The 52,527-nt window shown below is 67.2% G+C and carries 44 protein-coding genes and 1 pseudogene; 31 read left to right on the forward strand and 14 right to left on the reverse strand.

Features of this window, described 5'->3' with window-relative positions:
• The 4 genes and pseudogenes from Q0C59_RS02620 to guaD all read left to right on the forward strand — a co-directional run.
• A pseudogene (locus tag Q0C59_RS02620) lies at positions 1-279 on the forward strand (adenosine deaminase); the annotation flags it as partial.
• An 89-nt stretch (positions 280-368) separates the two neighbouring features.
• Positions 369-1,496: a Fic family protein gene (locus tag Q0C59_RS02625; RefSeq protein WP_291211308.1), complete on the forward strand. Its 1,128-nt coding sequence runs from the start codon at positions 369-371 to the stop codon at positions 1,494-1,496.
• A gap of 83 nt (positions 1,497-1,579) precedes the next feature.
• A complete protein-coding gene (locus tag Q0C59_RS02630) occupies positions 1,580-2,674 on the forward strand; it encodes a BMP family ABC transporter substrate-binding protein (RefSeq protein ID WP_291211311.1) in 1,095 nt (364 codons plus the stop codon).
• A gap of 55 nt (positions 2,675-2,729) precedes the next feature.
• Positions 2,730-4,010, forward strand: coding sequence for a guanine deaminase (gene guaD / locus Q0C59_RS02635; RefSeq protein ID WP_291211314.1), 1,281 nt, complete (start codon positions 2,730-2,732; stop codon positions 4,008-4,010).
• 12 nt (positions 4,011-4,022) lie between these two features.
• Here guaD and Q0C59_RS02640 read toward each other — a convergent pair whose 3' ends face one another.
• From Q0C59_RS02640 to Q0C59_RS02650, 3 genes are all read right to left on the reverse strand, one after another.
• On the reverse strand, positions 4,023-5,021 hold the full coding sequence (locus Q0C59_RS02640) for a cytochrome d ubiquinol oxidase subunit II (protein WP_291211317.1): 999 nt from the start codon (positions 5,019-5,021) through the stop codon (positions 4,023-4,025).
• 88 nt (positions 5,022-5,109) lie between these two features.
• Positions 5,110-6,477: a cytochrome ubiquinol oxidase subunit I gene (locus Q0C59_RS02645; RefSeq protein ID WP_291211320.1), complete on the reverse strand. Its 1,368-nt coding sequence runs from the start codon at positions 6,475-6,477 to the stop codon at positions 5,110-5,112.
• Between the two features lie 38 nt (positions 6,478-6,515).
• Positions 6,516-7,118, reverse strand: a complete 603-nt coding sequence (locus Q0C59_RS02650) for a GbsR/MarR family transcriptional regulator (protein WP_291211322.1) — start codon at positions 7,116-7,118, stop codon at positions 6,516-6,518.
• Positions 7,119-7,242: 124 nt separating this feature from the next.
• Between Q0C59_RS02650 and dcd the strand changes: the two genes are divergently transcribed.
• The 4 genes from dcd (at position 7,243) to Q0C59_RS02670 (ending at position 11,503) form a co-directional block, all read left to right on the forward strand.
• On the forward strand, positions 7,243-7,815 hold the full coding sequence (gene dcd / locus Q0C59_RS02655) for a dCTP deaminase (RefSeq protein WP_291211325.1): 573 nt from the start codon (positions 7,243-7,245) through the stop codon (positions 7,813-7,815).
• Positions 7,816-7,861: 46 nt separating this feature from the next.
• On the forward strand, positions 7,862-8,965 hold the full coding sequence (locus Q0C59_RS02660) for a fatty acid desaturase (RefSeq protein ID WP_291211327.1): 1,104 nt from the start codon (positions 7,862-7,864) through the stop codon (positions 8,963-8,965).
• A gap of 58 nt (positions 8,966-9,023) precedes the next feature.
• Positions 9,024-9,902, forward strand: coding sequence for a neutral zinc metallopeptidase (locus Q0C59_RS02665; protein WP_291211330.1), 879 nt, complete (start codon positions 9,024-9,026; stop codon positions 9,900-9,902).
• A 68-nt stretch (positions 9,903-9,970) separates the two neighbouring features.
• Entirely contained in the window at positions 9,971-11,503 is a 1,533-nt protein-coding gene (locus Q0C59_RS02670; RefSeq protein WP_291211333.1) for a DEAD/DEAH box helicase, read from the forward strand.
• A gap of 23 nt (positions 11,504-11,526) precedes the next feature.
• Here the strand turns inward: Q0C59_RS02670 and Q0C59_RS02675 are convergent, their stop codons facing one another.
• The gene (locus tag Q0C59_RS02675) at positions 11,527-12,366 is read right to left on the reverse strand and encodes a symmetrical bis(5'-nucleosyl)-tetraphosphatase (RefSeq protein ID WP_291211336.1); all 840 of its coding nucleotides are present in this window, start codon (positions 12,364-12,366) and stop codon (positions 11,527-11,529) included.
• A 9-nt stretch (positions 12,367-12,375) separates the two neighbouring features.
• On the opposite strand from Q0C59_RS02675, the gene Q0C59_RS02680 reads away from it, so the two are divergent.
• The 5 genes from Q0C59_RS02680 (at position 12,376) to Q0C59_RS02700 (ending at position 18,559) form a co-directional block, all read left to right on the forward strand.
• A complete protein-coding gene (locus Q0C59_RS02680; RefSeq protein WP_291211339.1) occupies positions 12,376-13,686 on the forward strand; it encodes a hemolysin family protein in 1,311 nt (436 codons plus the stop codon).
• A 211-nt stretch (positions 13,687-13,897) separates the two neighbouring features.
• Positions 13,898-15,385, forward strand: a complete 1,488-nt coding sequence (locus Q0C59_RS02685; protein ID WP_291211342.1) for a ribulose-bisphosphate carboxylase large subunit — start codon at positions 13,898-13,900, stop codon at positions 15,383-15,385.
• A 14-nt stretch (positions 15,386-15,399) separates the two neighbouring features.
• Positions 15,400-15,834: a ribulose bisphosphate carboxylase small subunit gene (locus tag Q0C59_RS02690; protein ID WP_291211345.1), complete on the forward strand. Its 435-nt coding sequence runs from the start codon at positions 15,400-15,402 to the stop codon at positions 15,832-15,834.
• A gap of 123 nt (positions 15,835-15,957) precedes the next feature.
• Positions 15,958-16,854 carry a CbbX protein gene (cbbX, locus tag Q0C59_RS02695; protein ID WP_291211347.1) on the forward strand — a complete coding sequence of 299 codons (897 nt, stop codon included), beginning with the start codon at positions 15,958-15,960 and terminating at the stop codon, positions 16,852-16,854.
• Between the two features lie 232 nt (positions 16,855-17,086).
• Complete coding sequence (locus Q0C59_RS02700; protein WP_291211350.1) at positions 17,087-18,559, forward strand: hypothetical protein; 1,473 nt, start codon at positions 17,087-17,089, stop codon at positions 18,557-18,559.
• A gap of 9 nt (positions 18,560-18,568) precedes the next feature.
• Here Q0C59_RS02700 and Q0C59_RS02705 read toward each other — a convergent pair whose 3' ends face one another.
• Entirely contained in the window at positions 18,569-20,872 is a 2,304-nt protein-coding gene (locus tag Q0C59_RS02705) for a helicase C-terminal domain-containing protein (RefSeq protein WP_291211353.1), read from the reverse strand.
• On the reverse strand, positions 20,869-21,528 hold the full coding sequence (locus Q0C59_RS02710) for a glutathione S-transferase (RefSeq protein ID WP_291211356.1): 660 nt from the start codon (positions 21,526-21,528) through the stop codon (positions 20,869-20,871). The genes Q0C59_RS02705 and Q0C59_RS02710 overlap by 4 nt, the downstream gene beginning before the upstream one ends.
• A 103-nt stretch (positions 21,529-21,631) precedes the next feature.
• Between Q0C59_RS02710 and Q0C59_RS02715 the strand changes: the two genes are divergently transcribed.
• From Q0C59_RS02715 to Q0C59_RS02730, 4 genes are all read left to right on the forward strand, one after another.
• Positions 21,632-22,162 (forward strand): DUF962 domain-containing protein, encoded by a 531-nt coding sequence (locus Q0C59_RS02715; RefSeq protein ID WP_291211358.1) that lies wholly within the window; start codon positions 21,632-21,634, stop codon positions 22,160-22,162.
• 38 nt (positions 22,163-22,200) lie between these two features.
• Positions 22,201-22,371 carry a hypothetical protein gene (locus Q0C59_RS02720; protein WP_291211361.1) on the forward strand — a complete coding sequence of 57 codons (171 nt, stop codon included), beginning with the start codon at positions 22,201-22,203 and terminating at the stop codon, positions 22,369-22,371.
• 137 nt (positions 22,372-22,508) lie between these two features.
• The gene (locus Q0C59_RS02725) at positions 22,509-23,039 is read left to right on the forward strand and encodes a hypothetical protein (RefSeq protein ID WP_291211364.1); all 531 of its coding nucleotides are present in this window, start codon (positions 22,509-22,511) and stop codon (positions 23,037-23,039) included.
• 203 nt (positions 23,040-23,242) lie between these two features.
• The gene (locus Q0C59_RS02730; protein WP_291211367.1) at positions 23,243-23,671 is read left to right on the forward strand and encodes an Hsp20/alpha crystallin family protein; all 429 of its coding nucleotides are present in this window, start codon (positions 23,243-23,245) and stop codon (positions 23,669-23,671) included.
• Between the two features lie 82 nt (positions 23,672-23,753).
• On the opposite strand, the gene Q0C59_RS02735 is transcribed toward Q0C59_RS02730, so the two are convergent.
• Positions 23,754-24,575 carry a universal stress protein gene (locus Q0C59_RS02735; protein WP_291211370.1) on the reverse strand — a complete coding sequence of 274 codons (822 nt, stop codon included), beginning with the start codon at positions 24,573-24,575 and terminating at the stop codon, positions 23,754-23,756.
• 218 nt (positions 24,576-24,793) lie between these two features.
• Between Q0C59_RS02735 and Q0C59_RS02740 the strand changes: the two genes are divergently transcribed.
• Entirely contained in the window at positions 24,794-25,060 is a 267-nt protein-coding gene (locus tag Q0C59_RS02740) for a DUF2934 domain-containing protein (protein ID WP_291211373.1), read from the forward strand.
• 28 nt (positions 25,061-25,088) lie between these two features.
• Here Q0C59_RS02740 and Q0C59_RS02745 read toward each other — a convergent pair whose 3' ends face one another.
• Together Q0C59_RS02745 and Q0C59_RS02750 are read right to left on the reverse strand one after the other, a co-directional pair.
• The gene (locus tag Q0C59_RS02745) at positions 25,089-25,496 is read right to left on the reverse strand and encodes a DUF2177 family protein (RefSeq protein WP_291211376.1); all 408 of its coding nucleotides are present in this window, start codon (positions 25,494-25,496) and stop codon (positions 25,089-25,091) included.
• A 37-nt stretch (positions 25,497-25,533) separates the two neighbouring features.
• On the reverse strand, positions 25,534-26,874 hold the full coding sequence (locus tag Q0C59_RS02750; protein WP_291211379.1) for a sorbosone dehydrogenase family protein: 1,341 nt from the start codon (positions 26,872-26,874) through the stop codon (positions 25,534-25,536).
• Between the two features lie 163 nt (positions 26,875-27,037).
• Here Q0C59_RS02750 and Q0C59_RS02755 point away from each other — a divergent pair, with 163 nt between their 5' ends.
• A complete protein-coding gene (locus Q0C59_RS02755; protein ID WP_291211382.1) occupies positions 27,038-28,696 on the forward strand; it encodes an ATP-binding protein in 1,659 nt (552 codons plus the stop codon).
• A complete protein-coding gene (locus Q0C59_RS02760) occupies positions 28,693-29,514 on the forward strand; it encodes a response regulator (RefSeq protein ID WP_291211384.1) in 822 nt (273 codons plus the stop codon). The genes Q0C59_RS02755 and Q0C59_RS02760 overlap by 4 nt, the downstream gene beginning before the upstream one ends.
• A gap of 20 nt (positions 29,515-29,534) precedes the next feature.
• Here the strand turns inward: Q0C59_RS02760 and Q0C59_RS02765 are convergent, their stop codons facing one another.
• Together Q0C59_RS02765 and Q0C59_RS02770 are read right to left on the reverse strand one after the other, a co-directional pair.
• Positions 29,535-30,092, reverse strand: a complete 558-nt coding sequence (locus Q0C59_RS02765; protein ID WP_291211387.1) for a phosphatase PAP2 family protein — start codon at positions 30,090-30,092, stop codon at positions 29,535-29,537.
• 10 nt (positions 30,093-30,102) lie between these two features.
• Positions 30,103-32,160, reverse strand: coding sequence for a bifunctional UDP-sugar hydrolase/5'-nucleotidase (locus Q0C59_RS02770; protein ID WP_291211389.1), 2,058 nt, complete (start codon positions 32,158-32,160; stop codon positions 30,103-30,105).
• A gap of 151 nt (positions 32,161-32,311) precedes the next feature.
• On the opposite strand from Q0C59_RS02770, the gene Q0C59_RS02775 reads away from it, so the two are divergent.
• The 3 genes from Q0C59_RS02775 to Q0C59_RS02785 are packed head-to-tail and all read left to right on the forward strand — an operon-like array spanning position 32,312 to position 35,666.
• Positions 32,312-33,919: a gamma-glutamyltransferase family protein gene (locus Q0C59_RS02775; RefSeq protein WP_291211392.1), complete on the forward strand. Its 1,608-nt coding sequence runs from the start codon at positions 32,312-32,314 to the stop codon at positions 33,917-33,919.
• Positions 33,919-34,881: a diacylglycerol kinase family protein gene (locus Q0C59_RS02780; RefSeq protein ID WP_291211395.1), complete on the forward strand. Its 963-nt coding sequence runs from the start codon at positions 33,919-33,921 to the stop codon at positions 34,879-34,881. The genes Q0C59_RS02775 and Q0C59_RS02780 overlap by 1 nt, the downstream gene beginning before the upstream one ends.
• Complete coding sequence (locus Q0C59_RS02785) at positions 34,878-35,666, forward strand: metallophosphoesterase (RefSeq protein ID WP_291211398.1); 789 nt, start codon at positions 34,878-34,880, stop codon at positions 35,664-35,666. The genes Q0C59_RS02780 and Q0C59_RS02785 overlap by 4 nt, the downstream gene beginning before the upstream one ends.
• 7 nt (positions 35,667-35,673) lie before the next feature.
• On the opposite strand, the gene Q0C59_RS02790 is transcribed toward Q0C59_RS02785, so the two are convergent.
• Together Q0C59_RS02790 and Q0C59_RS02795 are read right to left on the reverse strand one after the other, a co-directional pair.
• On the reverse strand, positions 35,674-35,907 hold the full coding sequence (locus Q0C59_RS02790) for a SlyX family protein (protein WP_291211401.1): 234 nt from the start codon (positions 35,905-35,907) through the stop codon (positions 35,674-35,676).
• Positions 35,908-36,013: 106 nt separating this feature from the next.
• Positions 36,014-36,643, reverse strand: coding sequence for a glycine zipper 2TM domain-containing protein (locus Q0C59_RS02795; protein ID WP_291211403.1), 630 nt, complete (start codon positions 36,641-36,643; stop codon positions 36,014-36,016).
• Between the two features lie 261 nt (positions 36,644-36,904).
• Between Q0C59_RS02795 and Q0C59_RS02800 the strand changes: the two genes are divergently transcribed.
• The 8 genes from Q0C59_RS02800 to Q0C59_RS02835 all read left to right on the forward strand — a co-directional run bounded on the left by Q0C59_RS02800 (position 36,905) and on the right by Q0C59_RS02835 (position 52,013).
• Positions 36,905-37,147: a hypothetical protein gene (locus tag Q0C59_RS02800; RefSeq protein ID WP_291211406.1), complete on the forward strand. Its 243-nt coding sequence runs from the start codon at positions 36,905-36,907 to the stop codon at positions 37,145-37,147.
• Between the two features lie 57 nt (positions 37,148-37,204).
• Positions 37,205-45,742, forward strand: a complete 8,538-nt coding sequence (locus Q0C59_RS02805; protein WP_291211472.1) for a GH36-type glycosyl hydrolase domain-containing protein — start codon at positions 37,205-37,207, stop codon at positions 45,740-45,742.
• 129 nt (positions 45,743-45,871) lie between these two features.
• Positions 45,872-46,591, forward strand: a complete 720-nt coding sequence (locus Q0C59_RS02810) for a Crp/Fnr family transcriptional regulator (RefSeq protein WP_291211409.1) — start codon at positions 45,872-45,874, stop codon at positions 46,589-46,591.
• Between the two features lie 73 nt (positions 46,592-46,664).
• Positions 46,665-47,099 carry a hypothetical protein gene (locus Q0C59_RS02815; RefSeq protein WP_291211412.1) on the forward strand — a complete coding sequence of 145 codons (435 nt, stop codon included), beginning with the start codon at positions 46,665-46,667 and terminating at the stop codon, positions 47,097-47,099.
• A gap of 13 nt (positions 47,100-47,112) precedes the next feature.
• The gene (locus tag Q0C59_RS02820) at positions 47,113-48,393 is read left to right on the forward strand and encodes a phosphatidylserine/phosphatidylglycerophosphate/cardiolipin synthase family protein (RefSeq protein WP_291211415.1); all 1,281 of its coding nucleotides are present in this window, start codon (positions 47,113-47,115) and stop codon (positions 48,391-48,393) included.
• Positions 48,394-48,547: 154 nt separating this feature from the next.
• Complete coding sequence (locus Q0C59_RS02825) at positions 48,548-49,249, forward strand: Crp/Fnr family transcriptional regulator (protein WP_291211417.1); 702 nt, start codon at positions 48,548-48,550, stop codon at positions 49,247-49,249.
• A 194-nt stretch (positions 49,250-49,443) separates the two neighbouring features.
• The gene (locus tag Q0C59_RS02830; RefSeq protein ID WP_291211475.1) at positions 49,444-49,932 is read left to right on the forward strand and encodes a bacterioferritin; all 489 of its coding nucleotides are present in this window, start codon (positions 49,444-49,446) and stop codon (positions 49,930-49,932) included.
• Between the two features lie 14 nt (positions 49,933-49,946).
• Positions 49,947-52,013 (forward strand): catalase, encoded by a 2,067-nt coding sequence (locus Q0C59_RS02835; RefSeq protein WP_291211421.1) that lies wholly within the window; start codon positions 49,947-49,949, stop codon positions 52,011-52,013.
• 108 nt (positions 52,014-52,121) lie between these two features.
• Here Q0C59_RS02835 and Q0C59_RS02840 read toward each other — a convergent pair whose 3' ends face one another.
• A complete protein-coding gene (locus tag Q0C59_RS02840) occupies positions 52,122-52,406 on the reverse strand; it encodes a hypothetical protein (RefSeq protein ID WP_291211424.1) in 285 nt (94 codons plus the stop codon).
• Positions 52,407-52,527: the final 121 nt, after the last annotated feature.

Raw genomic sequence — 52,527 nt, forward strand, 5'->3', positions numbered from 1 at the left:
TGCCCGCTGTCCAACCTCAAGCTCTGCGTGGTGAACGACCTGCGCGACCACCCCATGAAGCGCCTGCTCGACGCAGGCCTTTGCGCCATGGTGAACTCGGACGACCCGGCCTACTTTGGTGGCTACATGAACGCCAACTTCGTGCAGACGGTGCAGGCGCTCGACCTCTCGCGCGACGACGTGATCACGCTGGCGCGCAACAGTTTTGAAGCGAGCTTCGTGAGCGATGCGCGACGCGCGGAGCTGATGAACCTGCTCGACAGCGCCATTGCAGCCTGAGCGGAGATGCGGCGAATGGTCCTTCCATTCGCCGCATGAAGTGCGGCGAATGACTTGAACATTCACCGCAGCAGGCGCACAATCGCCGCATGAACAGCGGTGAATACCGGCGCGCTCCGCGCTACATCTGGCAGGCCCCTGAGTGGCCGGCCTTGCACTACGACCTGTCGGAACTGGCTTCGCCGCTCGCGGAAGTGAGCCGCGCCCAGGGCGTTCTGCTCGGCCGCCTGGTCGACGTGGGCATGGCCTTGCAGGAGCGCGCCAGCCTGGTCGCGCTGACCGACGACGTGGTCAAGACCAGCGCCATCGAAGGTGAGCAGCTGGACGTGTTGTCCGTGCGGTCGTCGGTGGCCCGGCGCCTGGGTGTGGACATCGGCGCGCTGCTGCCCGCGAACCGCCATGTGGACGGTGTGGTCGACATGGTGCTGGATGCCACCCAGCGCCACCAGGAACCGTTGACGGCCGAGCGGCTTTTTGGCTGGCACGCGGCACTGTTTCCCACCGGCTTCGGCAGCCTCACCCGCATCCGCGTGGGCGCGTGGCGCAACGATGCGTCGGGTCCGATGCAGGTGGTCTCGGGGCCGGTGCATCGGCAGCGGGTTCATTTCGAGGCACCACCGGCCGAACGCCTGTCTGCCGAGATGGGCGATTTTCTGGCGTGGGCCAATGCCGCCACGGGTGAGCCGGCGGTGATCAAAGCCGGGCTGGCCCATCTGTGGCTGGTGACGGTGCACCCGTTCGACGACGGCAATGGACGCATCGCGCGGGCGGTGGGCGATCTGTTTCTCGCGCGGGGCGATGGCATCCCGCAACGTTTCTACAGCCTCTCCGCGCAGATCCAGCGCGAGCGCAAGCGCTACTACGAGGTGCTGGAGCGCACGCAGCGCGGCGATCTCGACGCCACCGAATGGCTGAGCTGGTTTCTCGCGACCTTGCTGCGCGCGGTGGAGAGTGCCCACCAGACACTGGACTCTGTGTTGCTCAAGGCACGCCTCTGGCAGCGGTGGGCGCAGATCCCCATGAACGAGCGGCAAGTGGCCATGCTCAACCGCGTGCTCGATGGTTTCGAAGGCCGGCTCACCAGCGGTCAGTGGGCCAAGCTGACGAAGTGCTCGCCCGACACCGCCTTGCGCGACCTGCAGCAGCTGCTGGCGCTGGGGGTGCTGCGCAAGACGGAGGCGGGCGGCCGGAGCACCGCGTACGAGCTGGCGCATTGAGCGAAGGCTAAAATCCTCTCCCAGCGAGCCCGGTGCTTCCCCGGCTCGTTTTTTCATTCACGGAAGCCATGTAGAGGACCACCATGTACAAAAACCTCGTGACCCGGTGCGCCTGCGCACTGGCGGTTGCCAGTTTTTCCCTTCCCTTTTCACTCCACGCACAAGTCCCTGCGGGCGCGCCGCTGAAGGCTGCGTTCGTCTATGTGGCACCGCTCACGCCGGCGGGCTGGGTGCGCCAGCACGAGCAGGGGCGCCTGGCGGTGCAGGCCGCGCTGGGCAGCCGCGTGGAGACCCGCTTTGTGGAAAACGTGCCCGAAGGGGCAGACGCCGAGCGGGTGATCCGCGATCTGGCGAAGCAGGGCCACCGGATCATCTTCACGCCGAGCTTCGGCTACATGGAGCCCACGCTCAAGGTTGCACGCGAGTTCCCCGATGTGAAGTTCGAGTCCATCACCGGCTACAAAACCGCGCCCAACGTGGCCACGGCGAACGCCCGCTACTACGAAGGCCGTTACCTCGCTGGCGTGGCTGCCGGGCGTCTGGCCACGCAGGCGGGTTACGTGGCGGGCTTTCCCATCCCCGAGGTGATCCAGGGCATCAACGCCTTCACGCTGGGCATGAGGTCGGTCAATCCCAAGTCCACCGTGCGCGTGGTGTTCCTGGGCGAGTGGTTCAACCCGCCGCGCGAGCGCGACGCGGCCATGTCGCTCATGAACCAGGGCGCCGAGGTGCTGGCGTTCCACACCGGCTCCACCGCCGTGATGACCGCAGCGCAGGAGCGCGGCAAGCTGGCAGTGGCCTACCACTCCGACATGCGCCAGTTCGCACCCGACGCGCAGATCGTCGCCGTGACCCACCTCTGGGGCGACTACTACACGCGCCGTGTGCAGGCCGTGCTGGACGGCACGTGGGCCAGTGGCAGCGTCTGGGGCGGCGTGAGGGACGGCATGGTCCGCGTCGACGCTTTCGGCCCCAAGGTGCCCGTCGCCGTGCGCGACGAGGTGCTGGCACGCCAGGCCGAGATGGCTGCGGGCCGCCTGCAGGTGTTTGCCAGTGCCAACGGTGTGCGCGACAACGAAGGCAACGTCGCGATTGCCGCTGGCAAGTCGCTGTCCGATGCCGACATCCTGAACATGAAGTGGCTGGCAGAAGGCGTGCTGGCCAAGATCGACCGATAAGCGCCATGTCGCTTTCGGTATGGCGTTGGCCGCGCAAGGCACTAAGCTTGTGCCCATGAAAGCGTATCGAGCCTCCATCCTCTCTTTTGCCGACGACCAGTCCCCCGTGTTCGAGGCCGACGGCCTGCTGGTCGTGGGGCCGGACGCCAAAGGTCACTCGGTCGTGCGCTCCGTGGGAAACCACGATGCGTTGATCGGCAACTTTCCTGGTGTGGCGGTGGAAGACCTGCGCGGCAAGATCATCGCGCCGGGCTTTGTGGACATGCACATCCACTACCCGCAGACCGACGTGATCGGTGCGCCGGCTGCCGGTTTGCTGCCCTGGCTGGAGAACTACACCTTTCCGCACGAGTCGCGTTTTCACGATGGCGAGCACGCGGGTGAGGTGGCGGGCTTCTTTTTTGACGAGCTGGCTCGCCACGGCGTGACCACGGCACTCACGTTTGCCACGTCGCACCCGGCGTCTGTGACGGCAGCGTTCGAAGAAGCGCAGCGCCGCGGCCTGCGCTTCATCACCGGCAAGGTGCTGCAGGACCGCCACAGCCCGGACGGTGTGCGCGACGACACCGAACAAAGCCTCATCGACACCGAAGAGTTGATCCAGCGCTGGCACGGCGTGGACCGGTTGGGCTACGCGATCACCCCGCGCTTTGCACCCACCAGCACGCCGGCGCAGTTGCGCGGCGCGGGCGAACTGGCGGCGAAGTACCCCGATGTGTGGGTCCAGTCGCACGTGGCGGAAAACCTGGACGAAGTGCGCTGGGCGGCCGAGTTGTTTCCGCAATCGCGCAGTTACCTGGGTGTGTACGGCGACTTCGGCCTGCTGCGCCAGCGCGCGGTGTACGCGCACTGCATCCACTTCGATGCCGCTGATCGCGCGCTCATGGCGCAGACCGGCGCGGTGGCGGCGGTGAGCCCGACGAGCAACCTGTTTCTGGGCAGCGGCTTCTTCGACTTTGCCGCAGCCGACGCCGCCGGCATGAGCTATGGCCTGGCCAGCGACGTGGGCGGCGGCACCAGCTTCTCGCCGTTTCACACCATGCTCGCGGCCTACTGCGTGGGCCGCGAGGGCCAGAGCAAGGTGGGCCTGAGCCTTTCACCAGGCCAACTCTGGTGGCAGCACACGGCCGGTGCGGCGAAGGCGCTGGGTCTGGACGGTGTGGTGGGCAACCTGCAACCCGGCAACGAGGCCGACTTCGTGGTGCTCGATCCGAAATCCACACTACTGCTGGCGCGCAAGACCGCGCAGGCCAGCAACCTCGACGAGCTGCTGTTTGCGTTGATCGTGCTGGGTGACGACCGGGTGATCGAGCGCACAGTGATCGCCGGGCGCTGACGATCAGCCTTTTCAGGTGTAGGTCAAATCGCGGGCTTTGCCCCAGAACACCCGGTACATGAAGATCGTGTAGACGATGATCACCGGCAGCGTGATCGCCACGCCGATGAAGATCACGGTGAGCGCTTCGGTGCCGATGGCGGCCTCCCACACCGTCATGCGGCCGATCACGATGTCGGGGAAGATGCTGTACGACAGGCCGAAGAAGGCCAGCACGAAGATCAGCACGGTGGACACGAACACCACCCAGCCGTAGCCGGCTTTCACCACCTCGGGGTGGGTGACCACCCAGCGCACGGCGAAGAACGCGATGGCGCAGCTCAGTGGTACCGGCAGCAGCGCAAACACTTCGGGCACACCGAACCATTTGTCCACCACCGCCGGGTTCACCAGCGGTGTGGCGGCCGAGATGGCCACCAGCGCCACACCCATGGGCCAGAGCACGCGCCTGGCCCAGAACACCGCGCGCAACTGCAGTTCACCGTCGGTCTTCATGATCAGCCAGCCAGCGCCCAGCAACACATAGGCGGCGGGCAGCGTGATCGCAATACCCAGGCTGAACGCCAGGCCCAGCAGGCCCTGCTCGAAGCCGGTGATGTAGCTGCCCAGCATCCAGCCCTGCGCGCTGCTGGCGAGCAAGGAGCCAGCAAAGAAAGTCTTGTTCCAGAAGTCCTTGTATTGCAGTGGTGCCTTGACGCGGAAGTCGAAGGCCACGCCGCGCAGGATCAAACCGATCAGCATCACGGCCACGGGCAGATAGAGCGCCTGCAACACCAGGCCGTGTGCAAATGGAAATGCCACCAGCAGCACGCCCACGCCCAGCACCAGCCAGGTTTCGTTGGCGTCCCAGAACGGACCGATGCTGGCGATCATGGTGTCCTTCTGCTTCTCGTCGGCCAGCGGCAGCAGCAGGCCCACACCGAGGTCGTAGCCGTCGAGCACAACATACGCGAGCAGGGACAGGCCCATCACGGCGAGGAAGATCAGGGGGAGGAATTCGGCCCAGGTCATACGAGACCTCCGCAGGGCCGCCCCAAGGAGGGCTCAGCCCCCTCGGGGGGTAGCGACAGGCACGAAGTGCAGAGCGTGGGGGCCATGTTCATACACCGGCCTTTCCGAGTGCTGCATTGCTGCCGGGAATCGGCGCGTGCTTGAACGGGTTCTCCGCCATGTACTTGAGCACGCCGATGTAGGTGACCAGCAGCAAGCCATAGACGATGAGGTAGGCGGTGAGCGTGAGCGCGATCATCGAGGGTGCGATGTCGGTGGCGATCTCGCTGGTGCGCAGCAGGCCGTAGACCATGAAAGGCTGACGGCCGATTTCGGTGACGTACCAGCCCGAGAGCGTGGCCACCCAGCCAGAGAAGGTCATGCCCGCGAGCACCCACAGCAGGGGCCTGGGCAGGCGGATCTTGCCGTCGGCCATCTGCTTGCGTTTGCGCCACAGCTGCCAGGCGGCGAACCAGGCCACCGCCATCATCAGGGTGCCCGTGCCCACCATGACGCGGAAAGACCAGAACACGGGCGCCACCGGTGGATGAGCACCTTTGAAATCGTTGATGCCCTGGATCTCGGCGTCCAGGTCGTGCGCCAGGATCAGGCTGGCGAGTTTGGGGATCTTGATCGCGAAGTGGGTCTCGCCGGCCTCCTCGTCGGGAATGCCGAAGAGCGTGAGCGGTGCGCCTTTCTGCGTGTCCCAGATGCCTTCCATGGCGGCCACTTTGGCGGGCTGGTGTTCCAGCGTGTTCAGGCCGTGCAGGTCACCCGCCACGAACTGGATCGGGATGACGATGGCGGCGGCGACCAGCGCGGTGCGCATGGCCTTGTGCGTGCCGGCTGTGGCGCTGCCCTTGATGAGTTGCCAGGCACACAGGCCGGCGATCAGGAACGACGCGGTGAGGGCCGAGGCCAGCAGCTTGTGACTGAAGCGGTAGGGAAACGAGGGGTTGAACACCACGGCCCACCAGTCGGTGGCGTAGAACTGGCCGTTGACGATCTCAAACCCAGCCGGGGTCTGCAGCCACGAGTTGAGGCTCAGGATCCAGAAGGCCGACATGGTGGTGCCGAATGCCACGAGGAAGGTGGCGGCGAGGTGCACGCGCTCCGACACGCGGCCCCGACCAAACAGCATGATGCCGAGGAAGCTCGCCTCCAGGAAAAACGCGGTCAGCACTTCATAGCCCAGCAGCGGGCCCGAAATGTTGCCGGTCTTCTCCATGAAGCCGGGCCAGTTGGTGCCGAACTGGAAACTCATCACGATGCCCGAGACCACGCCGAGCGCGAACGTCAACGCGAAGACCTTGGTCCAGAAGTAGTAGGCCTCTTCCCATGCCGGGTCGCGCGTCTTGATGAAGCGCAACCGGAAGAACAGCAGGAACCAGCACATCGCAATCGTGATGGTCGGGAACAGGATGTGAAAGCTGATGTTGGCGGCGAACTGGATTCGCGACAGGATCAAGGCGTCCATGGTGGTGCTTGGTGATGTGGAGTCGGTGTTGTGTGCGCTCAGGCTGCGTGGTCGAGCGGGTCTTTCGGGGTTGTTTTGCGGGCGGGCGACTTGCCGGTCAGCCGGTCCTTGAACTCAAGCACCTTGGTCACCGTGGTGCCCATGCCCATGAGTTGCATCGCGGTCTCTGGCGCCAGCTTCTGCACGTCGTCGAACCAGGTCATGAGCCGGTCGATCAGGTCGTGCATCTCGCGCATGCGGTTCTGGGCGTGGCGCTCGGCTTCGGTGGTGGGGGTGTCGAGCAGGGCGGTGCGCAGCATCGAGAGCGTGGGTTCCACCTCGCGGCGGCGGCGTTCTTCGGCCAGCACACGGAAAATCTCCCACACGTCGGCTGGCGCCTCAAAGTACTCACGGCGGTCGCCCGGGTGGTGGCGCAGGCGCACCAGACGCCAAGCCTGCAGTTCCTTCAAGCCCATGCTCACGTTGGAGCGCGAGAACTCCAGCGTCTCGGCGATCTCGTCGGCGTTGAGCGCCTGTGGCGAGATGTAGAGCAGGGCGTAGATCTGACCGACGGTTCGGTTGATGCCCCACTTGCTGCCCATTTCCCCGAAGTGGGCAACGAACTCTCGGTTGAGCGGGGGGAGGTGGTCTTGCAGTGGCATGGGAAGGAATGTATCGGCTTCGGCTTGAGTTTTCAGTAATTACTGAAATTCCGGGAAGTTGCGAGGGGTTATCGCGGCGCGGTGTCGAGGAGCGCCGGCGTCCGACTCCCTACAATCGCGCTCCATGAGCATCAAAAGCGACAAATGGATCCGCCGCATGGCCGAGGAACACGGCCTGATTTCACCCTTCGAGCCCGGCCAGGTGAGAGCTGTGGACGGCAAGAAGGTGATCAGCTATGGCACCAGCAGCTACGGCTACGACATCCGCTGTGCGCCCGAATTCAAGGTGTTCACCAACATCCACAGCACCGTGGTGGACCCGAAGAACTTCGACGAGAACAGCTTCGTGGACATCAACAAGGATGTCTGCGTGATCCCGCCCAACAGCTTTGCGCTCGCGCGGACCCTGGAGTACTTCCGCATCCCGCGCAACGTGCTCACCATCTGCCTGGGCAAGAGCACCTACGCGCGCTGCGGCATCATCGTCAACGTCACGCCCTTCGAGCCCGAGTGGGAAGGCTATGTGACCCTGGAGTTCAGCAACACCACCCCGCTGCCCGCCAAGATCTACGCGGGCGAAGGCTGCGCCCAGGTGCTGTTTTTCGAGAGCGACAAGGACGATGTCTGCGAGGTCAGCTACAAGGACCGCGGCGGCAAGTACCAAGGACAGACCGGGGTGACGCTGCCCAAGGCTTGATTTGCATCAAGGCCGGCTGGCTGGCGCGCCGATAGCATCGGTCGCCATGTCCAGCAATCCCGTCTTCCCCGCTTCCCCCGACCCCATCCCCGCCAGTCAGCCCCTGCCGCACCGCAAGGTGATCCGCAGCTGGCTCGCCCCCATCGTCGAACGCCGCACCGCGCGCGCCATCGCCTTGCTGGCGCTGGACTGGGCGATCTTTGCTGCGCTGATGGTGGCCACCGTGCTGCTGTCGGCGTGGTGGTCCAAGCTGTTGTGCGGCCTGGCGGCGGGCTTCATGATCGGGCGTCTGTTCATCATCGGCCACGACGCCTGCCACCAGAGTTACACGCCGCACCGCAAGCTCAACCGCGTGCTGGGCCGCATCGCCATGCTGCCCTCGCTCACGCCCTACAGCCTGTGGGAAGTGGGGCACAACGTGGTGCACCACGGCTACACCAACCTCAAGGGTGTCGACTTCGTCTGGGCACCGCTGACCCGCGCAGAATTCGAGGCCCTGAGCCCCGGCCAGCGCAGGCTGGAGCGCCTCTACCGCAGCGGCTGGGGCCCGGCGGCCTACTACCTGGTGGAGATGTGGTGGAAGCGCATGTTCTTTCCGCGCAAGACCTACCTGGGCACGCGGCGCGCCGAATTTGTGTGGGACGGTGTGATCGTGGTAGCCACCGCTGCCGTGTGGATTGGTGCGCTGGTGGCATCGGCCCTGGCCACCGACCAGTCTGCCGCCTTGCTGGTGGGCCTGGGCTTCGGCGTGCCCTTCCTGTTCTGGAACGCCATGATCGGCTTCGTGGTCTACGTGCACCACACCCACACCGCCGTGCAGTGGCACGACGACAAGATTGCCTGGGCGCGCGCCGCGCCCTTTGTGTCCACCACCGTGCACCTCACCTTTCCCCTGCGCATCGGTGCGCTGTTGCACCACATCATGGAGCACACCGCGCATCACGTGGACATGAGCATCCCGCTCTACAAGCTCGAAGGCGCGCAGCACTTGCTGGAAACCACTTTGCCCGGGCGTATCACGGTGCAGCGCTTTTCGTGGCGCTGGTACTTCGACACCGCGCGCCGCTGCAAGCTCTACGACTTCGAGCGCCGCTGCTGGACCGACTTTGAAGGCCGGCAGACCAGTCCCTGCCAGACGGCCGTCGCTTGAGTTGCAGCGGCCCGGATAATGGGCCGCGCAGCGACTCCCGCTGCGCAGGAGACGCAGCATGAAATGGGAAAACAACCGCGAGTCCGACCAGGTCGAAGACCGGCGCTCCAGCCCGGGCCGTGGGCGGCTCGGTGGCGGCGGGGGCAAGCTCGGTCTGGGCACCATTGCTGTTGCGCTGGTGGCTGGCTGGATCTTCGGCATCAACCCCATGACCATCCTGGGCGCGCTCAGCGGCGGTGATCTTTCGCCCGCCGCCCAGGTCGAAACCACGCAGGGTCCAACGCAGGCACCCACCGACGACATGGGCCGCTTCGTTGCTGCTGTGCTCGGTGGCACCGAAGACGTGTGGGGCCCCATGTTCCAGCAGGCCGGAGCGACCTATCAGAAACCGCGCCTGGTGCTGTTTCGCGGCGCCACGCCCACGGCCTGCGGCACCGGCCAGTCGGCCATGGGGCCGTTCTACTGCCCGGGGGACCAGAAGGTCTACATCGACCTCAGCTTCTACGACACGTTGCGCACCCAGCTCGGCGCGCCGGGCGATTTCGCGCAGGCCTATGTGATCGCGCACGAGGTGGGCCATCACGTGCAGAACCTGTTGGGCATCACCGGCAAGATGGACGAGATGCGCGGCAAGGTCAGCCAGCGCGAGTACAACGCCATGTCGGTGCGGGTGGAGCTGCAGGCCGACTGTTTCGCCGGCATCTGGGCCCACCACAACCAGAAGACCGGCAACATCCTGGAACCGGGTGATGTGGAAGAAGCCATGAACGCGGCCGCTGCCATCGGCGACGACGCCCTGCAGCGCAAAAGCCAGGGCCAGATCGTGCCGGACAGCTTCACCCACGGCACCAGCGAACAGCGCCAACGCTGGTTCAACAGCGGCCTGAAGACCGGCAGTGTCCAGGCTTGTGACACCTTCAAGTCAGCCAGTCTTTGAATGGTGCGCGGGCGGAGTTCGGCGAAAAACGGTCAAAGTGCGACAATAACGGGCTAACTTTGATGCCCATGACCCAATCCTTTTCCGAACTGTCCCTCTCCCCCGCCATCGAGCGTGCCGTGGCCGAAATGGGCTACGAGACCATGACGCCGATCCAGGCGCAGGCGATTCCCGTGGTGCTGCAAGGCCGTGACGTGATGGGTGCCGCCCAGACCGGCACCGGCAAAACGGCCGCTTTCACGCTGCCCCTGCTGCAGCGCATGATGAAGCACGAAAACGCCTCCACCTCGCCCGCACGCCACCCTGTGCGCGCCCTGGTGCTGCTGCCCACGCGCGAACTGGCCGACCAGGTGGCCGAGCAGGTCAAGCTCTACGCCAAGTACACCAACCTGCGCAGCATGGTGGTGTTCGGCGGCATGGACATGAAGCCGCAGACGGCCGAACTGAAAAAGGGCGTCGAGGTGCTGGTGGCCACGCCGGGCCGCCTGCTCGATCACATTGAAGCCAAGAACTGCGTGCTCAACCAGGTCGAATACGTGGTGCTCGACGAGGCCGACCGCATGCTCGACATCGGGTTTCTGCCCGACCTGCAGCGCATCCTGTCCTACCTGCCAAAACAGCGCACCACGCTGCTGTTCTCGGCCACCTTCTCCACCGAAATCAAGCGCCTGGCCGGCAGTTACCTGCAGGACCCGGTGACGATCGAGGTGGCGCGCTCCAACGCCACCGCCTCAACCGTCGAACAGCATTTCTACAGCGTGGGCGACGACGACAAGCGCATCGTTCTGAAGAAGATCCTGGCCGAGCGCGGTCTCAAGCAGGCCTTTGTCTTCGTCAACAGCAAACTGGGCTGTGCCCGGCTGGCGCGTTCGCTGGAGCGTGAGGGCCTCGTCACCACCGCGCTGCACGGCGACAAGAGCCAGGACGAGCGCCTGAAAGCCCTGGAAGCTTTCAAGAGCGGCGCGGTCGACCTGCTGGTCTGCACCGACGTGGCCGCACGCGGCCTGGACATCAAGGATGTGCCGGCGGTGTTCAACTTCGACATACCGTTCAACGCCGAAGACTACGTGCACCGCATCGGCCGCACCGGTCGTGCCGGTGCCTCCGGCCTGGCGGTGTCGTTCGTGAGCCCGCGCGACGCGCGCCTCATGGGCGATCTGGAAAAACTGTTGGGCAAGAAGCTCGAACTCGAAGCGCTCGAACTCGAAGCGGACAAACGCCCCGCTGGTCGCTTCAACGACGGCCAGCGCGCATGGCAGGCCGCTGAAGGTGGCGATGAGCGCCGCGAACCGCGCGAAGCCCGTGAGAGCCGCCCAGCACGTGACCGCGAGGTCCGCAGCGAATCGCGGATGGATGGCCGCCCGTCACCCGCCAGCCGCCCGGTGCGTGCGCCGCGCGCACCGGCCGACCCGTTGTTCGACAAACCCTACGAACCCAGCGCCACTGGTGACACGCCACCTTCGTGGGAGGCTTCGGCCCGCGCCACCGCGCGCACCGTGTCGCCCAACATCAAGTCACGCAAGAAAGTGCCGGCGCTGTTCAAGAGCGCACCCGCACCGGTGGTGGCCGAGCCTGTCCCGGCACCGGTGCAGCAGGACTGAGCGCAGCCGCCCGCTGCGAACGATCAAAACCCCTTGCCGGGCTTCCTGGCTTGTTCGCAGCGCACTTCGATGCGCTCCACCCGCCCTGGCTCGCCGAGAATGCGAGCAGCCGTCAGACAGCCTCCCCACACACAGCCCGTGTCCAGCGGCAACACGCCTTCGCGTTGCACATTCCCCAGCGTCGACCAGTGGCCAAACGCCACCGGTACGCCAGCCGTGCGTCGGCCCGGTACGTCGAACCACGGCACGAAACCAGGCGGCGCGCCATCGGCACCTTCCTTGGTCTCGAACTCCATCACGCCTTGCGCCGTGCAGAAACGCAGCCGCGTGAAGGCATTCACCACCACCCGCAGTCGATCGACACCCTGCAGCGCATCGCTCCAGAACGCCGGCTCGTTGCCGTACATCTGTTGCAGAAAACCGGTCCAGTCGGGGCTGCGCAGCGCGCCCTGCAGTTCGTGTGCGCGCGCCAGGGTGTCGGCCACGTCCCACTGCGGCAGCACGCCGGCGTGCACCATGAGCCAGCCGTGTTCAAACAGCGCCATGGGACGCTGCCGCACCCAGTCGAGCAGCGCTTCACGGTCGGGTGCGGTGAGGATGTCCTGCACGGTGTCGCTGCGGTGCAGCTTGCGCACGCCGTGCGCGGCGGCAAGCAAGTGCAGGTCGTGGTTGCCCAACAAACAATGCGCGGAACCCTGCAGCGCCGTGAGTCGGCGCAGAACTTGCAGCGATGCGGGGCCGCGGTTCACCAGGTCGCCCAGCAGGTACAGCGTGTCGCGGCTCGGTGAAAAGTCCAGCTCGTCGAGCAGGCGGCCCAAAGGCTCGTCACACCCCTGCACATCCCCAATCATGTAAAGTGCCATCGGCCGATTATGGACACCCTCCTCATTGTTTTTCTCACGCTGCTCAACGGCGCATTCGCCATGTCCGAGCTGGCACTGGCCTCCAGCCGCAAGGCCCGCCTGGCCGCCATGGCCGAGGCGGGTGACAAGGGCTCCATCACCGCGCTGAAGCTGCTGGAAAACCCCACACAGTTCCTGTCGTCGGTGCAGGTCGGCATCACCTCCATCGGCATGCTCAACGGCATCGTGGGAGAGGCCGCTTTCAGTGGTGATCTGGGTCTCTGGATGGAGGCCAAGGGACTCACCGAGGCCACCGCGAACATCCTGTCCACCGCCGTGGTGGTCGTGGTCATCACCTTCATCACCATCGTGTTCGGCGAGCTGGTGCCCAAGCGCATCGGGCAGCTCTATCCCGAGGCGGTCTCTCGTTGGGTGTCACGCCCCATGACCTTCGTGGCCACGGCCGCCAAGCCCTTTGTGTGGCTGCTCACGCACACCACGCAAGGCATGCTCAAGCTGCTGCGCATCGACACCAACGCGGTGCAGCACGTGACCGAAGAAGAGATCAACGCCAGCCTCGAAGAAGGCGTGGACGCCGGCATCATCGAAGAGCACGAACACCAGATGGTGCGCAACGTGTTCCTGCTCGACGACCGCCAGCTCACCTCCATCATGGTGCCGCGCTCCGAGATCGAATGGCTGGACGCGCAGGACAGCATCGACGTGGCGGTGCAGCGCGCCTGGACCACCGGCCATTCGTGGTACCCGGTGTGCCGCGGCGGACTGGACGACGTGGTGGGGGTGATCCACCTGCCGCGCATGCTTGCCCTGCAGTCCGAAGGCAACAACGAAACCCTGATGCGCCATGTGCAGCCCGCCGTGTTCGTGCCCGAAACACTCACCGGCATGGAATTGCTGGAGCAGTTCCGCGAACGCGCCACTCGCATGGTTTTCGTCGTGGACGAATACGGCGTGGTGCAAGGGCTGCTCACGCCGCTGGACATGCTGGAGGCCATCACCGGTGAACTGTCGCCGCACGCGGCGGTGGACGCCTGGGCCACGCAGCGCGAAGACGGCGCGTGGTTGATCGACGGCGCCATGCCGGTGACCGAACTCAAGTCGCGGCTGGACATCGACGAGCTGCCCGACGAGGACAAGGGTCGCTACAACACCGTGGCCGGTCTCATGCAGACGGTCGCGGGTGACCTGCTCGCGCAAGCCGACAGCGTGGAGTGCGCGGGCTGGCGCTTCGAGGTGCTGGTGCTCGATGGCCGGCGCATCGACCAGGTGCTGATCTCGCGCCTGCCCGAGCCAGAGACCACCCTCGAAGCCGACGGCTGACACCCGCGCAGCGCGTCTGCCGGGCCGTTGCCCGGCGCTGCTTCCCATCCGGTTTTCCGACAGCTCCCGTGCCTGGAGCGGGTACGGTCACGGCCTGTTGATTAAGAGTTTATTAATTGAGAGGCGACTAACTTTGAATTTACCTTATGTGACATCGTTTCTACAGTCCGGTCATGCCCAGCGTTTCACAACCCCGACCCGAGGAGACCACGTGACCGACACCAACGACGACAGCATCATCACCGATGCCAAAAAAAGGTACAGCGCAGGCGTGCTGAAGTACAAGCAGATGGGCTACTGGCAGCCCGACTACGTGCCCAAGGACACCGACCTCATTGCCATGTTCCGCATGACGCCGCAGGAAGGGGTGGATTCCGAAGAGTGCGCCGCCGCCGTGGCCGGCGAGTCGTCCACCGCCACCTGGACCGTGGTCTGGACCGACCGCCTGACGGCCTGCGAGCTCTACCGCGCCAAGGCTTACCGCGTCGACAAGGTCCCCAACACCGGGCCCGGCACCAAGACCGAGCAGCAGTACTTCGCCTACATCGCCTACGACCTCGACCTGTTCGAGGGTGGCTCCATCGCCAACCTCACCGCGTCCATCATCGGCAACGTGTTCGGCTTCAAGGCGGTGAAGGCGCTGCGCCTGGAAGACATGCGCATTCCGGTGGCCTACCTCAAGACCTTCCAGGGCCCGGCCACGGGGGTGATCGTCGAGCGTGAGCGGCTGGACAAGTTTGGCCGGCCGCTGCTGGGCGCCACCACCAAGCCCAAGCTGGGCCTCTCGGGCCGCAACTACGGGCGTGTGGTGTACGAGGGCCTCAAGGGTGGCCTGGACTTCATGAAGGACGACGAGAACATCAACTCGCAGCCCTTCATGCACTGGCGCGACCGTTTTCTGTATTGCATGGAAGCCGTGAACAAGGCGAGTGCGGCCAGCGGTGAAGTGAAAGGCCACTACCTGAACGTGACCGCCGGCACGATGGAGGAAATGTATGCCCGCGCCGAGTTCGCCAAGAGCCTGGGCAGCGTGATCATCATGATCGACCTGGTGATCGGCTACACGGCCATCCAGAGCATGGCGCTTTGGGCGCGCAAGAACGACATGATCCTGCACCTGCACCGCGCCGGGAACTCGACCTACTCGCGCCAGAAGAACCACGGCATGAACTTCCGTGTGATCTGCAAGTGGATGCGCATGGCGGGTGTGGACCACATCCACGCCGGTACCGTGGTCGGCAAGCTCGAAGGCGACCCGATGATGATCCGCGGCTTCTACGACACGCTGCTCGACACGCACACGCCGATGCAGCTGGAGAAGGGCCTGTTCTTCGAGCAGGACTGGGCGTCGCTGAACAAGGTGATGCCGGTGGCCTCGGGCGGCATCCACGCTGGCCAGATGCACCAGCTGCTCACCTACCTCGGCGACGACGTGGTGCTGCAGTTCGGTGGCGGCACCATTGGCCATCCCATGGGCATCCAGGCCGGTGCCACGGCCAACCGCGTCGCGCTTGAAGCCATGGTGCTGGCGCGCAACGAAGGTCGCGACATCTGGAACGAAGGCCCGCAGATCCTGCAGGACGCGGCCAAGTGGTGCTCGCCGCTGAAGGCCGCACTCGATACCTGGGGCGACATCAGCTTCAACTACGAATCGACCGACACCGCGGACTTCGTGCCCACGGCCACCGCATCTGCTTGAAGGAGACCCACACCATGATGACCAACCACGGCAACCGCCTGACGCAGGGCCAGTTCTCGTACCTGCCCGACCTCACCGATGCGCAGATCAGCAGCCAGATCCAGTACGCGCTCCAGCACAACTATGCGGTGGGTATCGAATACACCGACGACCCGCACCCGCGCAACACCTACTGGGAAATGTTCGGCAACCCCATGTTCGACCTGAAGGACCCGGCCGGCATCCTGATGGAGATCAACAACTGCCGCAAGACCTTTCCGCAGCACTACGTGCGCGTCACTGCCTTCGACTCGACACAGGGCGTGGAGTCGCCGCGCATGTCGTTCATCGTCAACCGCCCCACCCGGGAACCGGGTTTTGGCCTGGCGCGTACCGAGGTGGAAGGGCGGCAGGTGCGCTACCGCATCAGTTCGTACGCCACCGACAAGCCCGAAGGCGAACGCTATTAGACAAGGGCTCCCCCCCGCGCCGCGCTTTCAGCGCGTCACCCCCTGCAGGGGGCGATACCTGCGGCCCGGCAAAGCCGGTTCCGCGGTATCTCTGGGGGAGACACGTCGTTCCGGAGACGTTCCATGAACTCAGAAACCCCCAGCAGCCCTCGCACTGTGGCCGATGTCCTGGCGCAAAGCCAGGTCGAAGCGGTCATGGACGAGCTGGACCGCGACCTCATCGGGCTGGTGCCGGTGAAGACCCGCATCCGCGACATTGCGGCGCTGCTGGTGGTCGACAAGCTGCGTCTGACTCTCGGCCTGCAGGCGCAGACGCCATCGCTGCACATGAGCTTCACCGGCAACCCCGGCACCGGTAAAACCACGGTGGCCCTGCGAATGGCGGAGATCCTGCACCGCCTGGGCTATGTGCGCAAAGGCCATGTGGTCAGTGTCACGCGCGACGACCTGGTCGGCCAGTACATCGGCCACACCGCGCCCAAGACCAAAGAGGTTCTCAAGAAGGCCATGGGCGGTGTGCTCTTCATCGACGAGGCCTACTACCTCTACCGTCCCGAGAACGAGCGCGACTACGGGCAGGAAGCGATCGAGATCCTGCTGCAGGTGATGGAGAACCAGCGCGACGATCTGGTGGTGATCCTGGCAGGCTACAAGGACCGCATGGACACCTTCTTCAAGTCCAACCCCGGCTTGTCATCGCGCGTGGCGCACCACCTCGATTTTCCCGACTATGGCCAGGGTGAGTTGCTCGACATCGCCGATCGCATGCTCGGCACCATGAACTACCGATTTGGCGAAGGCGCACGCGAAGCGTTCGAGAGCTACCTGCAGCGCCGCATACCACTGCCGCACTTTGCCAATGCGCGCAGTGTGCGCAATGCGCTGGACCGAGCTCGCCTGCGCCAGGCCAGCCGCCTGTTTGTCGACCGCGACCGCGAACTCACCCGGGACGACCTCACCACGCTCATGCCGGCCGACATCCTGGCCAGTCGGCTGTTCAACACCGACGCAGCGGGCTGAGGCGTGGCCGCCGTTTGCGACGAGGGTGGATATTTGTCACGCCCGGGGGGTGCATTGCGTGCGAACTAGTTCATGAAGGTCCATGAAAAGGCGCTCTTGTAGCGCCTTTGAAGTATGTTGCTGCCGGTCCGAAGTGAAGACCATCTGCCCCACCGAACGATCGGCAATATGGGCCAGCAGCCCAGCGTCCTGCCAGATCGTTGCAGATCAACGATTTCACAGGACCCACACCATGACCTCCGTCTTTCGCCTTGCACTCACCGTGCCCTTGCTGGCCATCACCGCCTGGTTGTCCGCCTGCGCGGGCGACAAGGCTTCGCCCCTGAGCAGCGGGCTGTTTGCCCACGTGTCCCTTGAAAGCCTCGGACTGCCCACCGCGCTGGCCGCGGTGCGCCCGCACGACACGGCAACCCATCTGCGGGCCTCGGACGCCGACGCCGGCGACGTGTTCGGTGCGGCAGTGGCCCTCTCACGCGACGGCAACACCCTGGCCGTGGGCGCCGAGCTGAAGTCCGCACCGGGTGCGTCCGAGGCGGTGCCCGCCGCGGGCACGGTGTACGTGTACACCCGCACACACCGGGGCTGGCGTGAACAGGCCCGCCTGCTCGCGCCCCAGCCCACCAGCGGCAGCGGCTTCGGCCACAGCCTCACGCTGTCCGACGATGGCAGTCGCCTCGCGGTGGGGGCACCGTTTGAATCGCACGCCGCCGCCCGCGCCGGCGAATCGCTCGCGGGCGACCAGGGCGTTGTGTATGTGTTCGAGCGCAACGACAGCGGCTGGAGCCAGCCCGCGCGCCTGCAGGCATCCAACGCGGCCAGCTTTGACTGGTTCGGCATGAGCCTGTCGTTTGCGGGTCCGGGGGACACCCTGGCCGTGGGCGCACACCGTCACGACGCTGCCGATGCGCAGGGCGCCCGCAGCGACAGCGGCGCGGTGTATGTGTTCGCACGCACGGCCGCGGGTTGGGCCGAACAAGCGGTGCTGACGGCTGCGCAATCGCTGGAAGGCGCGCAACTGGGCCAGAGCGTGGCGCTCTCGATCGATGGCCAGACACTGGCCGCCGGTGCACGCGCGTCGGGCCTGGGTGCCGTGCACGTGTTCCGTCGCGATGGTGCCCTCTGGCGCGAACAGGCGGTGGTGACGGCCGCCAACGCCACGCCCCAGAACCCACTGGGTTCACAGGTCGCCCTGTCGGGCGACGGCACCACCCTGGCGGTGGGTGCGAGCGCCCCCGAAGGCACCGCGGTCCGTCAGCGATCGGCCGGCAGCGCCTACGTGTTCGTGAACCAGGGTGGACAGTGGCAGCAAGCCGCGCGCATCCGTGCGTCCAACAGCCGCTCGGGTGACGCGTTCGGAGAGCGGCTCAGCCTGTCGGCCGACGGCCGTGTGCTCGCCGTGTCGGCGGTGAACGAGTCCAGCGCGGCACGCGGTCTGGGTGGCCAGCAGGCGGACGACACGGCGCAGGCCGCGGGTGCCGTGTATGTGTACAGCCGCCAGGGTCAACGCTGGGACCAGACCGACTATGTGAAGTCCAGCCGTACCCGCACGGGCGACCAGTTCGGCTCGGCGCTGGCGCTCTCGGGCGACGGCCGCCAGCTGGCGGTGGGTGCGCGCCTGGAAGACGGGGTCTGGAGCCTGCGCGGCTGGCTGCTGAACGAGCGCCCCCAGAACAGCGGTGGCGTGCACCTGTATTCGCGCAGCTGAACGTCGCGATCAGCCGCGCTCGAAGCGTTCAATGTGCCACCAGGGCGGCAACAGGCCACGCACCTCGGGCCGGGCGAAGCGGTCGTCCATCAAGACCACCACACCCCGGTCCTCCGGGCCGCGGATCACCCGCCCCGCGGCCTGCACCACCTTCTGCAGGCCGGGAAACAGGTAGGCGTGGTCGTAGCCCCGGCCGTGTTTCAACTGCAGCCGTGCGCGCAACTGCTCGTTGAGCGGGTTCACCTGGGGCAGGCCCAGCGTGGCGATGAAGGCGCCGATCAGGCGCTGGCCCGGCAGGTCGATGCCTTCACCAAACGCTCCTCCGAGCACCGCAAAGCCGATGCCCTGGCTGTTGTCGGTGAAGCGGGCCACGAAGGCGCTCCGATCGACCTCTGCCATGCCGCGCGACTGTGACCACAGGCCGATGTCCGGGTGGGCCACGGCAAAGCGCGCCAGCACCTGCTGCAGGTACTCGAAGCTGCTGAAAAACGCCAGGTAGTTGCCCGGCTTGGCGTGGAACTGATCGGCCATCACCGCCACCACCGCGTCGAGCGATTCGGCGCGGTCCTGGTAGCGGGTGGAGATGTGCGGCGTGATGCGAACCTGCAGCTGCGCCGGGTCGAACGGAGAAGGCACCTCCAGCCGCGCCACGTCGGTGGGCAGGCCAAGCAGGTGGATGGCGTGGTCCATGGGGCTGAGCGTGGCCGAGAACAGTGTGGCGCTGTGCGCCGCCTGCCAGCGCGGCTCCAGGTGGGGCGCGGGCACCAGGTTGCGGATGGCCAGCCGGGGCCGGGGCGCGCGGGTGCGTGCGGCCGCCTCGGTGCGGGTGATCTCCACCAGCGAGTGGTCGCCAAACACCTCGGCCACGCGCACGAAGTGCAGCACCTCGAACAGCCAGGCCTGTACCCGCACATCAGGCGCTGTCGCATCCAGCGCGAGGTGTTCCGAGAGGTCGGCGGCGTGCTGCTGCAGCGCACCCACCAGGCCCTCGGGCACATCGTTCTGCAGCAACTGCCCGGCCGCTTGCCCACGGCCCAGGGCTCCCCAGAAGCGGTGCAGGCGATCAAGCGAGGCCTTGAGTCCTTTGGGGGGCGTCTTGCGCAGCGCGGCCAGCGTCAACGGGTCGAGTTCGGCGCTGTACATCAGCCGCGCGCGCTCGATCAGGTTGTGCGCTTCGTCGACCAGCAGGCCGACGCGCCAGGGCTCGCCCACGGTGAGCGCCCAGGCGTGTGCGCTGAGGTCGAAGAAATGGTTGAAGTCGCCCACGACCACGTCGCTCCAGCGCAGCATGTCCTGGCCCAGGTAGTAGGGGCACACGGCGTGTTTCAGTGCGACGGTGCGCAGGCCCGCCTGGTCCAGCCACGCGGTGTGCGCAGCTTCGTCGCGCGCCTGCGGCAGCCGGTCGTAGAAGCCGCTGGCCAGCGGGCACGAGTCGCCGTGGCAGGCCTTGTCGGGGTGCTCGCAGGCCTTCTCGCGCGCCACACGCTCCAGCACCCGCAGCCGGCCGGTCGATGCGGTGGGTTGCAGCAGGCGCAACGCGTCGAGCGCGAGCCGGCGGCCCGGTGTCTTGGCGGTGAGGTAGAGCAGTTTGTCGGTGCCTTGCGCGGGCACGGCCCTGAGCGCGCCGAACAGCGTGGCCATGGTTTTGCCGATGCCGGTGGGCGCCTGCACGAGCAGGTGGCGGCCATGGCTGTGTGTGCGCCAGGTGGCGCCCGCCAGCTCGCGCTGGCCCACACGAAAACCGTCGAAGGGAAAGGTCAGCGTCTGCAGCAACGCGTCTCGCGCCCGGCGGTGCGCCTGCTCACTGCGCGCCCAGCCCAGGTAGCGTGAACACAGGTCGTTGAAGTGTTGGCGCAGTTCGTCGGCGGTGTGCCAGGTGGTCAGCACGGTCTCCAGGCGGGTGTCGATGTTGAAGTACACCAGCGCCACCTCGATGCGCTCCAACCCCAACTGCTCGCACAGCATCCAGGCGTACACACGCGCCTGCGCCCAGTGCAGCGCGCGGTGGTTCTCGCGCACCAGCGCCACGTCGCCGCGGTGCGTCTTGATCTCTTCCAGCCGCGGACCGGCGGGATCAAAACCGTCGGCGCGGCCCTGCACCAGCAGGTCGCCGAAACGCGAACGCAGCGGCATTTCGCGCTGGTAAGGCGCTGCCCGGCGCGCGGTCACGGCCTCGTGTCCTGCCACGCCGTCCTGCGCGGTGGGCGAAGGCGTGAAGCGCAGGTCCAGGTCACCGGCCTGGGCGGTGAAGGCGCAGAGCACACGCACGGCCACCTGCAGGCCCTCGGCCGATGGGTTGTTGTCGGGGGTCACGGCGGGAACACGGTCACAGGTGCGCCGGGCTGCCAGGGTGGCAGCTTGTGCATGCAGGCGGCCATCAGCGTGCTCGCGGCCCAGGCGTCGTGCCAGCGCCGCGTGGCCACCCACGGCGATGTTGCCCACCAGGCGGTGTCCACCGCGGCGAACTGGCGCACGAACGGGAAGATGGCCGCGTCCGCCAGGCCCGGCTGTTCGCCGCCGAGCTGCGATGTATTGGAGAGCTGCGCTTCAAGCGGAGCAATGAGGCACGCCACCGCGTCGTCTCGCCACGCTTGAGCGCTGCGTTCGGGGTGCCGCTCCGCATACTTGTAGCGGTCGAGGGCGTGTTTGAAGGCCCCGTCACAGGTGTCGGTGAGCGCGCGCTGGTCCGGCGTGTTGCCGCGTGCCAGCCAACTGTCCACATCGCTCTGGCCCAGCGCCCAGCGCATGATGTCCAGGCTCTGCGCGATCACCTCGCCCGAAGGCAACTGCAGCACCGGCACCGTGCCCGCCGGCGACGCCGCCAGCATGGCCGCCGGTTTGTTCGACAGCACCACCTCGCGCAGCTCCACCGCCACGCCGGCCTGGTACAGCGCCAGGCGCGCGCGGATGGCGTAGGGGCAGCGGCGGAAGGAATACAGGATGGGCAGCACGGGCCGCCATGATGGCACGCCCGGTGTCCCCGACCGGTCGCTTCCGAGCGCATTCCCCATGTTCAACCGGGCGGGTGCTGGACACAATGGCACCAGGGCCCGCCGCCCGAGGAGCAACACCATGAAAACCCTCACCGACCACCTCAGCCAGTACGCCGCCTACCACCGCGACCGACGAAACATCATCACCCATTTCGTGGGCATTCCCATGATCGTGCTGGCGGTGGTGGTGCTGCTGGCGCGACCCTCCTTCGTTGTGGCCGGGTGGCCGGTCTCGGCCGCGACCGTGGCCGCCATCGCGTCCACGCTGTACTACCTGCGCCTGGACCTGCGCCTGGGCGCCGTGATGGGAGCGGCGCTGCTGGGCTGCCTGTGGCTGGCCCAGGCCACGGCAGCACTGTCGACCGGTGCGTGGGCTGCTGTGGGTGTGGGCCTCTTCGTGGTGGGCTGGATCATCCAGTTCGTCGGCCACATCTTCGAAGGTCGCAAACCGGCTTTTGTGGACGACATCACCGGCCTGATCATCGGCCCGCTGTTCGTGGTGGCCGAGGCCGGTTTCCTGCTGGGACTGCGCCCCGAACTCGAAGCGCAGATCGAGCAGCGTGCGGGGCCAACCCGCCCGGGTCCTGCAGGTCCAGCGCAGGCGCGTTAACCTCGTTTTCTTTTCAAACCATTCCCTGTCGAGGCCCCATGGAAGACCCACGCTGCTGCGGTACCGGCACCTGCATCATCAACGAGGACGGCCAGTGCTGGTGCGGCCAGACCTGGGACGGTGAACGCATGTGTTTTCCCGAGGCCCGGCCGACATCACCACCCACGGTGTCCGGCGCGCAGCCGCCTGACGACGAACCGGCCAGCTGACCCGCCCTGCTGGCCGGGAAATGTGGCTTTCCCGCACGGTATCGGTTGGTCACCGTACAGACCCACTGGGCCAAATGCCCGAGGCTCGCATCTTTGCCAGGCGCTTGCGCGTCTGGGACCCACCCCGGAGATGCCCCATGCTTCGTGCCCCATCCCCATTCCTGTCCCAACTGCCCGATCTGCCCGCTCCGCATGGCGCGGCGAGCGCTGCACGCACCATCTTCACCCAGCGCACCAATGCCGTGGTGCCGCTGCACTGGCTCTCCACCGCCGCCGCGTTTTCCGGCACGGGTGGCCTGGTCAGCGGCGATGACCTGGCAGAGCTGATCCGGCACCGTTGCGAGGTGGCAGGCTGGTTGCCCGAATCGCAACCGGTGTCGCTGGTGGCGCGCTGGATCGTGACCCGGTCCGTGGTCTCGCTCGACAGCCCCTGGGGCCCGATGTTTCCGCTGTTCCAGTTCGACCTGCCCACCGCCGCGGTGGTGGATGCCATGGCACCGCTGCTGGACGAACTGCGCCCGGTGTTCGACGATGTTGAGCTTGCGTTGTGGTTCGTCACGCCCAACGACTGGCTGGGCGGCGCCCGCCCGGTCTCGGCCATGCACCACAGCCTGCCCGCCGTGTTGCAAGCCGCGCGCGCCGACCGTTTTGTGGCCGGCGGGCACTGAGCGAGCCGGGTCGGGGGCTTGGCCAGGCAGACCGAGGCAGCTGGTGTGCCGCGTTTGCCAGGCTTCTGAATGACGTCAGACCTCGCTCGGGTCAGGGGGCGTTGCTGGATGTTCAACGCTGTTGCGCACGCTCAATGGCATCCGGGCAGCACCGCTTCAACATCTTTCCTGTCTTGTCCCCCCTATCCCACAGGAGCAACACCATGAACGAACTTCGCACCATCGACCCCTTTGCCCTCGATCCCTTCGACGATGCATTCCGCTCGCTCATGCGTCCATGGCGCATGGAGATCCCCCAGGCGGCTCCACGCATCAAGATCGATCTCACCGAGCAGGAAGGCAGCTACGTCGTCAAGGCCGACATTCCCGGCGTGAAGAAGGAAGACATCGACGTGCGCGTCGACGGCAACACGGTCACCATCAGCGCCGAGCTGAAGTCGGAGAAGGAAGAGAAGGGCAACGGCGACCGCGTGTTGCGCCGCGAGCGCCAGGAGGGCTACGCCAGCCGCAGCTTCAGCCTGGCCTGCCCGGTGGATGACGGCAAGGTGCAGGCCAGCTACAAAGACGGCATCCTGGAACTGACCCTGCCGAAGAAGGCCGACACCGCCAGCAAACGCATCACGATCCAGTGACGCCCTGAACGCGCTGGCCCACTCCGGCGTTCGCGGGCAAGACGGCCAGGTCCCCGCTGGCCCAAAGCCGGTGAGGACCTGCTCAATGCGCCATCAGCACCGGCAGCGTCATTGAGGCCAGCACCGTGCGTGTCGCACCACCCAGCACCCACTCGCGCGTGCGGCCGTGTCCATAGCAGCCCATCACGAGCAGGTCGGCCCCTACGTCCGCCGCCATCGACAGCAGGCGTTCGCCGACATCGCTGTCTTCAGAACCACCCGCGTGCGTTCTGAGGTCCACGCCGTGCGTCTTCAGATAGCCTTGCAGCGACAGCAGCGGCGCATCCACGTCCTCGCCGAAACAAACGGCGTGCACCTGCCCCGCGCGTTGCAGCCAGGGCAGGGCCGCCGACAGGGCGCGGGCCGAGGTCCGGGTTTCCTTCCAGGCCACCAGCACCGTGCGGCCGACAGGGCCGATGGCGCCGGTGTACGGCACGATCAGGCCGGGGCGACCACTGTCGAGCAGCACGCTGGAGACAAAGTCGGAGGGCAGTTCCGCAGCCGCGGGGTCGTCCGCGTTGCGCTGGCCCAGGATCACCAGATCGGCATACAGGGCTTGCCGCGCGAAGCCCCACGGCCCATCCGCCAGCGGATCAGCCCAAAGAAGCCGCCCATGGCCGGCAGCGATCTTCTGGAACCCGGTGCGGATCTTCCCGAGGGCCTCCTTGTCCAGCTCCCTCATGGCCGCAACCGCGGCGCCCGCGCCCTCCATGGCGAACGGGTAGCGCACCAGGGCGGTCAGCAAGCAGGGTTGCCCGGTGACCTCGACCCCGAAATCGTCGGCCAGTTGGCGCGCGAGTGTGATGCGCTCCTGCGTGCGGGCCGAACTGTCGAGGTGCAGCAAGATGGTTCCGGGAGTCTGCATGGTGATTCCTTGGGCGGTGTGCTCGGGAAGGGCCGAACTTAACGCCGGCCGCCGGGGGCCAGGTTGCGCAGGATCAATGCGGAAGAAAACCAGCGCCGGGGCGTTTCATTGAGCGCGCTCAACGTGCCCGGCATCACCGCCCCTAGTCTCTTCATGGACCCGTGGCTGTGGTCATGCAGCGGCGGTCCAGGTGCAACAGGCATTCACAGGAGACAGAGATGAAGCAGACATCAGGCAGCACGGCGCGCGCGCGAACAGCGGTCAAGCGTCCCCCCATGGCGATGAAGGCCCAGGGAGACGGCCATGCCCTTCCCGAAGGGCCCGAGGCTGAGGCCTCGCACGCCATGCGCATCCACGAAGTGGCCTACGCGCTCTACGAGGCCCGGGGTTGCGTGGATGGGCACGCCCTCGAAGATTGGCTCGCGGCCGAGGCGGCCGTGTCTGCCGACGGGCATGGCACCCGGTCTTCGGCTGGCGACCACTGACCACTGACCGCTGCCGCAGCACGGTTGCTCAGTCCCGCGTGGCCCAGTCCAGCGCAGCCTTGCCACCCGCAGCCGAGGCGGTGCTCACCAGCGTGCCCCAGGCCATGTCGATCAGCGAGAGCTTCCAGGGCCAGTCCTTGAGCGTGGCCCAGTTGGTCAGGTCGTAGGTGGCGTAGGTGAAGAAGCCGAACAGCGCAGCCATGGTCAGCGTCGTGGCCCAGCTGTGGGGCGCGGTGTGCGGCGCCACGGCAAAGATCACCAGGCCCAGCGCGAACAGCAGGTAGAACACCACGGCCACCGGCACATTGGGCGCGGCGGCCATGAGGTGACCCAGGCCTTGCTGGTACATCGGCTTGGCGATCACGCCGAGCCAGATCAGGTCGAGCACGATCATCACCAGGGCGGTGCCACCGTAAGCGGCGAGGTACTTGTTCATGGTGTCTTTCGGAAAACTCGGGGTGGTTCTTGGTCGTTCAGGGCTTCTGGCTCACGCGCCAGATCACGTTGCCCACGTCGTCGGCCACCAGCAGCGCGCCTCGTGTGTCCACTGCCACGCCCACCGGCCGGCCCAGCGCCTCGCCTTGTTCGCTGAGGAAACCGGTCAGTACGTCGACCGGCTGGCCCGCTGGCTGGTTGCCCTGGAAGGGCACGAAGATCACCTTGTAGCCGCTGTGCGGGCGGCGGTTCCATGAGCCGTGCTGGCCGATGAACATGCCGCTGGCAAACGGTGCGCCCAGCGCGTTGCCGGTGGACGAGGCCAGGCCGAGCGAGGCGGTGTGCGGGCCCAGCGCGTAGTCGGGCTTGAGGGCCGTGGCCACCAGGTCGGGGCGGGGTGGTTTCACGCGCACGTCCACCGTCTGGCCGAAGTAGCTCCAGGGCCAGCCGTAGAAGCCGCCGTCCTTCACCGAGGTGAGGTAGTCGGGCACCAGGTCGCTGCCGAGTTCGTCGCGCTCGTTCACCACGGTCCACAGCGTCTGGCCCGAAGCATCCCAAGCCATGCCCACGGGGTTGCGCAGGCCGGAGCCGTACACGCGGTTCGCCCCGGTCTTCACGTCCACCGCCCAGATGGCGGCGCGGCCCACCTCGGCCTCCAGTCCGCGTTCGCCCACATTGCTGTTGGAGCCCACGGCGACAAAGAGCGTGGTGCCATCGGGGCTGGCCAGCAAGTTCTTGGTCCAGTGGTGGTTCACGCCGGCGGGCAGCTTCACCAGCTCGGTGGCGGGCGCGGTGATGGTGGTGTCGCCACTCCGGTAGGGGTAGCTCACCACCGCGTCGGCGTTGGCCACATACAGGCGCTCGCCAATGAGCGCCATGCCGAAGGGCGAGCGCAGGTCGCGCAACAGCACCGAGCGGGTGTCGGCCACGCCGTCGCCGTTGGCGTCGCGCAGCAGGGTGATGCGGTTGGCGCTGGGCACACCCGCACCGGCACGTTTCATCACCTGGCCAGCGATCCAGTCCATCACACCCGTGGTTCCGGCGGGTTTGGGCGGCGCGTTGCTCTCGGCCACCAGCACGTCGCCGTTGGGCAACACCATCAGCCAGCGCGGGTGGTCCAGTCCGCTGGCGAACGCGCCCACGCGCAGGCCGGCGGCGGGCACGGGTGCTGCACCCGCAGGCCAGCCTTTGGCGGGCGCGATGTTGACGGTCGGGATCAGCGTGGTGGCGGGTTCGGGCAAGGTGGGGGTGGGGCCAGTGCCTTGCGCCACCGAGAGCTTGGCGGACTCGGCGCAGGCACCCAGCAACAACACGCTCGCCAGCACGGTGGGGAGCAACAGGAGCGGGCGTGGTGAACGCGTTTGGGGGGCTTGGTTCATCTGCCCAGCCTAAGCGGGGCGGCGGGGCATGTCCATGCATAGCCCTTCGAGGTGGTAGCCTCAATCCTTTGTGTGGGCTACCGAACGGACGTGGCCCGGCTCCTTGCGTAGCGTCCGGGGTGGCCGCCCGCTTCGGGCCGCGCCGTACTTCGAAGAACAACCGATGCCAGAGCAACGCGCCCCCGACTCCCAACCCGCTGCCTTGCTCAAGGCCGGATCGTTGCAGACAGCCATCCTCAACAGCGCCAACTTCTCGATCATCGCCACCGACGAAAAGGGCGTGATCCAGATTTTCAACGTGGGTGCCGAGCACATGCTGGGCTACCACGCGGACGAGGTGATCGACCGGGTGAGCCCGAGCGACCTGCACGATCCCATGGAGGTCACGGCCCGCGCGGTGGCCCTCACCACCGAGCTGGCCACGCCGATCGCTCCCGGTTTCGAAGCGCTGGCTTTCAAGGCTTCCCGCGGCATCGAGGACATCTACGAGCTCACCTACATCCGCAAGGACGGCAGCCGTTTCCCCGCCATCGTCTCCATCACCGCGCTGCGCGATGACCACGAGACGCTCATTGGCTACCTGTTGATCGGCACCGACAACTCCGCACGCAAGCTGGTGGAGCAGCAACTCAACGAAGCGGTGGCCGCAGCCGAAAAAGCCAACCTCGCCAAGTCCGACTTCCTCTCCAGCATGAGCCACGAGTTGCGCACGCCGCTCAACGCCATCCTGGGTTTTGCGCAGCTGGTCGAGTCGGGCACGCCCACGCCCACGCCCACGCAGAAGCGCAGCGTTGACCAGATCCTCAAGGCCGGTTGGTACCTGCTGGAGCTCATCAACGAAATCCTGGACCTGGCGCTCATCGAGTCGGGCAAGCTGTCCTTGTCGGTGGAGCCGGTTTCGCTGACCGAGGTCCTGACGGAATGCCGCGCCATGGTCGAGTCCCAGGCGGCGCAACGCGGCATCGGCATGGCCTTTCCGCGCATGCCGGCCCAGGGCTATGTGAACGCCGACCGCACGCGCCTCAAGCAGGTGCTGATCAACCTGCTGTTCAACGCCATCAAGTACAACCAGCCCAACGGCCGCGTGTCGGTGGAGTGCACCGAACAGACCGCAGGCACCTTGCGCATCAGCGTGCGCGACACCGGCGCGGGACTCACGCCCGAGCAGGTGAGCCAGCTCTTTCAGCCGTTCAACCGGCTGGGCCAGGAATCGGGGCATGAAGAGGGCACCGGCATCGGCCTGGTGGTCACCCAGCGGCTGGTGCACCTCATGGGTGGCGACATCGGCGCCGACAGCACCCAGGGCGTGGGCAGTGTGTTCTGGGTTGAAATGGCCCTGGCCAGCGCGCCGGGCCTGGCACTGGAGTTGACGGAAGAGCAGCCAGCCCCACTGGCCGCCGATGGTGCAGAGATGCACACCGTGCTGTACGTCGAGGACAACCCGGCCAATCTGGAGCTGGTCGAGCAGATCATCGCCCGCCGCTCCAACCTGCGCCTGCTGGGTGCCGCCGATGCGAGCCTGGGCATCGAGTTCGCGCGGGTCTACCGGCCCAAGGTCATCCTCATGGACATCAACCTGCCGGGCATCAGCGGCATCGAGGCCATGAAGATCTTGCGCAGAGACCCCGTCACCGCGCACATTCCCATCATTGCGCTCAGCGCCAACGCCGTGCCGCGCGACATCCAGCGTGGCATGGAGGCCGGCTTCTTCAACTACATCACCAAACCCATCAAGGTCGGCCAACTCATGGACGCGATCGATGCGGCGTTGGCGGTCTCCAGCCTGCCAAAGGGTATGGACACTCAGCAGGACATCGCATGACCATCACCGCCCAAGACATCCTCAACGCCCGCATCCTGATCGTTGACGACCAACAGAGCAACGTGATGCTGCTGGAAGAGATGCTCACCAGCGCCGGTTACACCCAGGTGACCACCACCATGGATCCGGCCGCCGTCACCGGCATGCACCGCCGCACGCCGTTCGACCTCATCCTGCTCGACCTGCAGATGCCCGGCATGGACGGTTTCCAGGTGATGGAAGGCCTCAAGGCCAACGCGATCGACGACTACATCCCGGTTCTGGTGATCACGGCGCAGCCGGGCCACAAACTGCGCGCGCTGCAGTCAGGCGCCAAGGACTTCGTGAGCAAACCCTTCGACATGCTCGAGGTCCGCACCCGCATCCACAACCTGCTGGAAGTGCGCCTGCTGCACCAGCGCCTGGCCAACCTGAACCACGCGCTGGAGCTCGAAGTGCAGGAGCGCACGGCCGAGCTGCGCGAGAGCGAGGCGCGCTACCGCGCACTCACCGAGCTGGCCACCGACTGGTACTGGGAGCAGGACAAGGAAGGTCGTTTCACCCGTGTCTCGGGCCCGGTGCTGGAGATGCTGGGCATGCGTGTGGACCCGCTGGTGGACGGGCCCGAGGAGCCCGCGGCCGACGACGGTTGGAACCTGGTGCAGCGCGCCGGCCTGCAGGCCCGCATTGCAGCCCGCACACCGTTCCTGGACGTGCAGCTGGACCACGTCTCGCCCAAAGGCGAAAAGCGCAGCTACCGCGTCAGCGGCACGCCCATGTTTGACGGCGCCTGCAACTTCATCGGCTACCGCGGCTTCGGGGTCGAAATCCTCACGTGAGCGGCGAGGGCGTGGTGCCGTCAGCCCAGGCCGAACAGCCGGGCTCCCGCCCAGCCCAGGGTGCCGCCCAGGCCCAGACCCAGCAGCACGTCGCTGGGAAAGTGGGCACCCGCGTAGACACGCGCCCAGGCCGTGGCCAGCGCAATGGCGCCCAGCACCGTCAGCAAGGGGTGAGCGGGTGCCGCCACCGCCATGAACCCGACCACCGCGCCCATCACGGCCGCGTGGGTGCTCGGCAGACCGGCACGGGGGCCGTGCTTCAGGTGGTTGTGGCTGAGACCCACGGCAAACGGTCGGGGCGCGGCCCAGAACACCGCGCATTGTTTGCTGGCCACTTGCGCCACCGTGGCCGTGACCAGCACCTGCAGCAACAACCATCCACCCGCAGGCATGGTGCCTGCCATGATCACCAGCGTGAGCAACATCGGTGCCCAGCTGCGGTGGGCGATGGCACAAGCCACCGGCAGCAGCAGCAGGCGTGCACCGTGGCCAGCCCTCATCCATCGGAACAGCCACACGTCGAAGCGCCGCAGACCCCAGGTGTCGCCGTTGGCGCTGGTTGGGAAAGCCGGTTCCATGGGTGGGCGCTCAGTTGGACTGCGGCAGGCTGTCAGCCCGCACCGACAGGTTCTGGATGCGCGTGTCGGCCGCAGCTGCGGTGTCGGCCACGCCATAAGGGGTAAGCCGCGGATACCGGTTTGCCATGTGGCTGGAGAAAGCGTTCTGCTCGCTGCCGGGTGTGGTGAACAGGTTGCCGCTGGCGGACGCCAGGTTGTTGCGGTTGGGCGCCGACAGTGCGGCAAACGGGTAGGCATCGCCGCCATTGGCAAGGAAGCCCAATGTGACCATGCGGTAGGTGCGCGCGGCCACTTCGGGCGTGAAGGCACCCTGCGCGTACACCACTTCGGGACCAGTCAGGGGGCCGTTGCCGTCCGGGTCGTCGACCACGATGGTGCGCACGCGTGAGCCCGCGGCCTGTGTCGGGTCGAAGCTGAAACGCAGACCCGCGATCTGCGGGAATTTGCCCTGCGTGGAGTTCACCAGCCAGTCGGAGACGCCATGCTCCAGCAGCGCCTTGAGTTCGGCTGGCGTCACGCTGAGCAACGACAGGCCGTTGTTGAAGCGCAGGGCAAACTCGATGTCGAGTTGCGAGATGTCGCCGGCCTGCTTGTTCACCGTCGGGTTGGCCCTGGTGATGCCTTTCACACCGGTCGTGGAGCCGGGGGGCGCATCGACCGAACCGAGCGATGAACGAATGCCGCCGCCGTTCTTCAGCGACAGCGTGGTGCTGCCGTCCAGCGTCTGCGCGTAGGCGAGGTTGGCCTCTGCCGTCAGGTTGCCCAGGTTGGTTTCCTGGTTGCGCACCAGCACGCGGTCGCCTTCCAGGTACACGCTGGCTGCGCCAAACAGGTTGCCGTCCTTGGCCGCAATCACGGCTTGAATCTTGTCGGTGATGGCCACCACACCGGGCTGGGCGTCGGCCACGGTGAGCCCGGCGCGCGCGAGTCCGTCGGTGTCGGTGGCCCAGGCGCCGTTGAGGTTGATGTCGAGCTTGCCCGTGATCACGCGGCCCTGCGCATCGAAGGGCAGCACGATGCGCCCGAGGTACTTGTAGTCGGCGTCCACGTTGACCACCAGCACCGGCTCGTTGGCCGGCGAGGTGTAGCGCAGTGGGTAGACACCACCGTTGGTGTCGCCGGGACGCACGCGGTCGTTGGCGTCGTACAGGCCGGTGTTGGAGCCGCCCGCGATGATCAGGTCAACCCCGCGCAGGCGCGTGGCGAGCTGTTGCTCCACCTGCAGCTGCTGCATGTGGGCGAGCAGCACGATCTTGTTGATGCCCTGGTCGGTCAGTGCTTTCACCGAAGGCTGAATCTCGGCGACCAGTTTGTCGATGTCGCCCACGTCGGCCCCGCTCGGCGCCACGCCGATGTTGCCCACCGAGGTGATGCTCGGCAGTGTGGGTGTGCTCGCGCCCACCACGCCGATGCGCTCGCCATTGACCGTGATCACCGTGTACCTGGCGAGTTTGTTTTTCAGCGTGGCCGCCTCTGCACCGTCGTTGGCCGCGCTGGCCAGGCTGACGAGGTTGCTGTCGCTGGTGAAGGTCAGGTTGCTGGACAGGTAGGGGAACTGCGCCCCGCGCCAGGTGACGCTGCCAGAGCTGTTGGTGCTGAAGTTGATCAGACCGGCGAAAAAGTTGGTGCCCAGGTCCAGGTCGTGGTTGCCGACCGCAGAGGCCTGCAGGCCCATGAGGTTGAGGATCTCGATGTCGCCACGTCCCGCGCCGCTGGCAACGAGCTCGGGGTTCAGCGAAGCGTCGTCGGACGCGTTGAAGAATGGCCCTGGAATGTAGTTGTCGCCCGACGAGAGAAACACCGTGTTGTTCGGCATGTCGGCGCGAAAGCGTTGCACCAGCGCCGACAAACCTTTGGCGTTGGTGACCAGATCGCCGCCGCTGTCCATGTCGGCCACATGCAGCACCTGCAGGCTGAAGGCCGTGTCGGGCAGAGGGACTGCGGGGGGCGGGCTGTCGCTGCCACCACCACAGGCCGCCAGCGAGAGCGCGAGCGCTGCCGCGAGCAAGGTGGTGTGAAAGACGGACCGTGTCGACGGGCGGGTGGGACGTAGCGGCAAGTTCATCATGGGGTGAAATGATCAGGGTTGGTGGGTGCATCGCTGCGCCCCCGCAGTGTTGGTGCTCCCCATGTCGTTCTCATGACATCCCCACGGCACACCGGGCCGTTTCACCTCGATCGAATATCCTGCACCTTGTTTGATGCAACCCGGACACCGCATGACTTTCAACTGGACCAACCCCTACCCCACCGTGCGCAGCCCCGTGATGGCGCGCAATGTCGTTTCCACCTCGCACCCGCTGGCCTCCTCGGCCGGCCTGCGCATGCTGCACAAGGGCGGCAACGCGGTGGACGCGGTGATCGCTGCTGCCGCGGCACTCACCATCGTCGAGCCGATCTCCAACGGCCTGGGCAGCGACAACTTCGCGATCCTGTGGGACGGCGGGAAACTGCACGGTCTCAACTCGTCGGGCGTGGCCCCGGCCACCTGGAACACCGACTACTTTGCGCGCCGCCACGGCGGCAAGATGCCCGAGCGCGGCTGGGACTCGGTGACCACACCGGGTGCGGTGGCCGGCTGGGTGGCCTTGTCCGAGCGCTTCGGCAAGCTGCCGTTTGCCGACTTGCTGGAGCCCGCCATCGAGCTGGCCGAGCGCGGCCACGGCGTGGGTTGCATCACTGCCGACAAGTGGGCGCGCCAGGTGCCGATCCTGAAAAACCAGCCGGGTTTTGCCGAGGCCTTCATGCCGCACGGCAGGGCCCCGACGCCGGGCGAGCGCTTCACCTTCAAGGCCGCCGGCGCCACGCTGCGCAAGATCGCCGACACCCGCGGCGAGGCCTACTACCGCGGCGAGATCGCCGAAGCGCTGGTCGCCCACGCCGCGGCCAACGGCGGCTCCATGACCCTCGCCGACCTCGACGCCTACCGCCCCGAGTGGGTGCTGCCGATCCAGAAGAACTTTGCCGGCCACACCGTGCACGAGATTCCGCCCAACGGGCAGGGCATCGCCGCGCTCATGGCGCTGGGCATGCTGGAGAAGCTGGGCATCGCCCACCTGCCGGTGGACAGCGTCGAGTCGCAGCACCTGCAGATCGAAGCCATCAAGCTGGCCTTTGCCGACACCTACCGCTGGGTGGCCGACGCAGGCCACATGAACGAGGTGAGCGCTGCCGACCTGCTGAGCGACGCCTATCTGGCCGAGCGCGCGAAACTCATCCAGCCGGGACGGGCGGGCGACTTTGCACACGGCACACCGCCGCGTGGCGGCACGGTGTACCTCACCGCCGCCGATGAGAGCGGCCAGATGATCAGCCTGATCCAGTCGAACTACATGGGCTTCGGCAGCGGTGTGGTGGTGCCGTCGGTGGGTGTGAGCCTGCAGAACCGCGGCTTTGGTTTCACCCTGACCGAGGGCCACCCCAACCAGGTGGCCGGTGGCAAGCGGCCCTTCCACACCATCATCCCGGGCTTCGTCACGAAGGATGGCCGCCCGCAGATGAGCTTTGGCGTGATGGGCGGCAACATGCAGCCGCAAGGCCATGTGCAGACGCTGGTGCGCATGCTGGCCCATGGGCAGCAGCCTCAGGCCGCTTGCGACGCGCCGCGCTGGAAGGTGGGCAGCGGCATGAATGTGGATTTCGAGACCACCATGGCGCCGGCCTTGTTGCAAGGCCTGAAGGGTCTGGGGCATCGCTTCGAGCCGGCTGCCGACGCTTACATGGACTTCGGCAGCGGCCAGTTCATCTGGCGCCTGGCCGACGACATGGAAGAGGGCTATGTGGCGGCGAGCGATTCGCGCCGCGACGGCCAGGCCGTCGGCTGCTGATGCAGCGTCCCCTGTTCAAGCCGGCAGCGGCGCTGCAGTTCGTGGTGAACGGACAGGCCGGCCACGGCGACGCCGAGGCCACGCGCGAGGTGATCGAGGCGGGTCTGCGCGAGGCGGGGCGCAGCGGTGCGGTGGTGTTTGCAGCGCCCGGCGAACTCGCGCGCGTGGCCCGCGAGGCCGCGACCCGTGCCCGCGCCGATGGCTCGGCGGTGGTGGCGGTGGGTGGCGACGGCACCATCAACACCGTGGCTCAGGCGGCGCACGCGGCCGGGTGCACCCTGGGCGTGATTCCCCGCGGCACCTTCAACTACTTTGCGCGCGAGCATGGCGCACCCCTTGAGACCGCCGAGGCACTGCGCTGGTTGCTCGATGCACGGCCCGAGCCGGTGCAGATCTCGGCCATCAACGATCAGGTGTTTCTCGTCAACGCCAGCCTGGGCCTCTACCCCGATCTGCTGCAGGACCGAGAGAGCTGGAAAGCGCGCTTCGGCCGCAGCCGCCTGGTGGCGTTTGGCGCTGGCATGGCCACGCTGCTGCGTGCGCAGCGCCGGCTCAAGCTCTCGATGGCCTGGGACGGGAAGGTCGTTGAAGTGCGCACGCTCACGCTGTTCGTGGGCAACAACCGCTTGCAACTGGAGCAGCTGGGCCTGGCCGGCACCGACACCCCCGCCGAAGACGCTGCCGCCGACGGGCACATCACCGCCGTGATCCTCAAGCCCATCGGCACCCTGGCCATGCTGGGGCTCATGCTGCGCGGTGCCCTCGGGCAGCTGGGCGAGGCCAGCGGCATCGAGCGCTTCGTGTGCCAGAGCATGGTGGTCAAGCCCACCCGGATGATGGGGCGGCGCAAGGTGAAGGTCGCGTTCGACGGTGAGGTGGCGTGGATGCGTTCGCCCTTGAACATTCGCGTGTTGCCACAGCCGCTCTGGTTGCTCAAGGCAGCACCGGAGATCGCGCCGTGAGTGTTCTGCTGCAGGTCTCCGATCCTCACTTCGGCACCGAACGAATTCCCGTGGTCGAGGCTTTGGTGGTGCTCGCTGCCCAACTGCGGCCCGACCTGGTGGTGCTCTCGGGCGACATCACGCAACGCGCCCGCGCCGACCAGTTCAGCGCCGCGCGTGCCGCCATGGACCGGCTGGGTGCGCCCCTGCTCGCGCTGCCCGGCAACCACGACATCGCACTGTTCGATCTCTGGAGCCGCTTCATGCGGCCCTACGCGCGCTACAGCGCGGCCTTCGGGCCCGACCTGGCACCCGTGTTCGCCTCGGGCGAGCTGCTGGTGATCGGCGTGAACACCACGCGCGCCCGGCGCCACAAGGACGGCGAGGTCTCCAGCGAACAGATCGACGCGGTGGCGCGGCAACTGCGCCAGGCCACCCCGGAACAACTGCGCGTGGTCGTGGTGCACCAGCCCATCGACGTCATGCGCGCAGAAGACCTGCCCAACCGCCTGCACAACCACACGGCCGCGCAGCAGGCCTGGGCCGCCGCGGGGGCCGACATCGTGATGGGCGGCCACATCCACCTGCCGTATGTGATGCCGCTGCCCGGTCTGGAGCGCCCCGTGTGGGCGGTGCAGGCAGGCACCTCGGTCTCCAGCCGCGTGCGCAGCGGCGTGCCCAACTCGGTCAACGTGGTGCGCTGGACGCCTGTGGCCGGCTGCGTGGCAGAGCAATGGGATTTTTCAGCGGCCGCTTCGGCCTTTGTGTGCGTCGCCAGCACACCCATCACACCGCAGCGCGGCTGAAGTCACTTCAGTAGTGCGGCGGCAGTTCGTCGCGCGGGTCGCGTGGTCCGGCCGACTGGCCGTCGTCACCCCCGCGCTGTCGCAGGCGGCTCACTTCGCGCAGCAGCAGGTCGATCTGTTCCTGCTGCCTGGCCACCAGGGCGTTCAAGGTGTCGAGCAGATCGTCGGCGTAGCTGGCCTTGATTTCCAGATCGGTCAGGCGTTGGTCGGTGTCGTGCACGGGAAGGGCTGAATCGTTCATGCCGCCATTGGACCGCATTTGCGCCGTCCAAAAAAAACCCGCGCCGGCAGGACGTGGTCCTGCATGCAGCGCGGGGAAGGGGGGGATCTTCAGAAAAGTCTGGTGGTCAGACGCGGGGTTCGCCGTTGGCGTTGACCAGGATGGTGCGGCCAGGCTGCGTGGTCATCTGCACGCGGTGACCGATGCCGTTGAAGGTGTAGGTCACGTCCCAGTACTCGGGCTGGCCGTTGCTGGCCTGGGTGCAGCGCTGCACATCCTGCGTCTGTGCCTGGCCGCCGAAGCCGTTGCGGCCCACGTTGGAGCCGACAGCCGCACCTGCGACCGCACCGCCCACGGTGGCGATGTCGCGACCGGAGCCGTTGCCGATCTGGTGACCCAGGATGCCGCCGATCACCGCTCCGGCGATGGCGCCGGGCACGTTGCGCTGCGGCTGCTGCACAACCTCTTCGCGCTCGATCCAGCAACGCTGGCCGGTGTTGGGGCCCACCACCGCGCGCACCGACGTCACAGGGGCTTCATACAAAGTCTCCTGGCTGCGGCGGCGGTAGTCGCGGCGTTCCTGCTGCTGTTGGGCCTGCGGGTATTGGCTCGGGTACTGGTACACAGGTGCGGGCTGCGCCTGAGGCTGCTCGTACACCGGGTAGGGGACTGCACAGCCGGCCAGGCCCGCCACCGCCAGGGTGGCCATTGCGGCGAGGCGCAGGGAAGGACTGCGGTGTTTGTCGATGTTGTTCATGGTGGTTTCCTGGTGTGACAGCCGGATGGCGAGGGGCGGTTTGTGTTCCCGGCCGTTGGGTTGAAGGATGTGGGATCGTGCGCCCCTGGTCTGTTCGGTAGCACGCACGAACGGTGTCGGCTCGGTAAAGAACGTCACCAGACTTGCATCTGGCGACGCGGCATGGGTGCGTCACCGAACAGACCCGCACCCCCTCGCGGCTTTACAAAGGAGTTCGCGTATCCGGACCTTTTCCGCTGGCGTGTCAATCAGGAGAATCCCATGCCGAAGTCCACCGCCTTTGCCCCGAGTTGGGACACTTCTTCGTTTGGGCACCCGGCCGACACCTCGCCCATGGAATGTTCGGCCCTGGCCGATCACCTCTCGGTGTGCAGCCGCTCGCGCGGCTCCTGGCCCGCCTTGCGCACCGGCGCAGCTGCGGTTGGCGGCTTCGTGATGCCCAGACTGGTCACCACCGTGTTCATCGTCACCCTGCTGGCCGGCACCACGTGGCTTGTGTCGTAGGTGACGCAGCGCGAAACAAGCGGTCATCCCGACTGGGTGCCGCCGCCTGTGCGGCGCATGCTGGACGCTGCGCTGGGTCCGGCGCTGGAGCCCATCCGGTCTGAAATCTTCGGCCTGACCCGTTTTGAACAACACGGCCGCAGCTTGGCCGAGTCGCACCACGCTGCGCGCGGGGTGTTTGGCAGCACCACGTTTTACCCACGCCTGCAGAGCAACATCCAGAGCCTGCGCACCTCGCACGAGCACATTGCCAGCCACGCGCTGAGCGGGCAGGACATCAGCCCCGGGGCCGAATGGCTGTTCGACAACTTCCACCTGATCGAAGACCAGCTGCGCGAGATCCGCGACGGCTTGCCCGCACGTTACTACCGCACGCTGCCCGTGTTGCAGGACGCGCCGCTGCAGGGCCTGCCGCGCATCTACAGCATCGCCTGGGCCTTCGTGGCACACACCGATGGCGCGTTCGACGAAACCCTGCTCACGCACTTTCTCAACGCCTACCAGGAAGTGCACGAACTCAGCCACGGCGAACTCTGGGCGCTGCCCACCACGCTGCGCGTGGTGCAGGTGGAAAACCTGCGCCGCCTGGCCGACCGCATCGCCAGCCACAAGGCCGCGCGCGAACTCGCCAGCCTGATCGCGCACCGCATCGACGAGCTGGACCTGGCCACCGTGCAGGCGCTGCACACCGTGGCCGAGCTTCGCGGCGTGGGCCGCGTGTTTGTCTACCACCTGGCGCAAAACCTCGACGGCCACCGCCCGCCCACAGGCGATGTGTTCCTGCAGCAGGTGCGCCCCTGGCTGCTGGAGGTCGTGCCCGACCTTGCAGCCCTGCAGGCCCAGCACCACGCGGACCAGGCGGCCGACCACCTGAGCGTGGGCAACGCCATCACCTCGCTGCGTCTCATCGGCGCGGCCGACTGGTCGGGCGTGGTGGAGCGCACCAGCCGTGTGATGCAACTCATGCTGACGTCCGACGTCTTCGCGGCCGAAGACGACGCCACCCGCAGCACCACGCTGCACCGCATCGAGCGCCTGGCCGTGCAGAGCCAGCGCAGCGAAACCGAGGTGGCCCGCGCGCTGCTGGTGTTGATGCAGGACGACGCTCACGCAGGCCATTGGCTGGCCGGTGGCGGTCGCGGTGCACTGGAGCAGCGCCTGGGCCTGCGCCACCGTGGCCGGGTGTGGCGGCGGCTGGCACTGCGCACGGCGCGTGTGCCCACCTACCTCACGGTCATGCTGGCCGGCTCGCTCGCGCTGGTGGCGGCGGTCTATGCGTCGGCCGCGCTGCCAGTCGATGGCTGGTTGGGCCACGCGGTCACTGCGCTGGTGTTGTTGCTCATGGTGTTCCCCGCTTCCGAGACGGTGGTGGCGGTGGTCAACCGGCTTATTTCCGAATCGGCACGACCCGCGCACCTGCCGCGTTATCTGCTGGCCGAGGGCATTCCAGTCCAGGCGCGTGTGATGCTCGTCATGCCGGCGCTCTTGGGCAGCCCGGCCGCGGTCGCGCCCCTGGTGCACCGGTTGCACCTGCACTTTCTGGCCAACCCCGAAGCCCACGCGCAATTCGCGCTGCTGAGCGACTTCGCCGATGCCGACAGCCCGGTGCTGCCGGGTGACGCGGCGGTGCTCGCCGCGGCGCAGGCCCAGCTCTCTGCGCTCAACGACAGCCACCCGGTGGCCCCGGGCGAAGCGCCGCGTTTCCTGCTGCTGCACCGCGAGCGCAGCCTGAGTACCACGCAAGGCCGCTGGATCGGCTGGGAACGCAAGCGCGGCAAGCTCGAACAGCTGGTCGCCGCGCTGGTGCAGGAGAACGCGGGGCCGTTCCTGCCGCTGGGCGAACTCTCGCGCATGGCGAGCGGCACGCGCTACCTGCTCACGCTCGACAGCGACACGCAGCTGCCCCCGGGCCGGCTGCGCGCGCTGGTGGGCGTGGCCGAGCACCCCGACAACCGGCCCGTGCTGGACGCCACAGGCCGTCGCGTGGTGCAGGGCTACGGCATCCTGCAGCCGCGCGTGGTGCCGCCGCTGCCCGAGACTTCGGTCACAACAGCCTGGCAATGGATCACCGCCGGCCAGCGCGGCCTCGACCCCTACAGCGCGATGAGCTCCGACGTGTACCAGGACGTGTTCGGCGAAGGCAGCTTCACCGGCAAGGGCCTGCTGCACGTGGCCACCATGCACGCAGTGCTGGGCAACCGCCTGCCCGAAGACCGCGTGCTCAGCCACGACCTGCTCGAAGGCGCGCTCGCGCGTTGTGCGGTGGTGACCGACATCACCCTGATCGAGTCCGACCCGGAACACGCCGACGTGGCCGCCTCGCGCCTGCACCGCTGGACGCGCGGCGACTGGCAGTTGCTGCCCTTCCTGCTGCGGCCGCGCCGCTGGCAGCTCTCGCCCATCAACCGCCTGAAGCTGCTGGACAACCTGCGCCGCTCGCTGGTCACACCCGCTTCCTTGCTGCTGCTGTTGCTGGCCATGTGGGGCGTGGGCCTGAATCTGGGCGCCGCACTGTGGCTGGCGCTGGCCGCGCAGGCCGCCGCTCCCGTGCTGGGCGCGCTCGCCGGCTGGGTGCCGCACCGCGCCAGCCTGCTGGGCGATCGTTTTGCCCGCGCCGCCGCGGCCGACACGCTGCGCGCGCTGCTGGGGGGCGTGTGGCACATCGTGCAGCTCCTGCAGCAGGCGCTGCGCGCGGCCGATGCTGTTGTGCGCACCGCGTGGCGCATGGCCGTGTCCAAGCGCCAGTTGCTGGCCTGGACCACGGCCGACGCGGCCAGCGCGGCCTTGCGCCCGGGCTTGGGGCCCTTGCTCAAACGCCATGCGCTGGAGCCGTTGGTGGCCTTGCCGCTGCTGGCGTTGCTCTGGCTCACCACGCCACAGCCGCCGGTGTTGGGCGTGGCCTTGCTGGTGCTCTGGGCGCTGGCCCCGCTGATGTCCTGGCTGGCCCACCAGCCATGGCCTGGCAGCGCGGAGCGACCGCTCGGCAGCGCCGACCGCGTGTTGCTCGACGACCTCGCGCGCGATACCTGGCGCCTGTTTGAACGCTGTGTCGACACGCAGAACCACCACTTGCCGCCGGACAACCTGCAGATCCTGCCGTACGACATGGTGGCGCACCGCACCTCGCCCACCAACGTCGGCCTGTACCTGCTGAGCACGGCGTGTGCGCGCGAGTTCGGCTGGATCGGCACACAAGACCTGCTGCAACGCATGGAAGCCACGCTGACCAGCCTGCAGCAGATGGAGCGCCACCGCGGCCATTTTCTGAACTGGTACGACACGCAAACCCTGCAGCCCCTGCTGCCGCGCTACGTGTCCACCGTGGACAGCGGCAACCTCAGCGTGCACCTGCTCGCGGTGGCCCAGGCCTGCCGACTGCTGGCGCGCGATCCCCACGCCACACAAGCCACGGCACAGGCATTGCAGCGCAGCCAGGAGCGGCTGGAGCCGGCCTTGCAGCACCAGCAGGCGTGGCTCGAAGCTGCCCTGGCGCAGCCGCTGGCACAGAGCGCGCTGGGCCAGGTGTTGCGCGTGCCGCTGCCCGACCCGTTGGACGCCGAGGCCGGCGCGGCTTTTGCCGAGCTGCTGGACGCCGCGTGGCTCGAGCTCGTGCGCATCCCGCACCCGCGCCCCGAGCCCAACCCCGCCCGCTCCGGCGAGAAGGACGAGATCGCGCGCGACCACGACAGCCTGCACGCGCTGCTGGGCGATCACTTGGCCACGCTGCGCTCGGTGGGGCTGGACCGCAGCGCTGCCGCCGAGGGCGGGGGACCACGCGCCACGCGCCGCCTGCTGGAACTGGCCGACCAGCTCGAACAGCTCGCCTGGGCGCCCGAGTTCGGATTTCTGTACCACCCCAAGCGCCACCTGCTGCACATCGGTTTCCGGCTTGACGACCAGTCGCTCGACAAATCGTTCTACGACCTGCTGGCCTCCGAGTCGCGCAGCACCAGCCTGCTGGCCATTGCCAAGGGCGACGTGCCCATGAAGCACTGGGCCGCACTCGGCCGCCCGCTGTTTGCCAACGGCCGCCACGCGGTACTGCGCTCGTGGTCAGGCTCGATGTTCGAGTACCTCATGCCCACGCTGGTGATGGCCGAGCCGCACGGCAGTGTGTTGCGTGAAGCGGGCAGCTCGGCGCTCATGGAGCAGATCGCGCATGTGCAGGGCAAGGCCATGCCGTGGGGCATGTCGGAAAGTGCCTACGCCGGGCGCGACCACTCGCTGGCCTACCAGTACGCGCCGCAAGGTGTGCCCCGTCTCGCGCTGCGCCGCACGCCGCTGGACGAGCAGGTGATCGCGCCGTACGCCACCGCGCTGGCCACGCTGGTCAACCCGCACCTGGCCTGCCGGAACCTGGGTCACCTCACGCGGCTGGCAGCGCGGGGTCGATACGGTTTCATCGAGGCGCTTGACTTCACCGCCGCGCGCCAGACGCAGGGCGGCCACTGCACGCCCGTGGCCACCTACATGGCCCACCACCAGGGCATGAGCATCGTGGCGCTGGCCAATGTGCTGCGCGACAACGTTGCCCAGCGCTGGGGCATGGCCCACCCCAGCCTGGAAGCGGTGTCGTCGCTGCTGCACGAGCGCACTCCGCGCGCCTTGTCGGCGCTGGTGCACCAGCCTCTGGCCAACCTGCCGCTGCAGGCGCTGCACCGCCGCGCGCAGGACCACGTGCGCACGGTGGTGCCCGGCCAACAGGCGCTGGAGCCCACACACCTGCTGTCCAACGGGCATTACAGCGTGAGCTTGCGCGCCAACGGCGCGGGCTGGAGCCGCTGGGGCGCCACCGGCATCACCCGCTGGCGCGACGATGCGCTGCGCGACGCCTGCGGCAGCTTCGTGTACCTGCGGCTGAACCCGCACACCGCGCCGGTGTCGGTGAGCAGCCATCCCGCGCCCGATCCGGCAGCCCTCTACCAGAGCACCTTCCACACCGACCGTGTGGTGCTGGAGGCCCTGTGGACCGAGCTCACCGTGCAGACCACGGTGTGGGTGAGCCCGGAGGACGACATCGAGCTCAAGCGCGTGGTGCTGACCAACCGCAGCGAGGCGGTGATGGAGCTGGAACTGATCTCGGCGATGGAGGTGACGCTGGCCCGCGCTGCGGCCGACGAAGCCCACCCCGCGTTCTCCAACTTTTTCGTGCAGGCCGACTGGCTGGCCGACCAGCAGGCCCTGCGCTTTGTGCGCACGCCGCGCCTGCATACCGAGAGCACCGTGCAGGCCGCGCATTTTGTGGCCGACGTGCGTGGCGAGGTGCTGGGCCTGAACTGCCAGACCGACCGGGCGCACTGGCTCGGGCGCAACCACAGTGCCGACCAGCCGCTGGCGCGCATGAACGCCGTGCCCACCGCATCCACCGCGCTGGAAACCGGGCTGGATCCGGTGGCGGTGCTGGGCGTGAAGCTGCGCCTGAAGCCCGGCGCGCAGGCCTGTGTGACCTTCGCCACCGCCGCCAGCGACCACCCCGCGCAGCTGATGGCCATCGTCGACAAGTACCGCCAGCCCAGCTCGGTGGAACGCGCCTCGGTGATGTCGGCCACGCTGGCCAGCATCCAGCTCGCGCCCGGGCGTCCGCGCATGGAGCATTTGCCCGCCTTCCAGGCGCTCACCACGGCGCTTCTGATGACCCTGCCCAAGGTGGACCTGCCGGTCACCGACGGCAAGGTCCTCCACGTGTGCGACCGCCGCACGCTCTGGCCGCTGAGCATTTCGGGCGAGCGCCCCCTGGTGCTGGTGAGCGCGGGTTCACCCCAGGGCCTGGGCCTGCTGCGCAGTGTGGTGCAAGCGCTCAACGAGTGGTCGCGCACCGGCGTGGCTTGTGATGTGGTCGTGCTCAGCAGCGAAGCGCATTCGTACCAGATGCCCTTGCAGCGCGAGCTGGCGCTGCTGCGCGAACAACTGCATGCGCCGCACTCAGGCGTGGTCATCGGCGCCTTGCACCTGCTGCGCCCCGACGCGCTGACACCCGAGCAGCTGTCCACGCTGGACGCGCTGGCGCGCATTCACCTGCGGGCCAACGGGGTGGGCTGGACGCAGCAGATACAGACCTGGAGCGCACGCTTCGACGCCGCGCAGGCCAGCCTGCGCAGCACGCCCCACGAGCGTGTTCCCACCCACGCGCCGCTCGCCGGGCCCACGCCATCGACCGGCGCGTTCGAGGCCAGTGGTCGGCGCTTTGTGTTCGAGGTGTCGGCCACCCAACGGCCACCCCGGCCCTGGGTCAACGTGCTGGCCAACCCGGCGTTTGGTGCCATCGTGTCGGAGACCGGGGGTGGCAACACCTGGGCCGGCAACAGCCGCCTGAACCAGCTCACCACCTGGGGCAACGACCCCGTGGCCGACACGCCGGCGGAATGGTTCCTGCTGCAGGACCGGCGCACGCACGAGGTCTGGAGCCTCGCGCCCTCGGCCTGGGGCGATGCCGAGGCGACATACAGCGTGGTGCACGCGCAGGGCCGCACCAGCATCAGCCACCGGCGCGGGGATCTCGACATCGCGGTGCACTGGAGCGTGGACGCCGAGACCGCGGTCAAGCAGGTGCGCATCGAGATCGTCAACCGCGGCCACCAGATGGCCCACCTGCGCACCGTGGCCATGGTCGAGTGGCTCATGGGCGAGAAGCGCAGTGACCGCGCCACGCTGCACACACGCCGTTGCCGGGTGGGTGGCCCCACCGGTCTGGTGGGCCTGATGGCCACGCAGACCGAGGCCGGTGCCGGATGGGGCGGGGGCACCGCGTTTCTGGTGGAAGCCCTCGCCACGCCGGGCGGCAGCGAAGGCCTGGACTGGACCTGCGACCGCGCCGCCTTTTTTGACGCGCAAGGCCAGCTGCGGCTGCCGCTGCGGCTGGGTCAGCGCCGCGGCGTCGGACTCGACCCGTGCGCCGCGCTCTCGCGCCCGGTGACGGTGCGCCCCGGGGCCACCCTGGAGCAGGTTTACCTGCTCGGCTTTGCTGCGTCACCCGCGGCCGCGCAAGAACTCGCGGTGCGCGCCATGAAGCGCGTGCCCCGCGAACGCGAAGAGGCCACCAAGGCCCGCTGGGACTCGCTGCTGGGCGCGACCACCGTCGTCACGCCCGACCCGCTGTTCGACGCCATGACCAACCGCTGGCTGCTTTACCAGACCGTGTCGTCGCGCCTGTGGGCCAAGGCCGGCTTCTACCAGGCGGGTGGTGCCACCGGTTACCGCGACCAGCTGCAGGACACCATGGCCCTCACCTGGGCCGCGCCGCGCCTGCTGCGCGATCAGATCGTGCTGTGTGCCTCGCGCCAGTTTGAGGCGGGCGACGTGCAGCACTGGTGGCATGCGCCCGGTGGCGCCGGCGTGCGCACGCATTTCTCCGACGACCTCTTGTGGCTGCCCTTTGCCTGTGCGCACTACCTGCGCACCACGGGCGACACTGCGGTTCTCGACGAGAGCGTGCCTTTCCTCGAAGACCTGACGATCGCGCCCGGCGCCGAAGACGCCTACGACACACCGCGCGTGAGCAGCGTGATGGCCAGCGTGTTCGAACACGCCGCGCGCACCATCGACCGCAGCCTGCCGGTGGGCGTACACGGCCTGCCGCTCATGGGCACGGGCGACTGGAACGACGGCATGAACCGCGTGGGGCACGAAGGCCGCGGCGAGTCGGTGTGGGTGGCGTGGTTTCTGTGTGCCGTGGTGCGCGACTGGATTCCGCTGGCGCGCGAACGCGGCGAGCACGAGCGCGCCGCGCGCTGGGAGGCCGCGTTGGCGGGCTGGAGCGAGGCCCTGGAGACCGAAGCCTGGGACGGCGGCTGGTACCGCCGTGCCTTCTTTGACGATGGCAGTCCGCTCGGTTCGCACACGCAGCCCGAGGCCCGCATCGACCTGATCGCGCAGGCCTGGTCGGTGCTCAGCGGGCAGGCACCGCTGGAGCGCCAGCGCCAGGCCATGGAGGCCGCCGCGGAGCACCTGTTCAACAACGACGCCGGTTTGCTCCAGCTGCTCGCGCCCCCGCTCGCCCGGGCACAGCCCAGCGCCGGCTACATCCAGGCCTACCCGCCGGGTGTGCGAGAAAACGGCGGCCAGTACAGCCACGCCGGCGTGTGGGGCCTCATGGCGGTGGCGGCGCTGGCCGTGCAGGAGCCGGGCGACTCGGCCACGCGCGACGAGCCCTACCGCCATTTCACCTGGCTGAGCCCGGCGCACCGCGCGCAAAACCCGACGTGGGGCGCCGCGTACGGCCTGGAGCCCTACGCCATGGCGGCCGACGTGTACAGCCAGCCACCCTGGGTGGGCCGTGGTGGCTGGAGCTGGTACACCGGCGCGGCCGGCTGGCTGCATCGCGCGGCCATCGAGTCCATCCTGGGCCTGAAGATGACGGCGCACGACCTGTGCTTCACGCCCTGCCTGCCGGCGCACTGGCCGCGCGCCGAGATCACGCTGGTGCGCGACGGCCGCACCCTGCGTTTTGTGCTGGTGCGCCAGAGTGCAGACGCGGTGCGCGCCACCTGGGGCAGCCAGGGCGTCGGCTTCCTGGCCGTGGGCGAATCGCTGGCCTGGGCCACGCTGCCGGCCCACAGCGTGTTTGTGGTTTCGCTGGAGACCGCGCCGGGGGGGTGACGATTTATATGTTCGGTTTCGTACGGACGCGAGTCTGGTTCCGTGCCATGCTCGCCACATATCCGCTAAAAAAGCAGAACGAGTGCCAGTTCGCCTTCCGCGACAGCAGCCATCACGGAGGAAAACCATTTGACCCAACCCGACTCCCCCCTTCAGAACCAGTTGCTGGCATCGTTGCCGGAGGCGGAATGGGAACGCTGGAACCCCCAGCTTGAGCTGGTCGATCTGCCACTGGGCAAGGTGCTGTACGAGTCGGGTGGGGCCATGACCCACGTTTACTTCCCCACCAGCGCCATCGTCTCGCTGCTGTATGTGCTGGAAAACGGCGCTTCGGCCGAAATCGCCGTGGTGGGTCACGAAGGCGTGGTGGGCATTGCCATCTTCATGGGCGGTGGCTCCACCCCGAGCCGCGCTGTGGTGCAGAGCGCCGGCATGGGTTACCGCCTGCGCGCCGAAGCGATCAGGGGCGAGTTCGAGCGCGCCGGCCCGGTGATGCACCTCATGCTGCGTTACACGCAGGCACTCATCACCCAGATGAGCCAGACGGCGGTGTGCAACCGCCACCACTCGCTGGACCAGCAGCTCTGCCGCTGGCTGCTGCTCAGCCTGGACCGCCTGCCCGGCAACGAACTGGTGATGACGCAGGAGCTGATTGCCAACATGCTGGGCGTGCGCCGCGAGGGTGTGACCGAGGCCGCGCTGAAGCTGCAAGCCGCCGGCCTGATCCGTTATGCACGCGGCCATATTTCGGTGCTGGACCGCCCGGGTCTGGAGCACCGCACCTGCGAGTGTTACCGCGTCGTGAAGATGGAATACGACCGCCTGTTGCCCGTCGCCGAAGCGCGCTGATTCTTTCGGGAAGATTGGTTCGTATGTTCGCTGTCAGACGGTTGAGTCCGGGCATGTGCCTCACAGTGGCGCCATGCCCAGCTCCGAAAACCACCTCATCGAACGCCTGCCCAACGGGGTTCAGAAACGTTTCCTCGCCCGGTGCGAGCCGTTTGAACTCAGGCTTTCGGCCGAGTTGAGCGAGCGCGGTACACCGCTCACGCACGCCTACTTTCCCAACACCGGCTTCATCTCGCTGGTGGTTGACGTCGACAGCTACCCTCCACTCGAAGTGGGCGTGGTGGGGCGCGAGTCCATGCTGGGGTCGGAGTTGTTGCTGGGGGTGGTCACTTCACCCTGGCGCTCGGTGGTGCAGGTGGCCGGCACCTGCTGGCGGATCGACGCACAGGGCATGCGCCAGGCCATGGCCGACTTGCCCACCCTGCAGGCGCTCCTGCAGCGCAACCTGATGGTTCGGGTGCATCAGCATCAATCGCTGGCGTCGGCCAGCGCCGGCCAACGCCACTGAGGGGCCTTTGCGCATGCTGCACAAGTCGCGTTGGGCTGTGGCGGGGATCGTGGCGCTGCTGTGTGCTGTGGCCGGCGTGCTGATCGCCAATTTTGTCGGCGGCGAAACCAAGATCGAACGCCGCATCGAACGGCTGTATTCGCTGGACGATCCCCGCTTCGTGCAGGAGCTGGGCGTGTTGCTGGGACCTCCGTTTTTACCGGGCACCCAGGTGCAAGCGCTGCTCAACGGCGACGAGATCTTTCCGCCCATGCTGACCGCCATTCGCGGTGCGAAGGTGTCGATCACCTTCGAGACCTACATCTACTGGTCGGGCGACATCGGGCGCCGGTTTGCAGAGGCACTGGCCGAACGTGCGCGCGCCGGGGTGAAGGTGCATGTGCTGCTGGACTGGGTGGGCAGCGCGAAGATGGACGAGGACCTCATGGCCCTGATGGAGCAGGCCGGCGTGCAGGTGCAGCGGTTTCATCCACCGCACTGGTCAAACCTGGGCCGGTTGAACAACCGCACCCACCGCAAGCTGCTGATCGCCGATGGCCGCCTCGGTTTCACCGGCGGTGTGGGCGTGGCGCCGCAATGGACCGGCCGCGCGCAGGACCCCGAGCACTGGCGCGACACCCACTTTCAGGTGGAAGGCCCGGTGGTGGCGCAAATGCAGTCGGTCTTCATTGACAACTGGATCAAGGTCACGGGCGACGTGCTGCACGGGCCGGATTACTTTCCCGTCCTGTCTCCTGTGGGTCCGTCCCTCGCGCAGATGTTCAGCAGCTCGCCCAGTGGTGGCAGCGAGAGCATGCAGCTCATGTACCTGCTGGCCATCACCGCAGCTACGCGCACCATCGATCTGTCGGCCGCGTACTTCGTGCCGGACGATCTCACGCTGCAGGCCTTGACCGGTGCGTTGAAGCGCGGCGTCAAGCTGCGCATCGTGGTGCCGGGCGAACACATCGACAGCGACACCGTGCGCAACGCCTCGTGGGCCACCTGGGGACCGCTGCTCCAGGCCGGTGCCACCATCGCCGAGTACGTGCCCACCATGTACCACTGCAAGCTGCTGATCGTCGATGGCCTGCTCACCTCGGTGGGCTCCACCAACTTCGACAACCGGTCGTTCCGCCTCAACGACGAGGCCACGCTGAACATCGTGGACCAGGACTTCGCGCGCATCCAGACCGCCACCTTCGAGGCCGATCTCGCGTTGGCGAAACCGGTGACCTACGCGCAGTGGCAGGCCCGGCCCGTGCGCGAGAAGTTCACCGAGTGGCTGGCCTCGCTCATCGACACCCAGCTCTGATCCATTTCGCTCCAGCCCCGCTGTGTGTACGGTGGCAGACGGAAGCGCGACCGCTGAGCGTTCAAGATGGTCCAGGGATTGCCGGGCGCTGTGCCCGTGCAACCCGCATGAGTTCACCCTGGGAGGGGTTCCGCTTGTGTACCAGGCGGACCCCATGCAGCACACCAACAACCATCTCATTGAACGCTTGCCCAAGGGCGTCCAGAAGCGTTTTCTGGCCCTTTGTGAACCGTTCGAGCTCGTGCTTTCAACCGAGTTGAGCGTGCGCGGCGCTCTGCTCACACACGCCTACTTTCCCATCACCGGATTCATCTCGCTGGTGATCGACATCGAGACCCACCCACCGCTGGAAGTGGGCATGGTCGGCGCCGAGTCGATGCTCGGCTCCGAACTGGTGCTGGCCCTGGCCAACACCCCCTGGCGCGCGCTGGTGCAGGGCGCAGGCTCCTGCTGGCGCATTGAAACGAAGACCCTTCGCCAGGCCATGGACGACATGCCGGCGCTGGAAAGTCTGGTGCAGCGCAGCCTGTTGATCCGCCTGCACCAGCAGGCGCTGGCGTCGGCCTGCGAGCGTTTCCACCCCATCGGCCAGCGGCTGGCGCGCTGGTTGCTCATGAGCCAGGACCGGGCGCACGCCGACCATTTCCATGTCACGCAGGAGTTCATCTCGTTGATGCTGGGCGTGCGCCGCGTGGGGGTCACCCAGGCCGCGAGCGATCTTCAGAAGGAGGGGCTCATCCAGTACACGCGGGGCGAGCTCAAGGTGCTGGATCGAACAGGGCTGGAGGCCAGGGCCTGCAGCTGTTACGAGGCCGACAAACTGTTGCACGACACGCTCATGAAAGCGAAGACCTGAGCGCGCAGCGAACGCCCGGGGCTGCGTGGCGCAGCCGTGCGAGCGCGATGTGTTCGCCAAAGCACCGACGCGGCCGGGGTGAAGGCCGATGCTCGGAGGGTCAGACCAAAACCACCAACCGATCGGAGCACACCTTGAACGCACCCTTGAAACCCCTGGACATTCCGGCGCTGCGCAAGAGTGCGCGCCAGCACATGGAAGAGGGCGCCGTGACGGCCGGCTACAGCGCCGACCGCACCGAAATCATCGCCCTGCTCAACGATGCACTGGCCACCGAGCTCGTGTGTGTGCTGCGCTACCGCCGCCACCACTTCATGGCCAGCGGCATCCACTCGCACGCCACGGCGGCCGAGTTTCTGGTGCATTCGAACGAAGAGCAGGGCCACGCCGACCAGCTGGCCGAACGCATCGTGCAGCTCGGCGGAGAGCCCGACTTCTCGCCCGACTCGCTCACCAAGCGCAGCCACGCCGAGTACGTGGAGGGCAGCTCGCTGACCCAGATGATTCGCGAAAACCTCGTGGCCGAACGCATCGCGATCGACAGCTACCGCCACGCGATCGAGTCGGTGGGCAACGACGACCCGACCACGCGCCGCCTGCTCGAATCCATCCTCGCGGTGGAAGAGGAGCACGCCGACGAACTGGCGGATCTGCTCACGCAAGTGCCCGCCCCATCCAACTGACCGAAGGAACACCGATGGCGAAGAACCAACCGCAAGACGCCCACCTGGGCACCGGTGGCGAACTGCACCAGCAGGCCAACGCAGAACACCCGCCCTTGACCACTCAGCAAGGTCTGGTGGTCTCGGACAACCAGAACTCGCTGCGGGCCCACCCCCAGGGTCCCACGCTGCTGGAAGACTTCATCCTGCGCGAGAAGATCACCCACTTCGACCACGAGCGCATTCCCGAGCGCGTGGTGCACGCGCGCGGCACCGGTGCCCACGGCTACTTCGAGCTCACGCATTCGCTGGCCGACTACACCACTGCCCAGGTGCTCACCGAGGTCGGTGTGAAAACGCCGGTGTTCTCACGCATTTCCACCGTGGCCGGTGGGTCGGGCTCGTCCGACACGCCGCGCGATGTGCGTGGCTTTGCGATCAAGCTCTACACGGCCCAGGGCAATTGGGACATCGTGGGCAACAACATCCCGGTGTTCTTCATCCAGGACGCGATCAAGTTCCCCGACGTGGTGCACGCGGTGAAGATGGAGCCCGACCGGGGCTTCCCGCAAGCCGCCTCGGCGCATGACACGTTCTGGGATTTCATCTCGCTCACGCCCGAGTCCATGCACATGGTGATGTGGATCATGTCGGACCGCACGCTCGCGCGTTCGCTGCGCATGATCGAAGGCTTCGGCGTGCACAGCTTCCGGCTGATTGATGCCCAGGGCAACCCGACTTTTGTGAAGTTCCACTGGCGCCCCAAGCTGGGCATGCAGTCCACCGTGTGGGACGAGACCGTGAAGATCGCCGGTGCCGACCCGGACTTCCACCGCCGCGAGCTCTTTGAAGTGCTCGGCGCGGGTGAAGTGGCCGAGTGGGAGTTTGCGGTGCAACTGTTCACGCAGGCCGAGGCCGACAAGTTTCCGTTCAATCACCTCGATGCGACCAAGCTGATTCCCGAAGAGCTGGTGCCGTTGAAGGTGATCGGGCGCCTGGTGCTCGACCGCTGGCCGGTCAACTTCTTTGCCGAGACCGAGCAGGTGGCTTTTTGCCCATCGCACCTGGTGCCCGGCATCGATTTTTCAAACGACCCGCTGCTGCAAGGTCGGCTGTTTTCGTACCTGGACACGCAGCTCTCGCGCCTGGGATCGGCGAACTTTGCGCAGATCCCGATCAACGCGCCCAAGTGCCCGTTCGCGAACCAGCAGCGCGACGGTCACATGCAGATGACGCAGCCCACCGGGCGTGTGGCCTATGAGCCCAGCACCTTGTTGGCCGAGTCACCACGCGCCGACCGCGCCCAAGGCTTTGCCAGTGTGGCGCTGGACGAGGGTGGTGAGCGCGGACGTGTGCGCGCGGCCAGCTTCGCCGACCACTACAGCCAGGCGCGCCAGTTCTGGATCAGCCAGAGCGAACCCGAGCAGGCCCACCTCGCGTCCGCGCTGGTGTTCGAGCTGTCCAAGGTGGAACACCCCCATGTGCGCGAGGCCATGGTGGCACACCTGCTGGTGATCGATGAAGCCCTGGGCCAGCGCGTGGCCGATGGTCTGGGCATGGAGACGCTGCCAGCGCCAGCCACCCCGGCTCAGCCGGTGATGGACTTGCCGCCCTCGGCGGCGCTTAGCATCATCGACAACGCCAAGGCGACGCTGGAGGGTCGTTGTGTTGCCATCCTCGTGGACGATGGCTCGGACGGCGCGGCCGTGGCCGCGCTGAAAAAGGCGGTGGAAGCGGCCGGTGCACGTGTGAAGATCGTGGCGCCCAAGGTCGGTGGTGTCACGCTGGCCAACGGCAAGAAGCTGGCGGCCGATGGGCAACTGGCCGGTACGCCTTCGGTGTTGTTCGATGCGGTGGCACTGGTGCTCTCTGACGCTGCCGGCAAGGCCCTGAGCCGTGAAGCGGCGGCGGTGGACTTTGTGCGCGACGCCTTCGGCCACCTCAAGGCGATCGCAGCCGACGCGGGTGCGCAGGCGGTGCTGAAGGCCGCGGGCATCAAGGCCGATGCGGGCGTGGTGGGTGCAGACGACGCCCAGGCGTTTGTGGCCGCGGCGTGCACGCGCCAGTGGGCCCGCGAACCCTCGGTGCGCACCTTGGCCTGAGCCCGGGCGCCAGCAACTTCCGGCACAGCGTGCCGGGAGTCAAAAGAAAAAAGGCCGGAGGTGCAAACCATGCACCCCCGGCCTTTTTCATGGCGGATCGTGGAGGGGTCAGCGCGTGATGCGGCCCACCAGCGCACCGACCGCAAACGCGGCCAGCAAGGCCATCAGCGGTTGTTCACGCACGGTGGCGCGGCAGCTGGCGGTCCATGCATCGCCGGTCTGGGCCAGCTGGCGCACGGTGGGCGCTGCGGTGTCGGCGAAACGGTCGACCGCTTTGTGGGCGCCCTGGACCGCTTTGTCGATCGTGTCGGCGGCAACCGGTGCGATTCTTTCGCTGTCCGGGAGAAGGGAGGTGTCGGGCACGGGCGAATTGGGCGTGTTGCTGAGAATCATGAAATGTCCTTTCGGTGGGGGTGGGGGAGCGTCAAGTGAACAGGGCGATCAGGATGATGATCGGGATCGGGATGCCCAGAAAGAGCAGTAGAAGTGAGCGCATGGCGGGCTTTCTGTGGTG

It is taken from the genome of Hydrogenophaga sp. (genome assembly GCF_022844385.1).
Taxonomy (GTDB): domain Bacteria; phylum Pseudomonadota; class Gammaproteobacteria; order Burkholderiales; family Burkholderiaceae_C; genus Hydrogenophaga.

Excerpts from the sequence above, each read along its gene's own strand:
- Q0C59_RS02750 (WP_291211379.1), bottom strand. The coding sequence starts at position 26,874 with ATGAACCAAGCCCCCCAAACGCGTTCACCACGCCCGCTCCTGTTGCTC.
- Q0C59_RS02630 (WP_291211311.1), top strand. The coding sequence starts at position 1,580 with ATGTACAAAAACCTCGTGACCCGGTGCGCCTGCGCACTGGCGGTTGCC.
- Q0C59_RS02780 (WP_291211395.1), top strand. The coding sequence starts at position 33,919 with ATGCAGCGTCCCCTGTTCAAGCCGGCAGCGGCGCTGCAGTTCGTGGTG.
- Q0C59_RS02830 (WP_291211475.1), top strand. The coding sequence starts at position 49,444 with ATGGAAGAGGGCGCCGTGACGGCCGGCTACAGCGCCGACCGCACCGAA.
- dcd (WP_291211325.1), top strand. The coding sequence starts at position 7,243 with ATGAGCATCAAAAGCGACAAATGGATCCGCCGCATGGCCGAGGAACAC.
- Q0C59_RS02765 (WP_291211387.1), bottom strand. The coding sequence starts at position 30,092 with ATGGAACCGGCTTTCCCAACCAGCGCCAACGGCGACACCTGGGGTCTG.
- Q0C59_RS02645 (WP_291211320.1), bottom strand. The coding sequence starts at position 6,477 with ATGGACGCCTTGATCCTGTCGCGAATCCAGTTCGCCGCCAACATCAGC.
- Q0C59_RS02760 (WP_291211384.1), top strand. The coding sequence starts at position 28,693 with ATGACCATCACCGCCCAAGACATCCTCAACGCCCGCATCCTGATCGTT.
- Q0C59_RS02825 (WP_291211417.1), top strand. The coding sequence starts at position 48,548 with ATGCAGCACACCAACAACCATCTCATTGAACGCTTGCCCAAGGGCGTC.
- guaD (WP_291211314.1), top strand. The coding sequence starts at position 2,730 with ATGAAAGCGTATCGAGCCTCCATCCTCTCTTTTGCCGACGACCAGTCC.
- Q0C59_RS02670 (WP_291211333.1), top strand. The coding sequence starts at position 9,971 with ATGACCCAATCCTTTTCCGAACTGTCCCTCTCCCCCGCCATCGAGCGT.
- Q0C59_RS02795 (WP_291211403.1), bottom strand. The coding sequence starts at position 36,643 with ATGAACAACATCGACAAACACCGCAGTCCTTCCCTGCGCCTCGCCGCA.
- Q0C59_RS02775 (WP_291211392.1), top strand. The coding sequence starts at position 32,312 with ATGACTTTCAACTGGACCAACCCCTACCCCACCGTGCGCAGCCCCGTG.
- Q0C59_RS02790 (WP_291211401.1), bottom strand. The coding sequence starts at position 35,907 with ATGAACGATTCAGCCCTTCCCGTGCACGACACCGACCAACGCCTGACC.
- Q0C59_RS02650 (WP_291211322.1), bottom strand. The coding sequence starts at position 7,118 with ATGCCACTGCAAGACCACCTCCCCCCGCTCAACCGAGAGTTCGTTGCC.
- Q0C59_RS02835 (WP_291211421.1), top strand. The coding sequence starts at position 49,947 with ATGGCGAAGAACCAACCGCAAGACGCCCACCTGGGCACCGGTGGCGAA.
- Q0C59_RS02690 (WP_291211345.1), top strand. The coding sequence starts at position 15,400 with ATGATGACCAACCACGGCAACCGCCTGACGCAGGGCCAGTTCTCGTAC.
- Q0C59_RS02665 (WP_291211330.1), top strand. The coding sequence starts at position 9,024 with ATGAAATGGGAAAACAACCGCGAGTCCGACCAGGTCGAAGACCGGCGC.
- Q0C59_RS02700 (WP_291211350.1), top strand. The coding sequence starts at position 17,087 with ATGACCTCCGTCTTTCGCCTTGCACTCACCGTGCCCTTGCTGGCCATC.
- Q0C59_RS02640 (WP_291211317.1), bottom strand. The coding sequence starts at position 5,021 with ATGACCTGGGCCGAATTCCTCCCCCTGATCTTCCTCGCCGTGATGGGC.
- Q0C59_RS02800 (WP_291211406.1), top strand. The coding sequence starts at position 36,905 with ATGCCGAAGTCCACCGCCTTTGCCCCGAGTTGGGACACTTCTTCGTTT.
- cbbX (WP_291211347.1), top strand. The coding sequence starts at position 15,958 with ATGAACTCAGAAACCCCCAGCAGCCCTCGCACTGTGGCCGATGTCCTG.
- Q0C59_RS02720 (WP_291211361.1), top strand. The coding sequence starts at position 22,201 with ATGGAAGACCCACGCTGCTGCGGTACCGGCACCTGCATCATCAACGAG.
- Q0C59_RS02675 (WP_291211336.1), bottom strand. The coding sequence starts at position 12,366 with ATGGCACTTTACATGATTGGGGATGTGCAGGGGTGTGACGAGCCTTTG.
- Q0C59_RS02815 (WP_291211412.1), top strand. The coding sequence starts at position 46,665 with ATGCCCAGCTCCGAAAACCACCTCATCGAACGCCTGCCCAACGGGGTT.
- Q0C59_RS02725 (WP_291211364.1), top strand. The coding sequence starts at position 22,509 with ATGCTTCGTGCCCCATCCCCATTCCTGTCCCAACTGCCCGATCTGCCC.
- Q0C59_RS02755 (WP_291211382.1), top strand. The coding sequence starts at position 27,038 with ATGCCAGAGCAACGCGCCCCCGACTCCCAACCCGCTGCCTTGCTCAAG.
- Q0C59_RS02740 (WP_291211373.1), top strand. The coding sequence starts at position 24,794 with ATGAAGCAGACATCAGGCAGCACGGCGCGCGCGCGAACAGCGGTCAAG.
- Q0C59_RS02680 (WP_291211339.1), top strand. The coding sequence starts at position 12,376 with ATGGACACCCTCCTCATTGTTTTTCTCACGCTGCTCAACGGCGCATTC.
- Q0C59_RS02735 (WP_291211370.1), bottom strand. The coding sequence starts at position 24,575 with ATGCAGACTCCCGGAACCATCTTGCTGCACCTCGACAGTTCGGCCCGC.
- Q0C59_RS02625 (WP_291211308.1), top strand. The coding sequence starts at position 369 with ATGAACAGCGGTGAATACCGGCGCGCTCCGCGCTACATCTGGCAGGCC.
- Q0C59_RS02840 (WP_291211424.1), bottom strand. The coding sequence starts at position 52,406 with ATGATTCTCAGCAACACGCCCAATTCGCCCGTGCCCGACACCTCCCTT.
- Q0C59_RS02770 (WP_291211389.1), bottom strand. The coding sequence starts at position 32,160 with ATGATGAACTTGCCGCTACGTCCCACCCGCCCGTCGACACGGTCCGTC.
- Q0C59_RS02805 (WP_291211472.1), top strand. The coding sequence starts at position 37,205 with ATGCTGGACGCTGCGCTGGGTCCGGCGCTGGAGCCCATCCGGTCTGAA.
- Q0C59_RS02820 (WP_291211415.1), top strand. The coding sequence starts at position 47,113 with ATGCTGCACAAGTCGCGTTGGGCTGTGGCGGGGATCGTGGCGCTGCTG.
- Q0C59_RS02730 (WP_291211367.1), top strand. The coding sequence starts at position 23,243 with ATGAACGAACTTCGCACCATCGACCCCTTTGCCCTCGATCCCTTCGAC.
- Q0C59_RS02715 (WP_291211358.1), top strand. The coding sequence starts at position 21,632 with ATGAAAACCCTCACCGACCACCTCAGCCAGTACGCCGCCTACCACCGC.
- Q0C59_RS02660 (WP_291211327.1), top strand. The coding sequence starts at position 7,862 with ATGTCCAGCAATCCCGTCTTCCCCGCTTCCCCCGACCCCATCCCCGCC.
- Q0C59_RS02745 (WP_291211376.1), bottom strand. The coding sequence starts at position 25,496 with ATGAACAAGTACCTCGCCGCTTACGGTGGCACCGCCCTGGTGATGATC.